Here is a 57,671-nt window from a genome sequence, read left to right as displayed (position 1 = left end):
CGCTGACGACCAGCCTGTCACCAGCTTCAGCCAGGACCGACTCGCGATCGAAGCAACCATCGATGCCCTGCATCCACAATTGATCGTGCTACCGGCCTTCTGGGGCGACTTCGATCAGTTGCTTGAACGCTATCCCGGGGTACCGGCCTGGCTGCGGCGTGAACACGCCCGTGGCGCCCTGATCAGCGCCGAGGCCAGTGGAGTGTTCTGGATTGCCGCCGCCGGCTTGCTGGATGATCGCGAAGCCACCACCTACTGGCGCTTGTTTGACGAGTTCAGCCGACGCTTCCCTCAGGTGCTGCTCAACCGCGACAAGCACATCACCGACGCCGACCGGATTTTCTGCGCCGCTGGCGTGACTTCGGCCTGCGACCTGCATATCCACCTGATTGAGCACTTCTGCGGCAGCCAGGTCGCCCAGGCGGTAGCCCGCGACACCCTGTACGAGGTCCAGCGCAGCTACACTCCGGGGATGATCGGTTTTGGCGGCCAGAAGCTGCACCAGGACGTCGCCATCCTGCAGATCCAGCATTGGCTGGAAGAACATTTTTCGGAGAAGTTTCGCTTTGAAGATGTGGCCAGCCAGCACGGCATGAGCATTCGCAACTTCATGCGCCGCTTCCAGAGTGCCACCGGCGATAAACCGCTGCACTACCTGCAGCGGCTACGCATAGAAACCGCGAAGAACCTGCTCAGTACTACCCGGCGCAGCATAAAGACCATCAGTTATGACATCGGCTACGATGACGCCAGCTTCTTTGCCCGACTGTTCCGTCAACACACCGGCCTGTCACCCAACCAGTTCCGCCGCCAGTTCCAGCAGAACACTGGCTGAATTTGGCAGATCGGACATCTATGGGCGGTGCGGTCGCGCCAGGAACTCGTGCGACTGCATTTCCAGCAACCGACTCAGAGTGCGCTGAAATTCAAACTCGAGCCGGCCACCGCTGTAGAGATCCTTGAGATCAACCTCAGCTGAAATGATCAGCTTGACGCTGCGATCGTAGAACTCATCGACCAGATTGATGAAGCGCCGGGCCATATCATCCTTGCTGACGCCCATCTGCTCTACATTGGCCAGCAGCACGGCGTGAAACTCCTTGGCCAGCTCGATGTAGTCGTTCTGGCTGCGCGGCCCGTCGCACAGCTCGCGAAACTCGAACCAGGCCACGTCTTCACAGACCCGAACCGAGCGAATTGGCCGATTCTCGATAGTCAGCACCTCGGCCTCGACCACCTCAACGATATCCGGCACCAGGCTTTCGAAGCTGCGACGCAGGCTCACCTCGGCCTCGGCGTCCAGCGGCCAGTGGTACAACTCAGCCTGCTCCAGGGCGCGCAGGCGATAGTCGACCCCGTTATCGACATTCACAACGTCGGTGTGCTGATTGAGCAGCGCAATCGCCGGCAAAAAGCGGGCACGCTGCAAACCATCCTTGTACAGACCATCCGGGACGATATTCGAGGTCGCCACCAGGCTCACGCCGTTCTTGAACAACTCCTCGAGCAAGGTGGCGAGAATCATGGCGTCAGTGATATCCGAAACGAAGAACTCGTCGAAACAGATAACCCGGGCCTCGTTGGCGAAACGCTTGGCAATGACCGTCAGCGGGTTCTTCTCGCCCTTGAGCGTCTTCAATTCCTGATGCACACGCTGCATGAAGCGGTGGAAGTGAGTACGCATCTTGCGCTCGAACGGCAGCGCATCGAAGAAGGTATCAACCAGATAGGTCTTGCCCCGACCCACTCCACCCCAGAAATACAGGCCCTTGATCAACTCGGGACGACGCTTGCGCAGCTTGCCGAACAGCCCACTACCGGTTCGCTGGTTCAGCTCGCTGGCAACCAGATCATCATACAGGCGCTGCAAATGCCGGACCGCCTGCTCCTGAGCCGGGTCATGGAAAAAGTCCGGACGCTTGAGGTCCGCCTGATAGCGTTCAAGGGGCGTCATGCTGGTGTACCAAGGGATATCGACGGGGGCGATACTGTACCCGCCGGCAGTAGCCCTTGGCAATCAGAAGGGAACCTCTGAAAAACGTAGGCGAGGCCGGCAAGACAAGGCAAAAACAGCCGACAAAGCGCAGTTTACGCGGTGTAAATGAGCATTTGGAGGCTGTTTTTAACGCAGTATTGCCAACGCAGGTAGTTTTTCAGAAGTTCCCTAGGCCAGCGAACGCTCGGCCGCTGCCTTGAGCTCCACCAGCTTGCCGTGAAAGAAGTGCCCGGTAGCCGCAAAGCGCTGCATATCGACTCCTGGCTGCCCTTCCAACATGTCGAACACCGCCTCGGAAGCGACAACCTCATCGGCCTCGCCCATCAGCACCGTTGCCGGGCCAGCCAGCGGCATCAGATCGGCGAAGGGCATACGCTCAACCGAGGGAGCCACCAACACCAGGCGCTGCGGCCACTGCTGCAACTGGCTGGCCGCTGCGGCCGCAACATAACCGCCGAACGAAAAGCCCATCACCCACAGCGGCAAATCACCCAACTCGCGCCGCGCCCAATCGATCACGGCCAGACAGTCAGCGGTTTCGCCACGCCCATCGTCATGTTCGCCAATACTTTTGCCAACTCCGCGAAAATTGAACCGTACGGTGCTGGCACCCTGATCGCGCGCGGCCCGCATCAGGGTATGCACTACCTTGTTGTGCAGGGTGCCGCCATGCAGCGGATGCGGATGGCAGATCACCGCCAGCGCAGTAGGCTGCTCGGCCCGGGTCAACACTACCTCCAGCGGACCCGCCGGCCCCTCGATCAACGACTGCTCCTCGGGACGGCTTTGACTCATTTGCATTTTCTCCGTGACTGTAACTTTCGGACTGACGTCGCATGGCTGTATTAGCGATAAGGCTAAGGGTACTAGCCTTGTACATGAAATGTCGCTACCGTTAAGACATAGCTGTCAGGGGCGTGCTGTTGCACTGTCCTACAATCGAATCAAGAAGGGAGCCGAAGGTGGAATCAAGCGAAAATCTGTGGATTGCGGTCATCATCGCACTGGCCATCGGCATTGTCCTGGGTATTGTTCTGACCCAGGTAGCGCGGCGTGTGAGCGGCGGCCAGTCGACCAACACCCAGGCTCAACTGGAAAGCCTGCAACTGCGTTTCGAAGAATATCAACAAGAAGTTTCCAGCCATTTCAAGACCACCGCAACTCTGGTCGCCCGGCTCAACCGCAACTATCAGGAGATTCAGGAACATCTGACCCACGGCGCCATGGAACTGGCCCCTGACGACATGACTCGTCAACGCCTGCTGGCTGCCCTTGAACAGGAAGCCGCACCGGTTGAAAGCGAGCGTGCCAACGCGGTCTTCGATACCCTTGAGCCTCCGCGCGACTATGCGCCCAAGACCGAAGACAGCCCGGGCACCCTGTCCGAAGAGTTCGGTCTCAAGCGCAAGTCCTGAGCCCTGGCTGCCGGCTACCGGCAGCCCCACCCGGAACCGACCAGCATGCCGGCCTTACCTGCTAACGACTTCGTCCGAGACGCACCAGGCAATCCCGAGCAACTGATTATCCAGGGTGACTGGACTCTTCCCCATTACGCCGAACTGCGACGCCTGATACTCAAGGCCCGCAGCGGCAAATCGGCCTGGAGCGACGCTGATCTCAGCCAACTCGGCAAGCTCGACACCGCTGGCGGACAATTGCTGGCCGAACTGCTCGGCCATGACCTTCTTCTGCGCCTGAGTGACTCCAGCGAATTGCCCCGGGAACGCCGCGCCCTGCTCAAGCGGATTGTCGACAGCCAGCAGGAAACTGCCCCAGAACATCTGCCTCCACGCGCCACGCTACTTGAGCTGCTGGAGCGGGTCGGCAAAGCCATGGCCGTATTTTGGCAACACACCACCGACTTGCTCGGCTTCATCGGCCTGACCTTGGCCGGGTTTGCCCGCAACCTGCTGCGCCCAGGCAACTGGCGGGTAACCGCCGTAGTCGCCCAGATCGAACAAACCGCCTTGAATGCGGTACCGATCGTGGCCTTGCTGACCTTCATGGTCGGTGCTGTAATCGCCTTTCTCGGCGCCACCGTGCTGTCAGAGTTTGGCGCCAGCATCTATACCGTCGACTTGATCGCTTTTTCGTTCCTGCGCGAATTCGCTGTGCTGCTGACTGCCATCCTGATGGCCGGCCGCACCGCCAGCGCCTTTACCGCCCAGATCGGCTCAATGAAAGCCAACGAGGAAATCGACGCGATCCGGGCTCTGGGTCTCAACCCGCTGGACATTTTGGTGCTACCCCGGGTGCTGGCCATGCTGGTCGCCCTGCCGCTGCTGACCTTCGTGGCCATGATCTCCGGTCTGTTTGGCGGAGCCATGGTTTGCGCGCTGTCCCTGGACATTTCACCGACCATGTTTCTCAGCATCCTGCAGAACAATGTCGAGGTCCGCCACTTCCTGCTGGGTATGGCCAAGGCGCCGCTGTTTGCTTTCCTGATTGCCATCATCGGCTGTCTGGAAGGCTTCAAGGTTAGTGGCAGTGCGGAATCGGTCGGTGAGCACACCACCTCCAGCGTGGTACAGTCGATCTTCGTCGTGATCCTGATCGACGCCCTGGCAGCACTGTTCTACATGGAGATGGGGTGGTGAGCATGGATACCACCAAGGCGACTCCTCTGGTCGAAGTCCGCGGCCTGGTCAACCGTTTCGGCACCCAAACCATTCACGAGAACCTCGACCTGGATATCAAGGAGGGGGAAATTCTCGGCGTGGTCGGCGGCTCAGGCACCGGCAAGTCGGTACTGCTGCGCTCCATCGTCGGCCTGCGCCGGCCCAACGCCGGCAGCGTCAAAGTATTCGGTCAGGACCTGCAAACGCTGCCCGAAACCCAGCGCTCGCAATATGAACGACGCTTTGGCGTGCTGTTTCAGCAAGGCGCACTGTTTTCTTCGCTGACCGTAACCGAAAATGTCGCCCTGCCACTGATCGAACATGCCGGCCTCAGCCGCGATGATGCCGAGCACCTGGCCTCGATCAAACTGGCACTGGCCGGACTCCCGCCCGGTGCCGGTGACAAGTATCCGTCCGAGCTGTCCGGCGGCATGGTCAAACGCGCCGCCCTGGCGCGAGCCCTGGCGCTGGACCCGGACATCCTGTTTCTGGACGAGCCGACCGCCGGACTCGACCCGATCGGCGCCGCCGCCTTCGACCAGTTGATCAAGACGCTGCGCGATGCCTTGGGGTTGAGCGTGTTTCTGGTCACCCATGACCTCGACACCCTGTACGCCATTTGCGACCGAATTGCCGTCCTGTCCAACCGCAAGGTGCTGGTCGCCGACACTCTGGAGCGAGTCGCCGCCACCGACAACGCCTGGATTCAGGATTACTTTCATGGCCCGCGCGGTCGAGCTGCCGCATTCAGTGCCCATTCCAGCGCCCCTGGGGAGTTGCAAAGCTAATGGAAACCCGTGCCCATCACGTTCTGATCGGTTTGTTCACTCTGCTGGCCGGCGCGGCCGGGATCTTCTTCGCCATCTGGCTTAGCCACTCCAGCACCAGCCGGGAGTACAACTACTATCTGGTCGTCTTCAACGAAGCGGTGACCGGCCTGTCGCGTGGCAGCTCGGTGCAATACAGTGGCATCCGAATCGGCGACATCAGTGAATTGAGCCTCGACCCCAACGACCCCCGCAGGGTTCTGGCACGGATTAGAGTTGGTAGCGAAGTCCCTATCAAGGAAGACACTCGCGCCCGGCTATCATTTACTGGCATCACCGGCACCTCGGTCATAGAGCTCAGCCACGGTAATCCCGAAAGCCCACTGCTGCGCGGCAAGAACGGTCAGGACCCGGTGATCATCGCCACCCCCTCGCCGATTTCCACGCTGTTGGCCAACGGCGAAGATCTGGTGACCAACATCAACCAGTTGGTCGCCAACGCCCGTACCATTCTGTCCGAAGAAAACGCTGCCAGCATCAGCCGCACCCTGTCTTCAATCGATCAGGCCACCCAGGCCATTGCCGGTCAGGGCGACAACCTGCAGATACTGGTCAGCGAACTGACCAAGATCAGCCGCCAGGCCAGCGAAACTCTGAACTACACCAGCAACCTGATGCGTGACGCCGATACCCTGCTCAACGAGCAGGGCACCCGCACACTCGACAACGCCGAACAGGCACTGGCCTCAATCGCCCGCACCAGTGGCCTGCTGGAAGAGCTACTGAGCAACAACAGCGAGGCCTTCGCCTCCGGCATGCAAGGACTTGGGCAGCTGGAGCCGGCCGTGAATGAACTGCGCAGCAGCCTGAATTCACTACGCAACATCAGCCGCCGTCTGGAAGACAACCCAACCCGCTTCCTGCTGGGCCGCGACACCATGGAGGAGTTTGAACCGTGATCCGTGCAACCACTCTGCGTCCTCTACTGGCAGCCAGCGGCCTGCTCTGGCTCAGCGCCTGCACCCTGATTCCGGAAAGCGAGCCAGTACGGGTCTATCAGTTGCCCGCTTCGACATTGGGCAGCAATCCCCAGGTTCAGCCACTGAGCCTGTCGTTGCGGATCAACACTCCACAGGCCGGCTTTGCACAAAGCGGCCCAAGGATGCTGGTCAACCCCCAGGGCGACCAACTCAGCACCTACAAGGGAGCACGCTGGAGCGACCCGGCGCCAGCACTGGTGCGCGAACACCTGGTCCGCAGCTTCAGCCTGCGCAGCGGCCTGGAAAGCGTCACCAGTGACGAGCACGGCCTGCACGCCGACCTTCACCTGGGCAGTGATCTGCAGCGCTTCCAGGTGATTTACAGCGAGCAAGGCCCACAAGCCACGGTCGAACTGGTAGCCCGCCTGATCGAACCCGGCAACCGCCACGTCATCGCCAGCCGCACCTTCCTGGTCGAACAGCCCCTTGATGACCACCAACCAGCCGGCGCGGTCAAGGCCTATGGCCTGGCCCTGGACCAGCTCTCCAGCCAACTGCTCGACTGGGCTCTACCGCAACTGCAGGACTACCAACAGCACCGGCCCTGAACCGCCAAACGACAAGGCCCGCCAATTGGCGGGCCTTGTCAAACCAGCAGCAGGATCATTCCCACTCAATCGTTGCCGGCGGCTTGCTGGAGATGTCGTAGGTTACCCGCGAGACCCCGGCAATTTCATTGATGATCCGGTTCGATACGGTTTCCAGAAACTCGTAGGGCAGGTGCGCCCAGCGGGCGGTCATGAAGTCGATGGTCTCCACCGCGCGCAGGGCGATGACCCATTCGTAGCGGCGGCCGTCACCGACCACACCAACCGATTTGACCGGCAGGAACACGGCGAAGGCCTGGCTGGTCTTGTGGTACAGATCGGCCTTGCGCAGCTCTTCGATGAAGATATAGTCGGCGCGGCGCAGAATATCGGCGTATTCCTTGCGCACTTCGGCCAGGATCCGCACGCCCAGGCCCGGGCCCGGGAACGGGTGGCGATAGACCATATCGTAGGGCAGACCCAGTTCCAGGCCGATCTTGCGCACTTCGTCCTTGAACAGTTCACGCAGCGGCTCGACCAGTTCGAACTGCATATCTTCGGGCAGGCCGCCGACATTGTGGTGCGACTTGATCACATGGGCCTTGCCGGTCTTGGCCCCGGCCGATTCGATGACGTCGGGGTAGATAGTGCCTTGAGCCAGATACTTGATGCCCTGCAGCTTGGTGGCTTCCTCATCGAACACCTCGATGAAAGTGCGGCCAATGATCTTGCGTTTGTCTTCCGGGTCGGTGACTCCGAGCAGGCGTGACAAGAACTTGTCTTCAGCGTTGGCGCGGATCACCTTGACGCCCATGTTCTCGGCAAACATGGCCATGACCTGTTCGCCTTCATGCAGACGCAGAAGACCGTTGTCAACGAATACGCAGGTCAGTTGATCGCCTATGGCCCGGTGCAGCAGGGCCGCCACCACAGAGGAGTCGACTCCACCGGACAGGCCAAGCAGCACCTTGGCGTCGCCAACCTGGGCACGCACCTGGGCGATGGCATCCTCAACGATATTCGACGGTGTCCACAGCGCTTCACAGCCACACAGGTCAAGGATGAAACGCGACAGAATCCGCAGCCCCTGCTTGGTGTGGGTCACCTCGGGGTGGAACTGCACGCCGTAGAAGTTCCGGCTTTCGTCGCCCATCGCGGCAATCGGGCAGCTCGGAGTACTGGCCAGGATGTGGAAGCCTTCGGGTAGGTTGGCCACCTTGTCGCCGTGGCTCATCCACACGTCCAGCGACAGTACGCCATCATCATCGATATGATCTTCGATACCCGACAGGAACGGGCTCTTGCCGACAATATCGACCCGCGCATAGCCGAACTCGCGCTCCTCGGAGCCCTCAACCTTGCCACCCAACTGCTCGGCCATGGTCTGCATGCCGTAGCAGATGCCCAGCACCGGCAGACCCAGCTCGAATACTACCTGCGGCGCACGCGGGGTGTCGTCCAGGGTCACCGACTCGGGGCCACCAGCGAGAATGATGCCACGCGGGGCGAACTCACGAATCGCCGCTGCGTCCATGTCCCAGGGATGGATTTCGCAATAGACGCCGATTTCCCGCACCCGGCGGGCAATCAGTTGGGTGTACTGCGAACCGAAGTCCAGAATCAGGATACGGTGGGCGTGGATGTCGTGCTGAGACATGAGCTTTCCTCTGGAAAATGACATATGGCTGCGCTGAAAGCTGAAGGCTGGAAGACCCGTCTCCGTGCACGCAGGAGCTTGTCTTCCAGCCTTCAGCCTCAAGCTTTCAGCAAAAGAACCTCAACCAACCCGATAATTCGGTGCTTCCTTGGTGATCTGCACGTCATGCACGTGCGACTCACTCATGCCGGCGCCGGTAATACGCACAAACTCCGGCTTGGTACGCATTTCTTCAACGGTGGCACAGCCGGTATAGCCCATCGACGCGCGCAGGCCACCCATCAACTGATGGATGATCGCCGCCAGCGGCCCCTTGTAGGGTACCCGGCCTTCGATGCCCTCAGGCACCAGTTTTTCGGCACCCGCGCTGGAGTCCTGGAAATAACGATCTGCCGAACCGCCACCGGCGTTGGCCATCGCCCCCAGAGACCCCATGCCACGGTAGGCCTTGTAGGAACGGCCCTGGAACAGCTCGACCTCGCCCGGCGCCTCTTCGGTGCCGGCGAACATAGAGCCCATCATCACCGCCGAAGCACCAGCAGCAATGGCCTTGGACAGGTCACCAGAGAAACGGATACCGCCATCGGCAATCAGTGGTACGTCAGTATCCTTGAGTGCTGCGGCAACATCGGCGATGGCTGAAATCTGCGGCACACCGACACCAGCAACGATGCGGGTGGTACAGATCGAACCTGGGCCAATGCCCACCTTGACCGCGTCAGCCCCGGCCTCGGCCAGCGCGCGGGCAGCAGCGCCGGTGGCAATGTTGCCGCCGATCACCTGAATCTGGGGGAAGTTGTCTTTAACCCAGCGCACCCGGTCGATCACACCCCGGGAATGGCCGTGGGCGGTATCGACGATGATCACGTCGACGCCGGCAGCCGCCAACGCGGTGACACGTTCCGGGGTATCTGCACCGGTACCGACCGCCGCACCTACGCGCAGACGACCCTGGTCGTCCTTGCTGGCCAGCGGATAGGCACGAGCTTTTTCAATGTCATTGACGGTCATCATGCCGCGCAGGCGGAAGTTGTCATCGACAATCAGGACCCGCTCAATCCGGTGCTTGTGCAGCAGCTTGCGCACTTCCTGCAGTTCGGCACCTTCCTTGACCGTCACCAGGCGCTCCTTGGGAGTCATGATGTCGCGTACCCGGGCATCCATGTTGGTTTCAAAGCGCACGTCGCGCGAGGTGACGATGCCGACCAGATTGTCGTTGTACATGACCGGCACACCGGAAATGTTGTTCTGACGGGTCAGATCGAACAGTTGACCAACGCTGGCATCGGCATCGATGGTGATCGGGTCACGAACCACGCCGGACTCGTAGCGTTTGACCTTGCGCACTTCGGCCGCCTGCTGCTCGATGGTCATGTTCTTGTGAATGATCCCCATGCCGCCTTCCTGGGCCATGGCAATGGCCAGACGCGCTTCAGTCACGGTGTCCATGGCAGCGGACAACAGCGGGATATTCAGATCGATCTGCCGGGTGAGCCGGGTCTTGAGACTGACATCCTTGGGCAGTACTTCGGAATATCCGGGCACCAACAGAACATCATCGAAGGTAAGGGCTTCTTGGCTAATACGCAGCATAGCAGGGCTCCCGAGCGGGAAAAATGGAAGCGCGCCATTATACCTATCGCAGCGCCACCACTCAATCGCATTCGTCAGTCATGATCACAGAGATTTTTGCCCCCTTGCGGCGGTTGTGAGCGCAGGGCAACAGCCCCTAAGATAGCGGCATGAATGATGACCAGCTTTTTCAGCGCCTCAGTCGCGAGCGCGAAGTACTTACCATCAGCCAACTCAACGCCAGGGCCCGCAGCCTGCTGGAAGAGGTATTCCCGCAGATCTGGGTTGAGGGCGAGCTGTCGAATCTGGCCCGCCCGTCGTCGGGTCACCTGTATTTCACCCTCAAGGATGCCAAGGCCCAGGTCCGCTGCGCACTGTTCCGCCAGCATGCCCAGCGCGTACGCATGGATCTGCGCGACGGTCTGCAGGTCCGTGCCCGCGGCCGGGTGAGCCTGTATGAGGGCCGCGGTGACTATCAGTTGATTCTCGATAGCCTGGAACCAGCCGGCGACGGCGCCCTGCGCCAGGCCTTCGAGGCGCTCAAGGCCCAGCTTCAGGCTGAGGGGTTATTCGCCGCGGAACGCAAGCGCCCGCTCCCCAGCCACCCGCGTCGGATCGGAGTGATCACCTCCCCCAGCGGCGCGGCGATTCGCGACATCATCAGCGTATTCGGCCGTCGGGCACCCTATATCGAGTTGGTGATCGTTCCCACCGCCGTTCAGGGCCGTGAAGCCGCGCCGCAGATCGTCCGCGCCATCGAGCGTGCCGAGCGTGCCGGCTTCGATGCGTTGATCGTGGCCCGCGGCGGCGGCTCGCTGGAAGACCTGTGGCCGTTCAATGAGGAAATCGTCGCCCGGGCACTGGCCGCCTGCCAGACGCCAACGGTCAGCGCCGTCGGTCACGAGACCGATTTTTCCATCAGCGATTTTGTCGCCGATGCGCGCGCGCCTACCCCATCAGCCGCCGCCGAATTGCTGAGCCCCGACGGTCAGGCCATGTTGCGCCAGTTTCAGCTGTATCAACGCCAGTTGCAGCAGCGCCTGCACGAACGTCTGGCCCGCGACCACTTGCGACTTGATAGCCTGCGCCGGCGCCTGCGCCACCCCGGCGAGCGTCTGGCACAACAGGCCCAGCGCCTGGATGACCTGGAACTGCGCCTGCGGCGCGCCCACAAGCAATTTCTGGCCCACCAGCAGCAGCGCCTGGAACGCTTGGGCGCGCGCTTGCAGTTGCAACACCCCGGCCGCCAGCTGGGGCTGCTGAGCCAGCAGTTGGAACACCTGCGCCAACGCCTGCCACGTGCCATGCAGCAGAGTCTGCAACAGCGCCGCCAACGCTTCAGCAGCCTGGCCCAGACCCTGCATCTGGTCAGCCCGCTGGCAACCTTGGGGCGTGGCTACAGCATTTTGCTCGACGATCAGGGCCAAGCCATTCGCAGCGCCGCACAGACCCGGGCTGGCCAGCACCTGAAAGCCCGCCTGCACGATGGCCAGCTCGATCTCAGAGTCGAAGCCCCCACCCCGCACACCTTATCTCTGCTGGATTGATGCCCATGCGCCACCTGTTTGCCCTGATTCTGCTGTGCTCCCTGAGCCTGCCGGCCCTGGCCGAAGGCGGATTTATTACCCGCCTGCTGAACAAGCCGGTTCCCGGCGGCGTGGCGGTAATAGCCCTGCCAGAACAACCCCAGGCGCCGCGCGTGCGCTATCAGGACCACCCGGTACTGGTGATTCGCGAGGACGGCAAGCGCTGGATCGCCATCGTCGGCATCCCGCTGTCGGTGCAACCTGGTCAGCAACAGATTGAACTGGGCGACGGCCAGCATCTGAACTTCCAGGTCAATGATCGTCATTACCCGGCCCAACACATCACCCTGCGCAATCAGCAGCACGTTACTCCTGACCCGGCCCACCAACGGCGCATTCAGCGCGAACTCGACGAGCAAATTCAGGGTTACCAGAGCTTCAGCCCGCGCCAACCCAGCAACCTGCTGTTCGATCGGCCGGTAGACGGGCGTCTGTCGAGCCCGTTCGGCGTGCGCCGATTCTTCAATGGCGAGGAGCGCAACCCGCATTCCGGGCTTGATTTTGCAGTCCCGGCCGGCACCCCGATCAAGGCCCCGGCAGCGGGCACGGTCATTCTGGTCGGCGATTACTTTTTCAATGGCAAGACGGTGTTCGTCGATCACGGCCAGGGGCTGATCAGCATGTTCTGTCACCTGTCGGCGATCGACGTCAAGGTCGGTGACGAACTGCCCCGTGGCGGGCATATCGGCAAGGTTGGCGCCACCGGGCGCGCCACTGGACCACACCTGCACTGGAATGTAAGCCTGAACAACGCCCGGGTCGATCCGGCGATTTTCATTGGCGCCTTCATGCCTTGAGCCTGCCGGGCCGCGCAAGCCTGATGCGCAAACCCGGCCTCAAAAGCAATAAAATCCACCAATAGCCATAACAGCGCTATAAATCACCATTTTTTAAAACACTATTGAAATCAAACTTCAGCAGAATTACCTTCTACTGCAACAAAACCTCAAATACACCCGTTTCAGTCACGCCCACAAGGCGCTATGGAACCTCTGAAAAACGAGGTTTCTATTTTTTTCAGGAAGCCCGGCCATGACCATGCTCACAGACCCGTCCAGCAAATACCGTGCGTTCCAGCCGGTCGACATCCCCGACCGTACCTGGCCGTCGAAGACCATCACCGAAGTGCCTGTCTGGTGCAGTTCGGATCTGCGCGACGGTAACCAGTCGCTGATCGAACCGATGGACCCGGCCAAGAAACTGCGGTTCTTTCAGACGTTGGTCAAGGTTGGAGTCAAGCAGATCGAAGTGGCCTTTCCGTCAGCCTCTCAAACCGACTTCGACTTCGTCCGCACCCTGATTGAAGATGGTCATATTCCTGACGATGTAACCATCCAGGTTCTGACCCAGGCCCGCGACGACCTGATTACCCGTACCTTTGAGTCACTGCGCGGTGCCAAACGGGCAATTGTGCATGTCTACAACGCCACCGCACCGAGCTTCCGGCGCATCGTCTTCAATCAGGACAAGGCTGGCGTGGTCGCCATTGCGGTAAATGCTGCCAAGCGCATCCGCGAGTTGGCGGCGCAGCAGCCCGAGACCGAGTGGACCTTCCAGTACTCGCCGGAGATTTTTACCTCCACCGAACTGGAGTTTGCCGTTGAAGTCTGTGACGCCGTGCTGGATGTCTGGCAACCGACGCCTGAGCACAAGGTGATCCTCAACCTGCCGGCCACCGTGGAAGTTGCCACCCCGAACATCTACGCCGACCAGATCGAGTGGTTCTGCCGCCATATCAGCCGCCGCGACAGCGTGTTGATCAGCCTGCACACCCACAACGACCGTGGCACCGGTGTAGCCGCCACCGAACTGGGCCTGCTGGCCGGTGCCGACCGGGTCGAAGGCTGCCTGTTCGGCAATGGCGAGCGCACCGGTAATGTCGACCTGGTAACCCTGGCGCTGAACATGTACACCCAGGGCCTGCACCCGGGGTTGGACTTCTCCGACATCGACGCGGTGCGCAAGGTGGTTGAAGAGTGCAACCAGTTGCCAGTGCACCCACGTCATCCCTATGTCGGCGATCTGGTTCACACTGCCTTTTCCGGGTCGCACCAGGATGCGATCCGCAAGGGTTTCGTCCAGCAGGATCCGAACGGCATCTGGGAAGTCCCCTACCTGCCTATCGATCCGGCCGATATTGGCCGCAGCTACGAGGCGGTGATCCGGGTCAACAGCCAGTCCGGCAAGGGCGGCATTACTTACCTGCTTGAGCAGGAATACGGGATCAGTCTACCACGTCGTCTGCAGATCGAATTCAGCCAAGTGGTCCAGGGTGAGACCGACCGTCTGGGCCTGGAGATGACCGCCTTACAGATTCATGAACTGCTCGACCGTGAATATCTGCAGGCGACCACGCCCTATGCACTGATTCGTCACCGTCTGCAGGAAGAGAACGGCACTTCGGCGGTAGATATCGAAGTACTCAGTCATGGTGAAACCCTGCATTGGCGCGGCATCGGCAAGGGTCCGCTGGAGGCGCTGGTGGCCGCCCTGCCGGTCCAGGTTGAGGTGATGGACTATCATGAGCACGCGATTGGCTCGGGTACCAACGCCAAGGCGGCGGCTTATATCGAGTTGCGTCTGGACGGTCAGCGTCCGCTGCACGGGATCGGTATCGACGAGAATCTGACCACGGCCAGCTTCCGCGCCCTGCTCAGCGCCCTCAATCGGGCCCTGCGCAGCGCCGATGAACAGGCGGCCTAGAAACCAATAGGCCGCTCCGGCTGATAAGCCAGGAGCGGCCTGCGTTCGGTCAGCGCTTGTCCTTGCTCTTTTTCTTGGCCTTCTTGTGGTGACTCATCAACCGGCGCTTCTTGTTGACCTGACGCTCGGTCAGGGTGTTCTTGCGCTCGGCGTAGGGGTTGTCGCTGCTCTTGTACTCGACCCGTAGCGGCGTGCCGACCATCTTCAACACCTTGCGGTAGGTGTTCTCCAGATAACGGGTATAGGAGCGCGGCACGCTGTCTACCTGGTTACCGTGGATTACGATAATCGGCGGGTTGGAACCGCCCAGGTGAGCGTAACGCAGCTTGATCCGCCGCCCGTTGACCATCGGCGGCTGGTGCTCGGTGACGGCATCTTCGAGAATCTCGGTCATGCGCCGGGTCGGAACCTTGGTCATGGCACTGGCAAAGGCCTGGTCGACCGATTTGTAGAGCAGCCCCACACCACTGCCGTGCAGGGCGGAAATGAAGTGAATGTCGGCAAACTGGGCGAAGATCAGCCGCCGCTGCAGCTCAGTCTTGACGTAATCCTTCTGCTCCTCGGCCAAGCCGTCCCACTTGTTGACCGCAATCACCAGCGCCCGCCCGGCATCCAGCACAAAGCCCAGCAGATTGAGGTCATGCTCGACGATCCCTTCACGGGCATCGACCACGAAGATCACCACGTTGGCGTCCTGAATCGCCTGCAGTGTCTTGACCACCGAGAACTTCTCGATCGCCTCGAAAATCTTGCCACGCTTGCGCACCCCTGCGGTATCGATCAGGGTGTAGGGCTTGTCGTGGCGGTGATAGGGGATATAAATGCTGTCGCGGGTGGTTCCGGCCTGATCGAACACCACCACCCGATCCTCACCGAGCATGCGATTGACCAGGGTTGACTTGCCGACATTGGGTCGGCCAATCACCGCGATCTTGGTCCCGATCGGCTCGACCACCTTGCGCTCACGCGGCAGTGGCTGACCATCGGCATCCAGTTCCAGCTCCTCGTCTGCCGCGCCATCAGCCAGCACCGCTTCAAGCATCGGGTTGATATTGCGCCCATGGGCTGCGGCAATCGGGATCGGCTGACCCAGACCAAGAGCGGCGAACTCACCGAGGATCGCATCCTGATCGGCACCGTCAATTTTGTTGGCGATCAGGAAGGTATGCTTGTCACGCTTGCGCAGGTGCTCGGCGATCATCTCGTCGGCGGCGGTGCGCCCGGCCCGGGCATCGACCATGAACAGCACCGCGTCGGCCTCCTCGATGGCCTGCAGCGATTGACCGGCCATGACCTGATCAATGCCCTGCTCGTCGCCACTGATACCACCGGTATCGACCACGATATAGGACTTGCCCTGCCAACTGGCCTCGCCGTACTTGCGGTCACGGGTCAGCCCGGCGAAGTCCGCCACCAGGGCATCGCGACTCTTGGTCAGGCGATTGAACAGGGTCGATTTACCGACATTCGGACGCCCGACCAGGGCAATGACAGGAACCATGTTTACTCCGTGCGCAGTGGGCGCTAACAAATAAAACGGCCGCTGCGCACAAACGCAGCGGCCGGAGAAGTATAACCGCTTTTCGGCTATTTCAGTTTCAGCGCAGCCAGATCGCCACTGTTACCGAAGACGTACAGGGTGTCGCCCAAAGCAATCGGCGCTACCCGCACGCCCTTGCGATCAACCCGGATGCGACCGACCAAACGGCCGTCGGTCTGGGCCAGCAAGTGCACGTAGCCTTCGAAGTCAGCCACGGCAACATAGCTACTGAACGCTACCGGTGCGGTCAGTTGACGACGCATCAGGCTCTCATTGCGCCAGAGCGAGTTGCCACGATTCTGGTCAACCGCCTCAACCACGCCATTGGCGTGACTCACATAAACGCTGCCAAACCCGGCCGCCGGGCCAACATAGCTGGACACCGGACGCTGCCAGCGCATGTTACCGGACTCGGCATCCAGCGCCGCCAGGTTGCCCTGGAAGCTGGCCACGTAAAGGTTCTGACCAGACAGCAGCAGATCTCCATCGATATCGACCATCCGCTCCAATTCCGAGCGGCCCTGGGGCTGAGCAATGCGCTCTTCCCACAGCGGGATACCACTGTCGGCTGCCAGCGATACTACCCGGCCACTGGCCAATCCAGCGTAGACCTGGCGCAGGCTAACGACCGGAGTGCTGGTACCGCGCACGGTCAACACCGGCAGACTGGCTTCGTAGATCCAGCGCTGATCGCCACTGGAAATATCCAGCGCAACCAGTTTGTCATCCTGGGTCTGGACCACCACCACGTCGCCATTGGTTTGCGGCGGAGCCAGCACTTCACTGGAAACCTGGGCGCGCCACAACTCGCTGCCGTCGTTTTCGTCCAGGGTGATCACCTGACCATCCAGTGTCCCGACCATGACCCGGCCACCGCCGGCCCCAACAGCCCCGGACAGTGGTTCCTTGAGCCGCACCTGCCAGCTTACCGACCCGGTATCACGATCCATGGCAACGACCCGGCCACGAGCATCGGCGGCATACAAAGCCAGACCATCCAACGCAGGAGTCAGGGTGTTGTACAGCTTGCCCTGGCCAACACCGATGTTGCGTTTCCAGCTACGCTCCAGGCTGACCTCGGCGGTAAATTTTTCCAGCGGCGCAGGCGGCAATTCCTTTTTGCTGGAGCTACCGCACCCGGCCAGAACCAGAGCCGACAGACCAACAGCCAGATACCGAGACATCAGTTTCACTAGGCTTCCTCCGCCAGATCATCGAGCTTGAGTTGCAGTTGCGGACGCGCACGTGGATCTTCCAGCGCTTCAAGCGCGGCCTGATAGGCACTGCGTGCCTCGGCCTGACGCCCCAGGGTTAGCAGCAGATCACCACGGACCTCTTCACGCCCAGCCAGCAGCTCGCCGCTGACTGCGCCATTAAACAACGCCAAGCCTTCCTCAGCCCGCTCCTGCTGAGCCAGAACTCGAGCCAGGCGCTGGCGGGCAATTTCCTGCAAAGTTTCATCGCCACGTCGCTCAACCACTTCGCGCAGCAAGGCTTCGGCCCCGGCAAAATCGTCAGCCTCTACCGCCAGGCGCGCTTGCATCAGCGCGGCGAACTGGGCATAACGGGTTTTCGGGTAGTCGCTTCGCAGTTGCTCGGCCAACTCCGCCGCCCGGGTCCGGGCCTGCACCGACTCATCACCCAGCACGGCTTCGAGCATGGACTGATAAAGCGCCGAGGCATTGGCCGACTGGGCTGACTGATAGTTGTTCCAGCCATTCCAGCCGAACACCCCGGCCAGAGCCAGCACTACCCCGGTCAACAGAGGCATGCCGTGCCTGTTCCACAGCTCCTTGAGCTTTTCTACCTGTTCTTCTTCTGTTTGATAGGTCACGCTTCACTCCTTCGCGGGTCAATCGACCGTTGGCCCGTTTACAGTAATTCATCCAGCCGTGCCGGCAGCGCCTGCCAGTCCAGCAACTCCTGCTCGGCGTCGCTACGCAGCGGTTTAAGCCCGACCTGCTGGCTAGCCGCTTCGTTCTCCCCCAGAATCAGCGCATAGAGCGCACCGGACTTGTCGGCTTTTTTGAACTGACTCTTAAAACTGCCGCCGCCACAATGCACCACCAGACGCAAATCAGGCAAGGCATCGCGCAACTGTTCGGCCAGACCGAAACCGGCCTGTACTGCCTGATCACCCAAAGTGACCAGATAGACATCGACCTGACGAGCCAGTTCAGCCGGCACCTTGCCCAATGTTTCGATCAACAGCAGCAGCCGCTCAACCCCCATGGCGAAGCCTACCGCCGGAGCCGGCTTACCGCCGAGCTGCTCGACCAGCCCATCGTAACGGCCACCGGCACAGACCGTACCCTGGGCACCCAGCCGGTCGGTGGTCCATTCGAACACGGTCAGACCGTAGTAATCCAGCCCGCGCACCAACCGTGGGTTAACCACGTAGGGGACACCAGCTGCATCCAGCAGAGCCTTGAGCCCGGCAAAATGTTCACGAGCCTGCTCATTGAGGTAGTCGGCCAATTTTGGCGCATCGGCCAGCAGCGCCTGGGTCGCAGCCACCTTGCTGTCGAGAATCCGCAGCGGATTGCTGTCCAGGCGGCGCTGGCTGTCTTCATCAAGCTGATCGAAGCGCTCGCGCAGATAGGTCACCAGATCGGCCCGGTAGCGCGCCCGGTCCTCGCTGGAGCCCAGACTGTTCAGCTCCAGGGTTACCGCCTCGCGCAGCCCCAGTTGCTGCCACAACCGCCAGCACAGAATGATCAGCTCGGCATCAACATCCGGACCGGTAAGGTTGAAAGTTTCCACCCCTATCTGGTGGAATTGGCGGTAACGGCCTTTCTGCGGGCGCTCATGGCGAAACATCGGCCCTGTGTACCAGACCTTGTGGCTGAGCCCACCGCCGAGCAGGCCGTGCTCGAGCATGGCCCGCACACAGCCTGCAGTCCCTTCGGGGCGCAGCGTCAGGGAGTCACCATTGCGATCAGCAAAGGTGTACATCTCCTTCTCAACGATATCGGTTACTTCACCAATCGAGCGCTTGAACAACTCGGTCGACTCGACGATCGGCAGGCGAATCTGCTGGTAGCCGTAGCCGCCCAGCAGCTTGGCCACAGAAGATTCCAGATACTGCCACAAGGCGCTGTCGGCCGGCAGGATGTCGTTCATGCCGCGCACGGCTTGCAGGGTTTTCAATGCTTGTTTCCTTCACTCAGCCACGGGCGATGGTATTGGCGTCCAGCGCCTGCTTTTCTGCGACCTTGTCGCGGATCATCTTTTCCAGGGTATCGACCAGATTGGCGTTGTCGACCTTGCCATCGGGACTGCCATCGCGATAAATCAGGTTGTTCGGGCTGCCGCCGGTCAGGCCGATATCGACCTCCTTGGCTTCGCCCGGACCGTTGACCACGCAGCCGATCACCGCCACATCGAGCGGCACCAGCACATCTTCCAGGCGCGACTCCAGCTCATTCATGGTCTTGACCACATCGAAGTTCTGCCGCGAACAACTCGGGCAGGCAATGAAGTTGATCCCACGCGAGCGCAGCCGCAACGACTTGAGAATATCGAAGCCGACACGGATCTCCTCGACCGGATCAGCGGCCAGGGAAATGCGAATGGTGTCACCAATACCCTCAGCCAACAGCATGCCAAGCCCAACCGATGATTTCACTGTACCACTGCGCAAACCACCGGCTTCAGTGATCCCCAAGTGCAGGGGCTGTTCAATCTGTCTGGCCAACAGCCGGTAGGCGCCAACCGCCATGAACACGTCTGAAGCCTTGACGCTGACCTTGAAGTCCTGAAAATCCAGCTTGTCGAGATGGTCGACATGCCGCAGCGCCGACTCAACCAAAGCCTCTGGCGTCGGCTCACCGTATTTTTTCTGCAGATCCTTTTCCAGCGAACCGGCGTTGACCCCAATGCGAATCGGAATACCATGGTGACGCGCAGCATCGACCACCGCCCGCACCCGGTCCTCACGACCGATATTGCCGGGGTTGATGCGCAGGCAGTCAACACCCAGCTCTGCCACCTTGAGGGCGATTTTGTAATCGAAATGGATATCGGCCACCAGAGGTACATTGACCTGCTGACGAATGCGGCCGAACGCTTCGGCGGCTTCCATGCTCGGCACCGAGACCCGGACAATATCGGCGCCCACCGCTTCCAGGCGCTGGATCTGGTCGACCGTTGCCGCCACATCGCAGGTTTCGGTATTGGTCATGCTCTGCACCGAAATTGGCGCATCACCACCGACCAGCACCGAACCGACGCGAATCTGCCGGGACACCCGGCGCTTGATGGGGGATTCGTGGTGCATAAGAAACCTCTTACTGGCCCAGCCGCAGGCGAGCCACGCCCGACTGACTGGTGGCCGACAAATCGACCGGCTGGCCCTGAAATTCGATCGACTCGACTGCATTGACCGCGCCGATCACCAGATCCAACGGCCCGCTGTGGGCCAGCTCCAATGACTGCCCGGCCTGCATCAGCGCACTGTGCAGCACTTGACCGCCAGGGGCGCTGACCTGCAACCAGCAACTGTCGCGAAAACGCATCCGCAATCCATTCGCAGTTGCCACAGGTTCAGCTTGTGCAGACATATCAACTGCTGACTCAGCATCAGAGGCGAGTTCAGACGCCAAATCCCCTGCATCACGGTCATCAGACGCAGCTTGCCCAGTCGCCTCGCGCTCGAGCAGTTCAATGGCCGGACTACGCACCGGGCTGACACTTTCCGGCAGGGTCATGGCATCGACCTGGACCTCTTCAATCAAACGCTCAGGCAATTCGCTGACCGGTGCCGGTGGCGCCAGATTGCGTTTCTCCTGCCACCACAGCAATGCCAACACCAATAGGACCAGCACAATCACGATACTGCTCCAGCGCATCAACTGCCGCGTCGCTCTGGGCGGATGCTGAACCCGACCGATGCCGCTGACCTGACGCTCGCGCGTCTTGATTCCACGGAAACGATCAAACTCCTGTACCAGGCGGGCTGGATCAAGCAACAACAAACGGGCATAGGCCCGCACATAACCACGAGAGAAGGTGTCACCTGGCAGCCGATCGAACTCACCTGCTTCCAGGTGTTCAACCATGCGTCGGGACAGCCGCAGCCCCTCAGCCACCTGGGCAATGCTCAGGTTCTGAGCTTCACGCTCGGCACGCAGAATCTCACCCGGGTTGACCGTAATGGCAGGTGCCTGGGGCTCTTCATCAGGGAGGTGCTCTACGCTCATCGCGTCTCCGAAGCCTGCAACGCCTGTGCCTCCGGACTGGCCGGATAGAAGCGACGCAATTGCAGGGCATAGCTGGCGGCCCGGCTGTGATCCTCGAACCGACGCGCCAGCTGGATACCGAGCCACAGGCTCGATGCATCCTGACCGGACAACTGAACGAAGCGACGGTAGTGATCCCAGGCGGGCACATAATTTTGGTCTTCGAACTCCAGCCGTGACAATTCCAGCAACGCCATCGGCTGACGGCTGTTGAGGCGCAGCGAACGCTCGAAGTGTTGTTTGGCAGCCTCGCGGTTACCCTTACGCAGGTAGGCCAGCCCGAGGTTTTCGAATACTCGCGAACGCTCACCGTACAGACGGTTCTCGGCAGCCCGCTGCAGATACTGCAGCGACTCGTCATAGCGCTCACGCTCAAGCAAAAAAGCCCCGAAATTGTTCAACACTCGGGGATTGTCCGGCTCACTGGCCAGCGCTGCACGGAAATGCTTTTCTGCGCTGTCGTACTCGCCTTCCTGCTGGAACACCAGCGCCAGAGCGATATTGGCCGAGGATGAACGCGGATCGATCTTCAGAGCCTCACTGAGTGGAGCCTTGGCCCGCTCGGTCTCGCCTTCCTGCAGATAACCCAAGCCAAGCTGAATGTAGGCGTCAAGGGCGGCCTCGGAGTCCACAGCACGGCGTGGCTGGTCCATGGTGGTCATACAGCCACCCAGCGCCAACAGCATGACGGCTCCTGCGATCTTCAACGTCTTCATCAACATCCTTCCTCGTTGGTCGATTAACGGCTGGGATTGACTGGCCCAGGCTCAGCACTGGCATCCGAAGCCAGCTGTCGCACCGCGATGTAGCGCTCGCTACGTCGGGTCCGGTCCATCACCTGGCCAACCAGTTGCCCACAGGCGGCATCGATATCGTCACCACGGGTGGTCCGCACAGTCACGTTGAAACCAGCCTTGTGAAGCATGTCCTGGAAGCGCCGGATGGCATTGTTGCTCGGCCGTTCATAACCCGAATACGGAAAGGGGTTGAACGGGATCAGGTTGACCTTGCAGGGGATGTCGCGCAGCAAGGCGATCACCTGCTCGGCATGCTCAGGCTGATCGTTGACATCCTTGAGCAGGGTGTACTCGATGGTCAGCACCCGCTTCTCGCCCAGCCGCGAGATATAGCTCTGGCAGGCAGGCAACAGCACTTCCAGTGGATATTTCTTGTTCAGCGGCACCAGCTTGTCACGCAGCGCATTGTTCGGTGCATGCAGTGACAGCGCCAGAGAGACATCAATGTCTTCGGCCAGCTTGTTGATCATCGGCACAACACCGGAGGTCGACAGCGTGACCTTGCGCTTGGAAATGCCATAGCCCAGGTCATCCATCATCATGCGCATGGCATCGACGACGTTATCGTAGTTGAGCAGCGGCTCGCCCATGCCCATCATCACCACATTGGTGATGGCCCGATCAATCTTGGCCGGTACGGTACCGAACGACTTGTTGGCGATCCATACCTGGCCAATGATCTCGGCCACGGTCAGATCGCTATTGAATCCTTGCTTGCCAGTGGAGCAGAAGCTGCAATCCAGGGCGCAGCCAGCCTGCGACGACACACACAGGGTGCCACGGCCGTTCTGCGGGATATACACGGTCTCCACGCAGCTACCGGAGGCCACGCGCACAACCCACTTGCGCGTGCCATCCTTGGAGATGTCCTCGCTGACCACTTCCGGGCCGCGTATCTCGGCGCGGGCCTTGAGCTTTTCACGCAAGGCCTTGCCGAGATTGGTCATCTCGTCGAAATCATCAACACCGAAGTGATGGATCCACTTCATCACCTGGCCGGCGCGAAAGCGTTTCTCTCCGAGTTCCTCGAAGAAGGCCTCCAGTTTCGGCTGGGTCAGGCCCAGCAGATTAATTTTGCCGGTTGCATCGGTCATGGCGGTCACATCACTTGATCAGTGTCGAGGGCGATGCTCAGCGAGTACGCGGGCACAGCTCGGTTTCGGCGAAGAAGTACGCCACTTCACGGGCAGCCGAAGTGGTCGAGTCCGAGCCGTGTACGGCGTTGGCGTCGATCGACTCGGCGAAGTCGGCACGAATGGTACCGGCGGCGGCTTCTTTCGGGTTGGTGGCACCCATCAGCTCGCGGTTCTTCAGTACAGCACCTTCGCCTTCCAGCACCTGCACAACAACCGGGCCGGAAGTCATGAAGCCAACCAGATCCTTGAAGAACGGACGCTCTTTATGCTCGGCGTAGAAGCCTTCAGCGTCGGACTGGGACAGCTGCACCATCTTGGCAGCCACGACACGCAGACCGGCCTGCTCGAAGCGGCTGACGATCTGACCGATCACGTTCTTGGCAACGGCATCGGGCTTGATAATGGACAGGGTGCGTTCAACAGCCATGGGAAACTCCAGACAGATTTTTGATCAAAGGGGGTTAAGTAAACTTGTTAACCTGCGGATTATACGCAGGTTGACTACAAAAGCGTAACCGCCGTCGAGCGGAGCCTCGCAGCGATTTGCATACAGGTATTTCCACCGCCAGCAGTGCACAACAACAGGGCTGTCGGCTAGCGTGACGACCTCAACGGCCGGCACGCAAACGCGTGACCACCTCACACAGCATCTCTGCTGCGCGATCAACCTCCTGCTCGCTGGTAAAGCGCCCCAGTGACAGACGCAGCGAGCTGTGCGCCAACTGGTCCGAAACCCCGATACCACGCAGCACGTAGGACGGTTCAACCGAAGCCGAAGTACAGGCAGAGCCAGTCGACAGGGCCAGATCCTTGAGCGCCAGCAGCAGCAACTCGCCATCCACACCAGCAAAACCCAGATTGAGATTGTGCGGCACCCGGCGTTCGGCACTGCCATTGAGACTGACACCATCTAGTCCGGCCAGCCCCGCCAGCAGCCGGTCATGCAAAGCACTGATACGCGCACACTCTTCGTCCATCAACTGGCCAGCCAAGGCAAAAGCCTCGCCCATGCCGACCAACTGATGGGTCGGCAAGGTGCCCGAGCGCATCCCCCGCTCATGACCGCCACCATGAATTTGTGCTTCCAGCCGCAGCGGCAAGCCACGGCGGACAAACAAGGCACCAACGCCCTTGGGACCATAGGTTTTGTGGGCACTGAACGACATCAGGTCAACCGGCAGGCGCTTGAGATCGATCGGCAGTTTGCCGGTGGACTGCGCTGCATCAACATGGAACAGCACCCCTCGCTCATGGGCCACCGCCCCCAACGCTGCAATGTCGTTGATGGTGCCGATCTCGTTGTTGACGTGCATCAGCGAAACCAGAATGGTGTCATCACGCAGCGCCGCCGCCAATTGCTGCGGCTCGATGACGCCCTCGCTACCGGGGCTCAGATAGCTCACCTCGAAGCCTTCGCGCTCAAGCTGACGACAACTGTCGAGCACCGCCTTGTGCTCGATTGCCGAGGTCACGATATGCCGACCGCGCTCGACTAGCGCATGGGCCACGCCCTTGATCGCCAGGTTGTCCGACTCGGTAGCGCCAGAAGTCCAGACGATTTCGCGCGGATCAGCACCGACCAGATCGGCGACCTGTCGACGGGCCAACTCGACAGCTTCCTCGGCTCTCCAGCCATAGATATGCGAGCGTGAGGCCGGATTGGCGAAGTTGCCATCCAGAGTCAGGCAGGCCAGCATTTTCTCGGCCACCCTCGGATCTACCGGGGTAGTCGCAGCATAATCCAGATAAATCGGCATCATCATGACTCACCCCTGCCGTTCGGACGACGCAGCATCCTCGGTCAACGGCGGCACAGTCTCGGGTTGATCGTCCTTGAGCGGCTCAAAGTCATGGTCATCCAGGGTCGGCAGATCCTTGCCACAATAATCGCTACCCAGGTCGCTGAGCGCCTTGCACATCCCCTCCAGCCGGCCATCGACCGCATGCAGATGATCGAGCAGTTGACCAATTGCCTTGGCCACCGGGTCGGGCATGTCGCGACTGACCCCATAGGCATCGAAACCGATTTTCTCGGCCATGGCCTGGCGCCGGGCGCTTTGCTCATCAACCGGCTCGTCCGGCTCCTTGAGAATGATCCGCCCAGGAATCCCCACTGCTGTGGCACCAGCCGGCACAGCCTTGGTCACCACCGCATTGGAGCCAATCTTGGCGCCTTTGCCCACGGTAAAAGGCCCCAGCACCTTGGCCCCGGCACCCACCACCACACCATCTTCCAGCGTCGGATGACGCTTGCCCTTGTTCCAACTGGTTCCGCCCAGGGTTACGCCCTGGTACAGGGTGACGTCATCACCGATCTCGGCCGTTTCGCCAATCACTACGCCCATGCCGTGGTCGATGAAAAAACGCCGCCCGAGCCGGGCGCCCGGATGAATCTCGACGCCGGTCAGCCAGCGGGCGAAATGCGACACCATGCGAGCCAACAACCGGGCATTACGGGTCCACAAGGCATGCGCAATCCGGTGCAGCCAGACCGCATGCAGCCCGGGATAGCAGGTCAGCACCTCAAAGGTGTTGCGTGCTGCCGGGTCGCGGTCAAATACACCAGCGATGTCTTCCTTCATGCGCTTGAACATGTTCAACGTCTCCGCTCACCGGCCGCAGGCGCGCCGATGGCTTTCTGGGTTTCGGTCAGGATACCGCGCAGGATGTTCATTTCCATCCGGTTGAGTTGCACCCGTCCATACAAGCGACGCAAACGCGGCATCAACTGCCTGGGTTTCTGAGGGTCGAGGAAGCCAATTTCAACCAGCACTTGCTCCAGATGAGCATAGAATTTTTCCAACTCTTCTGCGGTGGCCGGAATTTCGTTATGGATCGCCGTGGTCTCGATCTTGTGCATCTTGGTCGGCTGCCCCTGCTCACTCAGCCACAGCATACGCAGCTCATAGCTGAGCACCTGAACTGCGGCAGCCAGATTCAGCGAACTGAAAGCCGGGTCCGAAGGGATATGGACATGATACTGACAGCGCTGCAACTCTTCACTGGTCAGGCCCGAGTCCTCGCGCCCGAACACCAGAGCCACCGGTGCCTCCGGCGTCTCGCCCAACTGCTCAAGCACTCTGCCCGCTGACTCGCGCGGATCCAGCACCGGCCACGGAATCCGCCTGTCCCTGGCACTGGTGCCAAGCACCAAAACGCAATCGGCAATGGCCTCCTCCAGCGTCGCCACCACGCGCGCCTGCTCAAGCACGTCATCGGCGCCCGAGGCCCTGGCCCGTGCCTCCGGATCGGGAAAACGCACCGGATCAACCAACACCAGTTGACTCAAGCCCATGTTTTTCATGGCCCGGGCGGCGCCGCCAATGTTGCCGGGGTGACTAGTATTGACCAGCACAATGCGGACGTTGTCGAGCACGATGATCTCCAGGCAGGGAAGGAACTCTGCATCTTACAAAAGCACGCGGCAGATGACCATTCATGTACGCAGAGCTTTCTGCTACACTTACCGGCTTTCCCCGTTCCTTTACATTTCGAGATAGCCCTATGCAGCCGATGCTGAATATCGCTCTGCGCGCCGCGCGCAGCGCGGGAGAACTGATTTACCGCTCCATGGATCGCCTGGACGTTCTCACCGTTAGCGAAAAGGATGCTCGCGACTACGTGTCGGAAGTCGACCGTTCCGCCGAACAAACCATCATTCAACATCTGCGCAAGGCCTATCCCGATCACGGCATCCACGCCGAAGAGTCCGGCTTTCAGCCGGGCCGCGGCGACGGTGCCGACATTGTCTGGATCATCGATCCGCTCGACGGCACCACCAACTTCCTGCGCGGCGTACCGCATTTCGCCGTCAGCATTGCCTGTCGCATCAAGGGCCGTATCGAACATGCAGTGGTTCTCGACCCGGTTCGCCAGGAAGAGTTTACTGCCAGCCGCGGCCGTGGCGCAGCACTCAACGGCAAGCGTCTGCGCGTGAGCAGCCGCAAGACTCTGGACGGCGCCCTGCTCGGCACAGGCTTCCCATTCCGCGACAACCAAATTGATGCACTGGACAACTACCTGGGCATGTTCCGCAGCCTGGTTGGCCAGACCGCCGGCCTGCGCCGCTGTGGCGCCGCCAGCCTGGATCTGGCCTACGTCGCCGCCGGTCGCTATGACGCATTCTGGGAATTCGGCCTGGCCGAATGGGACATGGCCGCCGGCAGCCTGCTGATCCAGGAAGCTGGCGGACTGGTCAGCGACTTCACCGGCGGTCATCATTACCTGGACAAGGGCAATGTCGTCGCCGGCAACCCCAAGTGCTTCAAGGCCGTCCTGACAGCCATCCAGCCGCACCTGACCCCGGCGATGAAGCGCTGATCAGGCGGCTGCCGACCAGTCAGAAAAGCGACTTCGGCAAGTAACAAAAAAGCCCACCCCGATATCGGCAGTGGGCTTTTTTGTGTCCGACCAATCTAGGGCCGGTCGTCCACCGCTTCCTCGACCTGTGGAGGAATCAGGTCCTCGCGAGTCAGATTCATGGTAACCAGAAGGCCGTTGGCAACGAAGATCGATGAGTAGGTACCGACACACACACCGATCAACAGCGCCGTAGCGAAGCCATGGATGTTCTCGCCACCGAAGAAGAACAGCGCCAGCAGCACCAGAATGGTCGAGAACGAGGTCGCCAGAGTCCGGGCCAGGGTCTGGGTAGTGGAGACGTTGATCACCTCGATCAGATCGGCCTTGCGCATTACCCGCAGGTTTTCCCGTACCCGGTCAAATACCACGATGGTGTCGTTCAGCGAGTAACCAATCACCGCCAGCAATGCCGCCAGCACGGTCAGGTCAAACGACAGGCCGAACAAGGCGAAAAAGCCCAGGGTGAAGATCACATCATGGAACAGCGCGGCAATCGCCCCTACTGCGAACTTCATCTGGAAGCGCAGCGACACGTAGAGCAGAATCCCGCCCATGGCCAACAACATCCCCAGACCACCCTGATCGCGCAGTTCCTCACCCACCTGCGGCCCGATGAACTCGACCCGTTTGACAGTGACCTCGCCAGCGTCTTCGCGCTGGATCATCCGGGCGATCTCACTCCCCAGATTCGGATCCTCACTGGCCAGACGTATGATCACATCGGTACTGGCGCCGAAGTTCTGTACTACCGCATCTTCCCAGCCTGCTGCGCGCAGAGTCTGGCGGATAGACTCAAGGTCCGCCGGCTCATCATAGTTCAGCTCGATCAGTGCACCACCAGTGAAGTCCAACCCCAGATTGAGGTTCTTCACCACCAGGCTGCCGATCGAAACCAGCATGAGTACGGCAGCGACTACGAAGAAGAACTTGCGCAGCGCCATGAAATTGATGGTTTTGATATTCATGATGCGCTCCTCACAGCCACAGCTTCTTCACGTCGCGACCGCCGACGCTGAGATTGACCATGGCCCGGGTAACCAGAATGGCACTGAACATCGAAGTCAGAATGCCCAACGACAGCGTTACGGCAAACCCCTTGACCGGCCCCGAGCCCATGGCGAACAGGATCACCCCCACCAGCAGGGTGGTCAGGTTACCGTCGACGATCGCCGAGAAGGCCTTGTCATAGCCTTCGTGCACAGCCCGCTGAATGCTGTTGCCGGCGCGAATTTCCTCACGGATACGCGAGAAGATCAGCACGTTGGCGTCGACCGCCATCCCCAGGGTCAAGACGATACCGGCGATACCGGGCAGAGTCAGCGTGGCGCCCAGCACCGACATCAGCGCCAGCAGCAGCACCAGGTTGAAACTCAGAGCGATGCTGGCAAAGATGCCAAAGGCACGGTAGACGATGATCATGAAGATCAGCACCAGCGCAAAGCCGACCTGGGTAGCAGTTACCCCCTTGGCAATGTTCTCGGCCCCCAGGCTCGGACCAATGGTCCGCTCTTCGACAAAGTACATCGGTGCCGCCAGGCCACCAGCGCGCAGCAGCAACGCTAGTTCCGAGGCTTCGGCCGGCGAGTTCAGGCCGGTGATCCGGAACTGGTTGCCCAGCGTGCTCTGAATGGTGGCCAGACTGATGATGCTCTTGTCCTCGACGAACGCCGGGACTTCAACGGTCTGCATCACCCCGTCAACTTCCTGCTGTACGGTCCGGGTGATCTGGCGCTGCTCGATGAACAGCACCGCCATGCCACGACCGACATTGGTCCGGGTGGCGCGGGTCATCAGCTCCCCGCCGTGTCCGTCAAGACGGATATTGACCTGCGGGCGGCCATTCTCATCGAAATTGGACTGGGCGTCAGTTACCTGATCACCGGTCAGGATGATGCTGCGCTCAACGTCTGCCGGCGGGCGGCTGCCATCGCGGAATTCGAAGGTTTCGATGGTCGCCCGGGCAGCATCCGGTTCGGCGGCCAGGCGGAACTCGAGGTTGGCGGTCTTGCCGAGAATCCGCTTGGCCTCGGCAGTATCCTGCACACCAGGCAGCTCAACCACGATGCGGTTGGCACCCTGACGCTGCACCAGCGGCTCGGCCACGCCCAGCTCATTAACCCGGTTACGCACGGTGGTCAGGTTCTGACGCACCGAATACTCACGAATCTCGGTCATCTCGGCGTCAGTCAGGGTCAGACGCAATACCTGAAGATCTTCACGGGTACCGGTGGAGAGCTGGAATTGGCTGTACTGACGATTGATCAGGCGCTGGGCAGCGCTAAGCTGGTCGGCTTCGGTAAAACCGAACTGCAGGGTATTGCCCTGATTCGGCAGGCTGCGGTAGCGAATGCGCTCATTACGCAGCAGGCTGCGCAGCTCGCTTTCGTAGACATTGACCCGATTCTCGACCGCTTTGTCCATATCCACTTCCAACAGGAAGTGCACCCCACCGGACAGGTCCAGACCCAGCTTCATCGGCCCGGCCCCGATATTCATCAACCAGTCAGGCGTAGTGGGTGCCAGGTTCTGGGCCACCACGAACTGATCTCCCAGAGCACGGCGCACCACATCCTGGGCCGGCAGCTGATCGCCACGATTGACCAAGCGGACCAGGCCGGAGCGGCTCTGCTGCCCTAACTCGGTACCCTTGGTTTCAATACCGGCATCACGCAAAGCCTGATCTATACGATTCAGATCACGCTGTTCGATGGTCTGGGTGGAGCTGGCGCCGGAGATCTGGATCGCCGGATCATCCGGGTACAGATTGGGTGTGGCGTAAACCAGGCCGAGCGCCAGCACGGCCACGATTAACAGGTATTTCCACAGCGGGTAACGATTGAGCATATCAGGGGCCTGATAACGATCAGGGCGCCATGCAGCGCCCGGATTGGGAGTCAGAGAAGATCAGATGGCTTTCAGAGTGCCCTTGGGCAGCGCGGCAACCACAGCGCCTTTCTGGAATTTGAGCTCCTGGCCATCACCTACTTCCAGCACTACGAACTCGTCGGTCACTTTCTTGACCTTGCCGAGGATGCCGCCACCGGTAACTACTTCATCACCGACGTTCAGGCTGCCGATCAGGTTCTTGTGTTCCTTGGCCCGTTTGGCCTGCGGACGCCAGATCATCAGATAAAAGATGACCAGAAAACCAATCAGAAAAATCCACTCGAAACCACCACCGGCCGGCGCACCGCCTGCGGACTGGGCCATGGCATTGGGGATGAAAAAGCTCATGTGATACTCCTGTTATATAAAACGGCAAGCAAGGGTTAATGGGGCTTCCTGGGCACTATTCAAGCCTCCAGGGGAGGTACCGGCAGGCCGAGTCGAGCGTAGAAGTCATCCACAAAGTCGCTCAATGTACCCTGTTGGATGGCACTGCGCAAACCGGCCATAAGCCGTTGATAATGTCGCAAATTGTGAATGGTGTTGAGCATGCTGCCGAGCATCTCGCCACACTTGTCCAGATGATGCAGATAAGCCCGGGAAAAATGCTGACAGGTATAGCAATCACAGCCCGGATCCAGCGGCGAGTCGTCATGACGGTGCACGGCATTGCGAATCTTGATCACGCCGGTATCGGTGAACAAGTGGCCGTTGCGCGCATTACGAGTCGGCATCACGCAGTCGAACATGTCTACCCCGCGGCGCACACCTTCAACCAGATCCTCCGGCTTGCCCACGCCCATCAGGTAGCGCGGTTTGTCGGCCGGCAGTTGCGGCGGCAGAAAATCCAGCACCTTGATCATCTCTTCCTTGGGCTCGCCGACCGACAGACCGCCAATGGCCAGGCCGTCGAAGCCAATCTGCTCCAGCCCCTCCAGCGAACGCAGCCGCAAATCTTCGTGCATCCCGCCCTGAACGATACCGAACAGCGCCGAGGGATTACCTTCATGGGCATTTTTCGAGCGCTGGGCCCAGCGCAGCGACAGTTCCATCGAGCGACGGGCGGTGTCGTGATCAGCCGGATAGGGTGTGCACTCGTCAAAGATCATCACGATGTCCGACCCCAGCTCGCGCTGAACCTGCATCGACTCTTCCGGGCCCATGAACACTTTGGCACCATTGACCGGCGAGGAAAAGTACACCCCCTCCTCCTTGATCTTGCGCATGGCTCCCAGGCTGAACACCTGAAAGCCGCCAGAATCGGTCAGGATCGGGCCCTGCCACTGCATGAAGTCATGCAGATCACCATGCTTGCGAATGACCTCAGTGCCCGGGCGCAGCCACAGGTGAAAGGTATTGCCCAAAATGATCTGGGCACCGATCGCCTCGATGTCCCGGGGCAACATGCCCTTGACCGTGCCATAGGTGCCGACTGGCATGAACGCCGGAGTCTCGACCACTCCACGGGGAAAAGTCAGGCGTCCGCGCCGGGCCCTGCCGTCGGTCGCCAACAGTTCAAATTGCATGTGACTCATGAAACATCCTCGGGGCCAAGCGGCGCCGGATTGCGGGTAATGAACATCGCATCCCCGTAACTGAAGAAACGGTACTCCTGCGCCACGGCCGCCTGATAGGCCGCCATGGTCTGCGGATAACCGGCAAAGGCTGACACCAGCATCAGCAGGGTCGATTCCGGCAGGTGGAAGTTGGTCACCAAGGCATCAACCACATGGAACGGCTTGCCGGGGTATAGGAAAATGTCGGTGTCACCACTGAACGGTTTGAGCTGCCCACTCTGCGCGGCGGTTTCCAGTGAACGCACGCTGGTGGTGCCTACCGCAACCACCCTGCCACCACGAGCCTTGCAGGCCTCGACTGCGGCAACCACCGCGTCGGATACCTCCAGCCACTCGCTGTGCATATGGTGATCTTCAATGCGCTCGACCCTTACCGGCTGGAAAGTCCCGGCACCCACGTGCAGGGTCACCTGAGCACTTTCCACCCCTTTGGCTGCAATCGCCGCCAGCAGCTCGCGATCAAAATGCAGCCCGGCAGTTGGCGCCGCCACCGCACCGGCCTTCTCGGCATAGACGGTCTGGTAGCGCTCACGGTCAGCCGTTTCATCCGGGCGGTCGATATAGGGCGGCAACGGCATGTGCCCGACCCGCTCCAGCAATGGCAACACGTCCTCATCGAACGCCAGCTCGAACAGCGCTTCATGGCGCGCCTGCATCAAGGCCTGGGCCCCACCCTCGATCAAAATGCGACTGCCCGGCTTGGGCGATTTGCTTGAGCGCACATGGGCCAGCACCCGACGGCTGTCGAGCAGCCGCTCAACCAGAATCTCCAACTGACCGCCGGTCTCCTTGTGGCCGAACAGCCGCGCCGGAATCACTCGAGTGTTATTGAACACCAGCAGATCACCTGGTTGCAGCAGATCCAGCAGATCGACAAACCGGCGATGCGCCAACTCCCCACTGGGGCCGTCCAGACACAGCAAACGGCTGGCCCGCCGCTCGGGCAGCGGGTGCCGGGCGATCAGTTGATCGGGCAAATCGAAATGAAAGTCACTGACACGCATGCAGGCGATAGATCCGGGCGGTTGCAAAGGGTGGCATATGGTAGCGGAAAAGCACGCATGCAGCCACGAACAGGATTGACCTACCCGCCGCCAGCTACGTATACTCCGCGCCAGCTTGCGCTAGACGCATGCCTCGGTGGCGGAATTGGTAGACGCGGCGGATTCAAAATCCGTTTCTGGTGACAGAGTGGGAGTTCGATTCTCCCCCGAGGCACCATCTGAACAGCCTGTTCGGATGGCCTTCCTGAAAGTTCTTCACAACCCATACATAATTCTTAGCAGATCCACAGCCTAGCCGCGCCGTGGCCGATTTTTCCTGCCTGCCATAACGCGACAACCCTGCCACAGCGGGGTTGTCGCAACTGGCGCAAGATAGCCTTACTGCTCGTCGAGGAACCGCTCGGCATCCAGCGCCGCCATGCAACCGGCACCGGCCGAAGTGATCGCCTGACGGTACACGTGATCGGCCACGTCACCGGCAGCAAACACCCCAGGGATATTGGTCGCGGTGGCGTTGCCCTCGGTGCCGCTCTTGATCTTCAGGTAGCCGTCATTCATCTCCAGCTGACCTGCGAACAGACTGGTGTTCGGCGTGTGGCCAATGGCAATGAACACCCCTGCCAGGGCGATATCCTCGGTGCCGCCGGCATTATGAGCGATGCGCATACCGGTCACGCCCATATCATCACCCAGCACTTCATCCAGCGTGGCATTGAGCTTGAGCTCAATCTTGCCCTCAGCGACCCGCGCCATCAGCTTGTCGACCAGAATTTTCTCAGCCCGGAAGCTGTCACGGCGATGCACCAGGGTGACCTTCTTGGCAATATTGGCCAGATACAGCGCCTCTTCCACCGCGGTGTTGCCACCCCCGACCACAGCCACTTCCTGATTGCGGTAGAAGAACCCGTCACAGGTGGCGCAGGCTGAAACCCCCTTGCCCATGAACGCTTCTTCCGAGGGCAAACCCAGGTAGCGCGCCGAGGCGCCGGTGGCAATGATCAGCGCGTCGCACTGGTATTCACCACTGTCACCCCAGAGACTGAACGGCCGCTTGGTCAGATCAACCTTGTTGATGTGGTCAAAGAGGATCTCAGTCTCGAAACGCTCGGCGTGCTGGCGCATACGCTCCATCAGATCCGGTCCCTGCAGACCTTCGACGTCACCCGGCCAGTTATCCACCTCGGTGGTGGTGGTGAGCTGACCGCCCATCTGCATGCCGGTGATCAGCACTGGCTTGAGGTTGGCGCGGGCAGCATAGACCGCAGCACTGTAACCGGCAGGGCCTGACCCCAGAATGATCAGCCGGGAATAACGAACATCGGACATTGCAGCCTCCAAAGCACCGGTTCAACGGTGTGTTGAAATAAAACGGAGCGGCCGGGTCAAGGGGAAACCCGTAAATGACCGCTCACAAAACGGAATCACAGGAGCAGTGAAATCGCGGGTCTGACAGTTGACCGGCATGTCCACACACTCTCCAGAATCTTGATAGCCCGCATATTAATGCAGCGAAGGGTTGATTGGGTATTTCAATCACTGTATCGGGCGGATAGTTTACCCCTATAGTGACGATCATCGAACCTGCATTTGATCAAGGAACCGCCCCGATGGCCGAATCCCTTCCCTTCCTGCGTGGCCCGGACTACCTCAAGGAAGGCTGGCGCACTATTCTGCAACCTGGTCTGCGGCGCTTTTTTATCATCCCGCTGCTGCTCAACCTGGCCCTGTTCATCGCCCTGATCGGCTTTGGCATCCGCCAGTTCAATCTGTGGATGACCCGGCTGATGCCGCAACTGCCTGACTGGCTGAGTTTCGTCGAGTGGCTGCTATGGCCGCTGTTCGCCCTGGTAGTTCTGCTGGTGCTGTTTTTCAGCTTCAGCATGATCGCCAACCTGATCGCCTCACCGTTCTATGGCTTTCTGGCGGAAAAGGTTGCCGAACAGGAACGCGGACTGGTCAGCCCCCCCACCAGCTACCGCGACATCGCCCTGGTAGTGCCCCGCAGCCTGGGCCGGGAGCTGCGCAAGATCGCCTACTATCTGCCACGCCTGATCGCCCTGTTGCTGCTGACCCTGATCCCGGTGATCAATCTGATCGCCTCCCCGCTATTGCTGGCCTTCGGAATCTGGATGATGGCCGTGCAATATATCGACTACCAGGCCGACAATGATCAGGTCAGCTTCATCGACATGCTGCGCTGGATGCGCGGCCAGCGCCTGCTGTCGCTGGGCTTCGGCCTGCCAGTCTACATCGGCATGCTGATTCCGCTGGTCAATCTGCTGGTAATGCCGGCGGCCGTGGCCGGCTCCACCCTGCTCTGGGTCCGTGAACGAAACACCAGGCCTTAGGTAACCTAGCTGCGCAGTCACATTCGGCGTCACCATTCGGTCATCCAATCTTCACACGCCGATCATGACCCGCAGCCATACTCCGAGCATGAGACCGACCCACACCCCCGACCACTGCTTCGCGCTGGTCACCGAAACCTATGCCCCACAGATCAATGGTGTTGCCAACACCCTTGGCCGCCTGTGCCGGGGCCTGTTACATCGCCATCATGCGGTGCAGTTGATACGTCCGGCCCAGGCCGGGGAAAAGCCCGGCCTGATCGACGACGGCGCACTCCATCAACACCTGGTCTCGGGGCTGCCGATTCCTGGCTATCCGGAACTGCAATGGGGCCTGCCCGCCAATCGCTACCTATCCAGGCTGTGGCAGGAACAGCGCCCCGAAGCCGTATACCTGGCCACCGAGGGGCCGTTGGGCTGGTCCGCGCTACGCACCGCCCGGCGCCTCAGAATTCCGGTAATCAGCGGCTTTCACACCAACTTCCAGCAGTACAGCGACCATTACGGTCTGGGCCTGATGCGCGAACCGATGATGCGCTACCTGCGCTGGTTCCATAACCAGACCCGACTGATCCTGACCGCCAGCTCGACCCAGCAACGCGAGCTGTTGCGCCTGGGCCTGCACAACCTGGCCCTGCTCGGGCGAGGTGTCGACTGTGAACTGTTCCACCCGGCCCACCGCGACCCGGCCCTGCGCCACCAATGGGGCGCTGAGCCCGGCGACCTGGTACTGCTGCACGTCGGCCGACTGGCGGCAGAGAAGAACCTGGGCTTGCTGATCAATAGCTGGAACACCCTGCGGCGCGAGGCCGAGCAACGCCATCAGAGCCTGCACCTGGTGGTGGTCGGCGATGGGCCGCAAGCCCCGGAACTGCGCCAGCAGTTGCCCGGCGCAGTCTTCATGGGCGCGCTGACAGGCCAGCCGCTGGCCGCGGCCTATGCCAGCGCTGATCTGTTCGTGTTTCCCAGTCTGACCGAAACCTTTGGCAACGTGGTCACCGAAGCCATGGCCTCAGGCCTGGCAGTCAACGCCTTCGACACCGCCGCCGCCCATCAACACATCCGCGACCGTTACAGCGGTTGTCTGGCGCCAATCGCCCATGAGCAGGTATTTATCGACAACCTGCGCTGGCTGATCCGTGATAGCGAAGGCCGGCGCAGCGTGCGCCTGCACGCGCGCCACCGGGCCTGCCAGTTGGATTGGTCGGCCATCGTCGAACGGTTCGAGGGGTATTTGCTGCAGGCGGCACAACCGGCCGCCGATCAAACGGCGGCGGTTGGCAAATAGATAGGCCCGCCCTGCATCAGGCGGGCCTAGCCCTCAGGCGAGGGTTTTCAGCGCGTCGCGACTGAACGGCAGGATATCGGCGAAACGCCCTTCACGGACCTTGTCAGCCCAGGCCGGATCGACAATCAGGGCCCGGCCAACCGCCACCAGATCAAACTCGTCAGCCGCCAGGCGAACCAGCAGATCATCGATATTGGCGGTCTGAGCCACCTTGTCGGTTTTGACCATGTATTCCAGGAACTCGCTGTCCAGGCCAACACTGCCAACAGTGATACAGGGTTTGCCGGTGATCTTGCGGGTCCAGCCTGCCAGATTCAGGTTCGAGCCCTCGAACTCCGGCTCCCAGAAACGTCGCTGCGAGCAGTGGAAAATATCCACGCCGGCCTCACTCAACGGCTTGAGGAACTGCTCCAGCAGCTCCGGAGTCGGAGCCAGACGCGCGGTGTAGTCCTGCTGCTTCCACTGCGAGAACCGGAAAATCACCGGGAAGTCCGGCCCAACCGCCTCACGCACCGCACGAATCACCTCGACAGCGAAACGACCGCGCCTCTCCAGGCTGCCGCCATAGGCGTCATCACGCTGGTTGCAGCCTTCCCAGAAGAACTGGTCGACCAGATAACCGTGTGCACCATGGATTTCCACCGCATCGAAACCGATGGCCTTGGCATCACGCGCGGCCTGGGCGAAAGCCTGGACCACCTCATCGATATCCTGCTGAGTCATGCCATGGACGATCAGCTTGCCATCCTTGCGCTTTTCCATCGGGCCGTAGCCGGGCACATCGCCATCCGGCTCGGTGCCCAGGCGCCGAACATTGCCAACATGCCACAGCTGCGGAGCGATCTTGCCGCCGACCGCATGTACTGCATCGACCACCTTCTTCCAGCCTGCCAGGGCCGCTTCACCATGAATTGCCGGGACATGCGGGTAACCGTTGGCGGCCTTGTGACCAATCGTGGTGCCTTCAGTAATGATCAGACCAACGCCAGACTCGGCGCGACGCTGGTAGTAACGCACCACGTCTTCGGTCGGAACACCGTCAGGGGAGAAGTTGCGGGTCATCGGCGCCATGACAATGCGGTTACCGAGGCTCAAGGGCCCCAGGGTAATGGGTTCAAACAAGGGACGGACATCAGCGGACATAAAGTGTCTCCTGGAAGGTTATTGGGCTGGGTAGTACGCGACCGTGTCAGTTGACCGGTCGTCTATTTGATTTGATCAAGCACCATCCATGGCACCCCGACAGCTCCCGCAGGACGATCAGGGTTGCAGCAGGCGTTCCAGTTGGGCAATGAACACCCGCAGCGGGGCAATTTGACGATCGATCTTCATCCGCAGCAGCGCGCCCTCCCAGGCTGCACCAATAAAGCTGGCCAGGGCCACGCAATCCTGCTCCGGGTTCAGCTCACCGCACTGACGGGCCTGCTCCAGACACTCGGCCAGCAGTTCACCCGAGCGCTTGAGAATGGCACTGGCGGCATAACCAATCGGCTGACTTTCATCGGCCTTTTCGTGACACAGGCTGCCGATGAAACACTGGTGGGTTGGCTGCTCCTGGTTGGCAAAATAGCCCACCAGGTCACGGTAAAAGCGCAGAACCCGCTCGCGCGGCGAGGCATCCTCACTCTGCAAGGCGCTGGCAAAACGCTCCAGGCGGGGGGTGTAGTAATAGTGCAAGGCCTGGATAGCGAAATCTTCCTTGCTCTCGAAGTAATGATAGAAAGAGCCCTTGGGCACCCCGGCCCCCTGAGTGATTTCCTGCACCCCGGTACCGTTGTAGCCCTTGCGCAACATTACTTCAGTGCCGGCGGCAAGAATCCTGGCGCGTTTGTCTTGGATAGCGTTCATGCCAGGTACTATACGACCGGTCATCTCAACTTTATAGCGACAACCATGATTATTGATTTTGGTGATAAAAGGGAATTAACAACAGGAAGGGAGAAAACAAAACGGCTCCCGTTGCCCAAGGGCAAGGGGAGCCGTTTTTTTACAGCGCGTGACTATCAGTGGTGAACACCACCTTCACCATGAATATGACCATGAGCAATCTCATCGTCACTGGCATCACGCACGCTGACAACCTTGACTTCGAAGGTCAGACGCTGGCCAGCCAGCGGATGGTTGCCATCAACGGTGACTTCGTCGCCTTCCAGCGCAGTGATGGTAACGATCTGCATGCTGCCGTCCGGGCCGGAGGCATGGAACTGCATGCCGACTTCCAGCTCATCAACGCCTTCGAACATGTGGCGGCCCAGGACCGCTACCAGCTCAGCGCTGAACTCGCCATAGGCTTCTTCCGGCTCGACCGACACCTTCAGTTCATCACCGGCTTGCTTGCCGTCCAGCGCCTTTTCCAGGCCCGGAATGATGTTGCCTGCGCCGTGCAGGTAAACCAGCGGAGCACCGCCTGCGGAAGAATCCAGAACTTCGCCAGCATCGTTGGTCAGGGTGTAGTCAATCGATACGGCCTTGTTGGCGGCAATCTGCATAATATTGTCCTATGCTGCGTCAAAAAACCTCAGTGTACGCGTATTATCTGCAGAACGCACGGGTTGACCGATACATGACCGCGCCGGAAGATAGCCCGCACGGTCAACGACAATGGAATCAGCATGACGACACGTTTGGTACTGGTCATCAACTGTGGCAGTTCCTCGATCAAATTCGCCCTGCGCAAGGAAGGCGACAGCCAACCGCTGCTGAGCGGCCTGGCCGAACAACTGGACACTCCCGGCGCCAACCTGAGCTGGCAGGCCGGCAATGAAAAGCATACCGAAGCCCTCAGCGGCCAGGATCACCAAAGCGCTCTGGCCAGCCTGTTGCCGGTGATCGGCCGGTTTGCCGGGCAACCGATCAGCGCAGTAGGTCATCGGGTGGTACATGGCGGCGAGCACTTCACCGGCGCCAGCCTGATCGATGAGCAAGTCATGGCTGCTATCGAAGCCAATGCCCCGCTGGCGCCTCTGCACAACCCGGCCAACCTGATCGGTATCCGCGCCGCCCGCAAGGTGTTTCAGGACATACCTCAGGTAGCCATTTTCGACACTGCCTTTCACCAGAGCATGCCGCCACACGCCTACCGCTACGCGCTGCCGGATGATCTGTATGCCGTGCATGGGGTTCGTCGCTACGGCTTCCATGGCACCAGCCACCAGTACGTCACCAATCAGGCCAGCCGCCTGACGGGCCAGCGTCCGGGCCAGGGCGCCTGGCTCAGCGCCCACCTGGGCAACGGCTGCTCAAGTTGTGCGGTATTCAACGGCAAGAGCCTGGATACCAGCATGGGGCTGACCCCGCTGGAAGGCCTGGTAATGGGCACCCGCAGCGGTGATGTCGACCCCAATCTGCATGCGCACCTGGCTCGCACCCTGGGCTGGGATCTGCCACGGATCGAGCGGCTGCTCAACCGCGAAAGCGGACTATTGGGGCTCTCAGGTCTGTCCAACGACATGCGTCAACTGGAGCAGGCCCGAGCCAACGGCCACAGCGGCGCAAAACTGGCCATCGAGGTGTTCTGTTACCGCTTGGCCCGCTCGCTGGCTGGCCTGGCCGTGGCTCTGCCACATCTTGACGGGCTGGTCTTTACCGGCGGCATCGGCGAAAACTCGCCCCTGATCCGCGCCCTGACCCTCAATCATCTGGGCATTCTCGGCCTGAGCCTGGACCCGGATGCCAACAGCAGCCTGCCCCGCGGCCTGGCTGGCAAGATTCACGCACCGGGGTCGCCGCAGATCCTGGTGATCCCTACCGACGAAGAACGCCAGATTGCCGAAGAAAGCCTGGCGCTGCTCGATCACTCGCATGCCAAGGACTGACACATGCATACCTTTTTCATTGCCCCGACCGGCTTCGGCGTAGGCCTTACTTCCATCAGCCTGGGCCTGATCCGGGCGCTGGAGCGCACCGGCCTCAAGGTTCACTTTCTCAAGCCGATTGCCCAACCCCATCCCGGTGACGCAGGGCCCGAGCGCTCGAGCGAACTGATCAGCCGCACTCTGGGCCTGCAACCACCAACCCCGCTACCGCTGCCTGAAGTCGAGCACCGGCTGGCCAACGGCGAACTCGACGAAGTGCTGGAAGACATCGTCAGCCGTTACAGACAGGCCGCCGAGGGTGCCGACGTGGTGGTGATCGAAGGCATGGTGCCGACCCGGCAGGCCAGCTACGCCGCACGGATCAACGTCCACCTGGCACGCAGCCTGGACGCTGAAATCATTCTGGTCAGCGCTCCGGACGGCGATGATATGGCCAGCCTGGCCGACCGCATCGAGATCCACGCCCAAACCTTTGGCGGCCCGCGTAACCCCAAGGTGCTCGGAGTGATCGTCAACAAGGTCCGCGACCTGGCACCCGGCGACACTGAACCTGCCGACCGGGGCGAACTCAAGCGCACTCTCAAGGAGTTCGCTCTGGCCCTGAAGCAGGAGTCCAAGGTTCTGGACACCGATGACTTCCGGCTGATCGGCTGCATTCCCTGGCAGGACGAACTGAACGCACCCCGCACCTCGGATATTGCCGAACTGCTCGGCGCCCGAGTGCTGCATGAGGGTGACATAGATAGTCGCCGGGTCATGGAAATCGCCTTGTGTGCCCGCACCGTCCCCAACATCCTCAACCGGCTCAAACCCGGCACTCTGATCGTCACCCCCGGCGACCGCGATGACATCATCATTGCCAGCGGCCTGGCCTCATTGGCCGGCACCCCGCTGGCCGGCCTGCTGCTGACGGGCGGCATCATTCCGGATCAGGGCGTGATCGAATTCTGCCGCCCAGCGCTGGGCAGCGGCCTGCCGGTGCTGAGTGTGGCCAGCAACAGTTTCGATACCGCCACCCAGCTGGACCGGATGAACCGGGAAATACCGATCGACGATCAGGAACGGGCCGGGAAAGTCACCGACTACGTGGCTTCGCACATTGACCAGGCCTGGCTGCAGCGCCGCTGTGGCAGCCCGCGGGAACTGCGCCTGTCACCGCCGGCGTTCCGTTATGAGTTGGTGCGCCGGGCGCAGCAGGCGGCCAAGCGTATCGTGCTACCCGAAGGCGACGAGCCACGCACGGTCCAGGCTGCGGCCATCTGTCAGCGCCGCGGCATCGCCCAGTGCATTCTGCTGGCCAAACCCGAATCGGTCGAGGCGGTGGCCAAGGCCCAGCACATCACCCTGCCCGAAGGCCTGCAAATCATTGATCCGGACAGCGTGCGCGAACGCTACGTCGAGCCCATGGTCGAGTTACGCAAAGGGCGCGGCCTGAACGCACCCATGGCCCTGCAGCAACTGGAAGACAATGTGGTACTGGGCACCATGATGCTGGCTCTGGACGAAGTCGATGGCCTGGTTTCCGGCGCCATCCATACCACCGCCAACACCATCCGCCCGGCCTTCCAACTGATCAAGACCGCGCCCGGCTATAACCTGGTGTCGTCGATCTTCTTCATGCTGCTGCCCGAACAGGTGCTGGTCTATGGTGACTGTGCGGTCAACCCCGACCCTAATGCCGAGGAACTGGCCGAGATCGCCATCCAGAGCGCCCGTTCGGCCGAATCCTTCGGCATTCCCGCACGGGTGGCGATGATCAGCTACTCGACCGGCAGCTCCGGTACCGGGGTCGATGTGGAGAAGGTTCGTGAGGCCACCCGCCTGGCCCGTGAGCGCGAACCGGGACTTTTGATCGATGGCCCACTCCAGTATGATGCCGCCGCCATTGCCAGTGTCGGTCGGCAAAAGGCTCCGGACAGCCCGGTGGCCGGTCAGGCCACTGTATTCGTGTTCCCGGACCTGAACACTGGCAACACCACCTACAAGGCGGTGCAACGCAGCGCCAACGTGGTCAGCGTCGGCCCGATGCTGCAGGGCCTGCGCAAACCGGTCAACGACCTGTCGCGTGGGGCACTGGTGGACGATATCGTCTATACCATTGCCCTGACGGCAATCCAGGCCGACAAAAACAACTGAAACGGTGGCCTCACGGCCACCCCTATGGATCGTCATCGATGCTGAGTTTTTTACCTGCACCGGTACGCGGGGTGCTGGCCGCCCTGCTGCTGGTGCTCAACACCCTGATTCACTTCTCCCTGCTGCTACCCTGCGCCCTGCTCAAACTGCTGCCCATCAAGTCCCTGCAGGTGCTGTGCACCCGGGTCATGATTCGCATCGCCGAGTCCTGGATGCTATGCAACAGTGCCTGGATGCGCCTAAGCGGCCAGACCCAGTGGGACATCCAGGGGCACGAACAACTCAAGTACGAAGGCTGGTATCTGGTCACCAGCAACCACCGGAGCTGGGTCGACATTCTGGCTCTGCAACACACCCTCAATCGGCGCATGCCAATGCTCAAGTTCTTCCTCAAACAGGAACTGATCTGGGTGCCGGTCATTGGGCTGTGCTGGTGGGCGCTGGATTTCCCGTTCATGAAACGCTACTCCAAGACCTACCTGGCCAAACACCCGGAAAAGGCCGGACAGGACCTGGAGACCACCCGCAAGGCCTGCGCCAAATTCAAGAACACCCCAGTGGCGGTTTTCAACTTCCTGGAGGGCACCCGCCTGACCCCGGCCAAGCATGCCGAGCAGCAATCACCCTACCATCACCTGCTCAAACCCAAGTCCGGCGGCGTGGCGTTCGTGCTCGACGCCATGGGCAACAAGTTGCGCTCACTGGTCGATATCACCATCCACTACCCGGACGGCAGCCCGAGCTTCTGGGATCTGCTTTGCGGACGTATCCGCCAGGTGGTGATGCGCTGCCAGATCCGCCCGATTCCCGGCGAATTCCTCGGCCAGGACTACCAGAACGACGCGGCATTTCGCGAGCGTTTCCAGCAGTGGGTCAACGGTCTGTGGGAAGAAAAGGATGCACTGCTGGCGCAGTTGCATAGTGAGTATCCGCCGCTGGCAGGGCGCGGATAAAGCGGTAGAAATTACACGTTAGCAGGCGGCGGGAGCTGATGCTCCCGCCGCCCGACATCAAATCACAGCGGGAACAGATTGATCTCCACCCGACGGTTCTGAGCACGTCCGGCAGTAGTGTCGTTGCTGGCGATCGGCTGAGTCGGACCAACGCCACGGCTACTGATCCGGCTGCCCGGCACACCCTGGCCAGTCAGATAGGAAGCCACGCTGTTGGCACGGTCCTGCGACAGACGCATGTTCAGCTCCATGGAACCGGTGCTGTCGGTGTGACCGACGATAGCGACACCGTTCTTGTCGAACTCCTTGAACACCTTAACCAGCGAGTTCAGGGTTGGATAGAAGCTGCTTGAGATGTCCGAGCTGTTGCTGGCAAAGGTGATGTTGCCAGGCATGATCAGTTGCAGGTTGTCGCCATTACGGATCACCTGCACCCCGGTGCCAGTCAGTTCCTGACGCAGACGAGCTTCCTGCTGATCAACGTAATAACCGTAACCGGCACCCGCTGCGCCGCCAACGGTTGCGCCGATCAGCGCGCCCTTGGTCCGGTCACTGCGACTTGAAGTAGCAGCACCGACAACCGCTCCGGCAGCGGCACCGCCCAGACCATACAGTGCAGAACGGCTGGTCTTCTGTTCGCCAGTGTAGGCATCCTGGGTAGCGCAGCCGGTCAGCAGCACGGCACTCAGGCCAACAGCAAACAAAGCTTGAGTTTTCATTTTTGGTTTCCTTGCATAGGGTCGTTCATATCCGAGCCACAGGTTAGCATTCCAGGGCGAGCGGGTCAGAGGCTGAGACCACAGAATAGGAAAAAATTTCCCGCCTCACCCTTGTATGAAGGGGTTTTCGCGAATCTCGTCACCTATTCGGGTATCTGGCCCATGACCAGTCACCACCACGGCCTCTTCGTCCAGTGTATACAGACGCTGGCGAATCGATTTTTCGATCTGCCCATAGTCGCCACCCCACAGATCGGTGCGACCGATCCCACGACGAAACAGGGTGTCGCCGGCAATCAGCAGCTTGGCCTGGGGGAACCAGAAGCTCATCGAGCCGGGGGTATGCCCCGGAGTATGCATCGCCACCCCGCAACCACAGGCCAGTTCCTCGTCATCACGCAACCACTGGTCAGGCGCCGGCACCGGCGTATAAGGCACCCCGAACATCCGACACTGCATTTCCAGGTTATCCCAGAGAAACTTGTCCCCCTCATGCAGATGCAGTGTGGCGCCGGTAGCTTTCTTCATTTCCCCGGAGGCCAGAAAGTGGTCCAGATGAGCATGGGTATGAATGATGCTGACCACTTTCAGGCCCAGCTCATCCAGACGCTTGAGAATGAACTGATGATCCCCGCCGGGATCGACCACGATGGCTTTTTTGGTCAGCGGATCGCCAATGATCGTGCAGTTGCACTGCAACGGGCCGACCGGGAAAGTTTCGCGGATTAGCGTGGTATGTGTGGCGTCCATGGGAGTCCTTGTCGATAGTACAGAGAACATTTTGGCACAGTGTGCTTACCGGGAGGAGTCGGCAGCGGATTTGACACCCCGGGAGGGGTTGCTAAGCTACAGCCTCGCACCACAATACCGCCGGGACGACCCGGTGTGTATTCCGCTTTTCAGGGACGACCCTGCCTGACATGGACTTTGCTCATGAACATGGCTTGGATCTTTCTCGTCACCGCCGGCCTGCTGGAAGTCGGCTGGGCTCTTGGACTCAAGGCCTCTGCCGGTTTCACCCGCCCGCTCCCCAGTATTCTGACCCTGCTTGCCATGGCCGCCAGCTTCTATCTACTGGCTCAGGCCATGAAGGTGTTGCCGGTCGGTACCGCCTATGCCATCTGGGTCGGCATCGGTGCCGTCGGCACCGTTGTGCTGGGGATTCTGATCTATGGCGATAGCGCCAACCCGCTGCGCCTGGCCAGCTTGCTGCTGGTCCTGGCCGGCCTGGTGGGGCTCAAGTTTGCAGGTTGAACCCGCAGCAACCGGGCGCCCAGGGCGCCCGGTTTTATTCAGTGACTGCTAGCTCCCAGCCGCACCTGACGCAGGCACACGGCAGTCAGCACAGCCGTGGTGGCCATGATCAGCGCACCGATAAACGCATTGACGTGCAGCGCTTCGCTAAAGGCCATCTGCACACTGAGTAGAACCTGACTGGCAGCCTCCGGAGCCAACTGTTCGATCACACCCAGCGCACCGCCCAACGTATCGACGGCCACCTCATACTGCTCAGGGCTCAACCCGGCTGGCAGGCTGTCGGTCATTTGCCGGCGGTATACGCTGGCACCTACTGTGCCGATCACCGCAATGCCCAGAGCCATACCCAGTTCGGCGGCAGTTTCCGAGGTAGCGGCGGCCGTACCAGCCTTCTCCGGCGGTGCCGAACTGATCACCAGATCGGTCCCAAGAATCATCATCGGCATTACCCCGGCGCCCATGATGACCGTCCCCAGCACCAGCAAGCCGACCGTTGCGCGCCCGCTGACCAGCATCAGGGCGACGAACCCCATGACCGCCAGCAGCAGCCCACAACTGACCAGTACCGAAGGTTTAAGCCAACGCGCCATACGCGGCACCAGCAACGAGGCTGCGGTTTGAACCAGCGCCGAGGGCAACATCACCAGCCCGGCCTGCAGCGGCGTCAGACCAACCACACCCTGCAAATACTGGAAAATCAGCAGCCAGGCACCAGACAGCGCCAGAATGGTCAGCAACATGGCCACCACCGAGACACTGAAGGCCCGGTTGGCAAACAGCCCCAGATCGAACATCGGCTGGGCAATCAGGCGCTGGCGCCGGACGAACAGCCAGCCCACAGCAAGCCCGCTCAGGCTGACCAGCAGTGCCAGCAGACTCAGGCCGTCGCGAGCGCTGCTCTTGATGCCATAGATCACCAGCAGAAACGTCGCCACGCACAACAGCGCACTGACCAGATCCAGCCGCCCGGCCTGCTCATCGCGAAACTCAGGCAACAGCAATGGCCCAGCAATAAGAAGGAGAAGCATGACAGGCACACCAAGCAGGAACACTGACCCCCACCAGAAGAACTCCAGCATCAGCCCACCTACCAGCGGCCCAATGGCGCTGCCAACGATGAAGCCGGTCATCCAGATGGTGATAGCCAGGGTGCGCTGGCTATCGACCTGGAACATGTTGCGGATCAGCGACAGGGTCGAAGGCATCAGGGTCGCACCGGCGATGCCGAGTAGCGCGCGGGTCAGAATCAGCATATTGGCCGAGTTGGCGAACGCCGCCATTACCGAGGCAACGCCAAAGGCAAAGGCGCCGACCAGCAGCAACCGTCGCCGACCGATACGATCCCCCAGGGTCCCCATGGTGATCAGGAAACCGGCGATCATGAAGCCGTAGATGTCGAGAATCCACAACAGTTGCGAACTGGTCGGCTTGAGATCGGCGCTCAGGTGCGGCGCAGCCAGATGCAGGACAGTCATGTCCAGCGCCAGCAGCAGGGTCGGCAATACCAGGACCGCCAACCCCCACCACTCGCGCTTGCCCGCGCGTTTCCAGGTGGTTGCGTCGATTGTCGGGGTAACACTCATAGGGCTCATCCTGTGGGCGCGCCAGCTAGGCGCAAAAACGGGCATCCATGCGCCGCAGGACTGCGGCGCCTACGCTGAGGCAGACAGCGTGTTCAAGATAATGAGCGCCTCCTTATACGCCGCCGCGCTCTCAAGCGCAAGAGCGGCAAAGTGCAATGCCGATCACCCCAACAGCCCTAGCACCTTGGCCTGAGCCACCGCCTGGGTCCGCCGCGAGACACCCAGCTTGTGGTTGATCCGCCGGGCGTGGCTCTTGACCGTGTGCAAAGAGATGAACAGTGCTTCGCTGATCTGCTGGTTTGAATAGCCCTGAGCGATGCAGCGCAGCACATCCAGCTCACGGCTGCTGAGCGGTTCGCGCAGGGCCGCATTGATACGTCGACCATCCGGGCCGCTGACCCCAGGCAAACGCTCCAGCAACTGGTCACGCAAGGCTGAAGCTGGTGCGCGGCGCAGAGCCTCGGCCAGCCCGGCTGGTGCCTGATCGACCAGACGCATGAACGGGCCGGCCAGATGATCATCGGCAGCCTGCACCAGCGCACTGAACAGCAACTGCTCAGCCTCAGCCTGGCGCTGGGTACGAAACAGCATGCGCAGCAGATGCAACTGAACCGACAAGGCCCGCAGCTTTTCCCCATTGTGCTGGAGCTGCGAAAGCAGCCGGCGCATCAGGCTTTCGGCCGCGACCTGTTCGCCCCGATACCAGAGCAGTCCGGCATGAATCTGCTCAATCAGCGAAGCCAGCGCATGGAAGAATGGCGGTGGCGCGGCTGGCGACTCCAGACAATAGGTCTGACGCAGACGCGGTAGCCAGTGCGCAGCCAGATCAAGCCGCTCGGAGTGCATCCACAGCTCGCTCTTGATCGCCGTGATCCAGCCCAGATAGTAGATTGGCGGAACGTCCCACAGATGCATGAGCCGTTCGGCCTCGGTCAGCACATCGAAGGCACGGGCCACCTCACGTTGCTGGGTCAACAAACTGCCCATCACGCAGTAGCCCATCAGCACATAGACATCCCGGCAGCGGCGTCCCTCTTCAATGCCGCTATCGAGCAGGCGCAGGGCCATGCCCATGTCGCCCTGCTGCCCCAGCAGATAACCACGGTAAAGCCGCAGGCGAGCCCGGACTGCCAACCCCTCGGGATAATCCATCCGCTCCAGTTCCTGGCTATGCCGCTCCAGCAGTTGCAGGGCCCGGCCAACCTGCCCTCGGGCCTGCAACAAACGGGCGCGCATGAACACCACCTGAGCCTCAAGCAGCGGGTTGCCGGCACGTTGCGCCAGTTCCAGAGCGCTGCGAGCCCAGTGTCGGGCAGCCTCATGGTGGCCACGGCACAGCTCGACATCAGCCAGAGTCAGCATCGCCATCAATCGGCTCCCGGGGTCACGCTCATCCAGACAAGCCAGGGCCTGATGGCTGAGATGGTCGGCCTCATCCAGACGACCCGCCGCCCGGGCCAGAAACCCCTTGAGCACCAGAGCCTGACCCAGCACCCGGCGCTGCCTGTCGGCATTGGCCTGCGGCAGGAAGCGGCTGAGCCTGGCCAGCATGGCCTCGGCATCTTCAAGCTGACAGGCCAGCGCCAGCGTCCAGCCATGCACCAGCACCAGCCGCGCGCTGCTGCCCTGCAATACGCTGGGCAACTCGGCCTTCCAGCGCAACAGGGTGCCGACATGCTGCTCGGCCAGCAATTGGTCAAGCGACAGGTTCTGGACCAGGCTGGCTGCCTCTTCCGGTCGCTCGGCTGCCAGCGCATGCTCGACCGCATCACTGATCCGACCCTGATGACCAAACCAGTGGCAGGCTCGCAGATGAGTGCGCAGACGCAGGCGCGGATCGTCACGGGCAACCCGATCGCGCAGCACGTCGGAAAACAGATGGTGAAAACGATACCAGGTGCCGTCATTGTCCAGCGGTACCAGAAACACATGGTGCCGCAACAGGTGGGTAATGATGTCCAGGCTGTCGGAGGCATCGCGCACGCTGTCGCAGAGCTCGACACAGAAACGGTCGAGCCAGGCAATTTCGTGCAGAAATACCCGCACCGGTTCGGGCTGGCGCAGAATCACCTCTTCAAGCAGGTACTCGTCCACCAACGGCCCGGACAACGGCAAGGCCAGCGGCCTGGACTGTTGTTCGGCCGCAACACTGAGCAACCGCAGACCGGCGATCCAGCCTTCGTTGCGCTGCAACGCCTGGCGCGTCCACTCGGGGTCGGCCAGGTCCAGCCCAGCCTGCTCGAGAAACAGCCGAGCTTCGTCGTTGCTCAGGCGCAAATGCTCTTCGCCCAGTTCCAGTAACTGATGACTCAGGCGCAGCCGGGCCAGGTGCCAGTCAGGCTTCTGGCGGCTGGTGATGAACAGTTGAATATTGCCCGGCAGGTGTTCCAGCAACAGTGCGCACAAACGATCACAGGGCGGACTCTGGACCAGATGGTAGTCGTCCAGCACCAGCACCAGGGGCCGGTCTTCGGCATGCCGGGCGCGCAACTCGGAGAGGATCGACACCGCCCGCTGCTCAACGTCCAACGGCTGCTGACTGTGGTGTTGCTGCAACAACGCCAGCTCGGCCTCGCCCAGCCCCGGATAAAGGGTAGCCAGGGCATCGACCAGGGTCCGCAGGAACTGCGCTGGCTGACCGTCACGACCATCCAGTGAAACCCAGGCAGAACGCCAGGGCGCGTCCAACTGTTGGCAGTATTCGATCGCCAGGGTGCTTTTGCCAAACCCTGCCGGTGCACAGACCAGAATCAGCCGGCGCTGGCGGGCCTTGTTCAACAGACCGATCAACTCAGGGCGCGGCAAATGATCCACCGGCAGCGGCGGGCGGAAGATCTTGCCGGGGTTGAGGGGGATCGACAGAGCCATGCGCCAAGTTTATCGATTGGCGGGCAAAGCGTCTTGTCGATTTGTAACAAAACAGGCGGCCCGGGGGCCGCCTGCTCAGGGTGACTCAGTTGTTCAAACTAACGTACGCCAGATTGACGCAGTGCCGCCGGAGTGAAGTCACTGGGATTGGCACCGTAGTTGAACTCATAGTCGGTGCGCTCTTCATTATTCATACCCATCACCAGGTAACGACCGGCAACCAGGTCATACAGGGTTTCCATGGCATACCACGGCACCTGATTGTTGTAGTACTGCAGCGCATGCGCCTCAGCTACACGCCACAGCGAGCCACGCGCGTCGTAATGGTCAATATGCGCAGCCTGCCAGCTATCCTCATCGACAAAGAAGTGGCGCTTGGCGTAGATATGACGCTCGCCGTCCTTGACCGTGGCGACTACTTCCCAAACCCGGTGCAGCTCATAACGTGTCAGGTCCTGATTGATATGGCCCGGCTGAATGATGTCGCTGTAACGCAGGTCGGTAGAGTTCAGACCATAGCTGTTGTAGGCGATATACAGCTCTTTCTTGCCGACCAGTTCCCAGTTGTAACGGTCAGGTGCGCCGTTGTACATATCCAGATTGTCGGAGGTACGCAGACCGTCAGAGGCGGTACCTGGACCGTCATAGGAGACCTGCGGCGCGCGCCGCACCCGGCGCTGACCAGCATTGTAAACCCAGGCCATGCGCGGTTCTTTGACCTGATCAATGGTCTCATGCACCAGCAGTACGTTCCCGGCCAGACGCGCCGGCTCGGTTACCTGCTGCTTGAAGTAGAACAGGATGTTGCCCTGACTGGCCGGATCATAGTCAGGCAATCCATAGGGGAACACGAACTCTTCATTGAAACGAACCAGCGTGAAGGAACCGTTGGTCTGCGGAGTTACCTGGCCGACCACCCGGCGCACGGTGCCACCACGGTAACGGGTAATGTGGTTCCACGCCACTTCCACACCACTTTGCGGCATCGGGAACGGGTTGGCCTTCTCGAAGTTGGCCAGGCCGTTGCCACCCTGCACCAGCTGAGTATTGGCAGCATTGCGACGAGTGGCCTCATAGATAGCTTCGGGCATGGCCGCGCTACGGCGGGTCGGGTAAACCGGCATGCGATAGGTATCGGGGTAACGCTTGAACATGGCGATCTGGCCAGGAGCCAGATTGTCCTGGTACTGCTCATAGTTCTGCGCAGTAATCACAAACAGCGGCTTGTCATCGGCAAAGGGGTCTGAAAGAAAACCCTTGCTGTCAACTGAGCCGGCATCGACCGGCAAACCACCAGTCCAGGCAGGAATAGTGCCCGCAGCATTACCGGCCATCTCGGCGCCAACCGGGGTCAGGGTACTGCCCAATGCAGAAACATCCCGAGCGTGCGCGGCCTGGATAGCCAGGGCCGAGGCCAGGATGGAGGAAAAGATCAGGGTGCTTTGCTTCATATGATTCTGCCTTGCTTGCTATGCCGCGGCATGGAGTAACCATCCAGAGCTCAGGGCTCGGGGGCGCGTCATAGCGTGCCTGGGTGGATTGATAAATGAGGCTGTATCGCTGAAAACAGCTATACAACGCTGCGGTGCACTATAGCCAAGCACTTTGGTCGGGTGATCCACCCAAAGTATGATTTGCAGGATAATCAGGGAACCGGCAAGAGAGCCTGACCATCGGGTGAAGCGGCATGACCGCCACTACTTTGACAGCCCCGAAGATCAATTTCAGAGTTGCTAAAAACGTGCGAGGGCACAGAGTGTTACCCCCGCACGTTACCACGATAAAAAGCTTACAAGGTAGACAGGAACGGGGCTCCAGCCTCTTGCCACTCAGCGATCTCGACGCGAATGCGCTTCTTGTCGAGCTTGCCGACACTGGTTTTGGGTATTTCGGTAACAGTTGCGATCTGCGTCGGGATCGCCCACTTGTTGATCCGCCCCTCATCCACGAATGGCTTGAGATGGTCGCGCAGAACCTTGGCATCCATCGCCTGCCCTTCACGCGGCACGATCAGCGCAAACGGACGCTCGTCCCACTGCGGATCAGGTACCCCGACTACTGCCACTTCCTTGACCGCCGGACTGAGGCTGATCAGGTCTTCCAGCTCAAGCGAGGAAATCCACTCGCCGCCGGTCTTGATCACATCCTTAATGCGGTCGCGAATTTCAATGAAGCCCATCTCATCGATGGTCGCCACGTCACCGGTATGCATCCAGCCGTGGGCCCACAGCTCAGCACTCTTCTCCGGCTCGCGGTAGTAACCCTGAGTCAGCCAGGGCGCACGCAACACCAGTTCACCCTGCGACTTGCCGTCACTGGGCAGGAAGTTGCCGTCACTGTCCATGATCCGCGCCTCGACTAACGGCACCGGCACACCAGCCTTGATCTTGTAGGCCGCGCGCTCGTCTTCACTGCCAGCTTCCAGTTCCAGGTTGATGTAACCACTGGAAATCAGCGGACAGGTCTCGGACATGCCGTAGGCGGCGGACAGTTTCATGCCCCGAGCCTTGGCCGCCTCGTACAGGCCGCGGTTCAGCGCACTGCCGCCGATGATCACTTTCATCCCGCCAAAATCGTAATCCTTGGCGCCGTCGGCATTGAGCAGCATGCCAAGGATAGTTGGCACGCAGTGGGAGAAGGTCACCTTTTCCTGCTTGATCAGCTTGCACAGCATTTCCGGCTCATAGCGGCCCGGATACACCTGTTTGACCCCCAGCAAGGTCGCGGTGTAGGGAATACCCCAGGCATGCACGTGGAACATCGGCGTGATCGGCATGTAGACGTCGCGGTTGCCGAACAGGCGCATGCTGTCCAGACCGCCCATCATGCCGGCCTGGGTCAGGGTGTGCAGTACCAGTTGCCGATGAGTGAAATACACGCCCTTGGGGTTGCCGGTGGTACCGGTGGTGTAGAAGGTCGTGGCAACCGAATTCTCGTCGAAGTCAGGGAAGTCGTAGGTCGGCGCGGCGGCGGCCAGCAGCGTTTCATACTCACCAACCAGATTTGGCAGATCGGCGGTTTTCTCGTCGCCATCGGTCAGCAAAATAGTTTTCTCGACCGTGGTCAGGTGATCCTCGACCGCCTTGTACAGCGGCACGAACTCGGCATTGACCAGCACGAAGATGTCATCGGCATGGTTCATGGTGTATAGGATCTGTTCCGGCGACAGGCGGATATTGATGGTGTGCAGCACCGCGCCAATCATCGGCACGGCGAACATGCATTCCAGATAGCGATGGCTGTCCCAATCCATCACCGCAACGGTATCGCCCGGCTTGACGCCGGCAGCAGTCAGAACATTGGCCAGACGGCAGATACGCTCATTGAAGGTGGCATAATCGTAGCGGCTGATATCACGGTAGATGATTTCCTGGCTACGCTCATAACGGCGGCCGGACAGCAGCAGGTTCTTGATCAGCAACGGGGTAGAATGAGCGCCTTCGGTCGGCGGGATGACACGGGTCTTGAGCATGTGGTGTGACCTTCCTGTTATTGGGCTTGTGGGGTCTTGGTTTTGAATCTCGGCTCGGCAACTTTGGCCGATGGGGGCACTATAGACAGTCCCGTTGAGCGCCACCTATCACTCCAAAGTATGAACCGGATCATAACGGGTATCACGAACCGGTTTGAGCGTATAATGGCCGCATCAAGTCGATTGATGACCAAAAATAAGTAACCAGTCATATAGGTAGGAACACAACATGTCAGACACCGATATCGTCATCGTCAGCGGCGCCCGCACCCCGATGGGCGGCTTTCAGGGTAGCCTGTCGAGCCTCAGCGCCGTGGACCTGGGCGCCATCGCCATTCGCGAAGCCGTAGCCCGCGCCGGCATCGACGCTGCCGATGTGCAGGAGGTAATCATGGGCTGCGTACTGCCCGCTGGTCTCAAACAGGGTCCGGCCCGCCAGGCCAGCCTCAACGCCGGGCTGCCCGCCGCCACTGGCTGCACCACCATCAACAAACTGTGTGGCTCCGGCATGAAAGCGGTAATGCAGGCCCACGACGCACTCAAGGCCGGCAGCAACCAGGTCATGGTCGCCGGTGGCATGGAGAGCATGACCAACGCCCCCTACATCATGGAAAAGGCCCGCACCGGCCTGCGCATGGGTCACGGCGAAATCAAGGACCACATGTTCTTCGACGGTTTGGAAGATGCCCGCACCGGTCGCCTGATGGGTTCCTTCGCCCAGGATACTGCCGACAAGTACGGCATCAGCCGTGAAGAGATGGACGCCTACGCCATCGAATCACTCAAGCGCGCCCAGGCTGCAATCGACAACGGCAGCCTGGCCAGCGAAATCGTTCCGGTCACCGTTACCACCCGCAAGGGTGAGGTTGTGGTCAAGGACGATGAGCAGCCGCACAACGCCAACATCGACAAGATCCCCGGTCTGCGCCCGGCCTTTAAGAAGGACGGCACCATCACCGCCGCCAACGCCAGTTCGATTTCCGATGGCGCCAGCGCTCTGGTCCTGATGACCGCCGCCGAAGCTCAGCGTCGTGGCCTCAAGCCACTGGCCCGGATCGTTGGCCACGCCACCCAGAGCCAGGACCCGAGCGAGTTCACCCTGGCCCCGGTCGGCGCCATGACCAACCTGTTCAACAAGACCGGCTGGAGCAAGGACGACGTTGACCTGTTCGAAATCAACGAAGCCTTTGCCATGGTCACCATGCTGGCCATGCGTGAACACGGCCTGGATCACAGCAAGGTCAACATCTACGGTGGTGCCTGCGCCCAGGGTCACCCGGTCGGCTCCACCGGCTCGCGGATCATTGTCACCTTGATCAACGCCCTGCAGAAAACCGGCGGCAAGCGTGGCATCGCCTCGCTGTGCATCGGTGGTGGTGAAGCTACTGCCGTGGCGATCGAGTTGGTGTAATCACCGGCTGGTCGTTTCGCGGCTGCGAGCCGCTCCTACCAAACCCTCTGCGTTACCTCGGTAGGAGCGCCTTGCAGGCGCGAAAAAGCTGTTTCTCCATGCTCAATCAGTAGGCTTGCCCTGCTTCGCCGACGCATCGGCAACAGCACAAGCCCGGCACAAGCACGCCTTGCCCTTGAGCGCCTCCGGCACCTGGGCCAGCGCCTGCGGGCTTACACTCACCTGCCGACACCAGCAATCCACCTCAAAACTGCCTGCCGCAGCCGGAGCGCAGCCGTTGGGCTGGCCGCACAGCGGGCAGGTATGACGCGCAAATGGCTGCATGACGTGAAACTCCCGCTACGTGCTTTGATTGCGCTGATTATCAGCCGTTGGACCAATCGAATTCCATCTGCCGCGCGGTCATCTGGGCCAGAGCCATGCCACCCAACCTGGAAACCAGATGCAGGCTCATATCGATGCCGGCAGAAATGCCGCCCGACGTCACCAGCTTGCCGGTATCGACCCAGCGCCGCCCCTCACACACCGTCAATGCCGGATAGTCATGCCTAAGATCAGCAATGTCTTCCCAGTGCGTCGTGACCTCCAGCCCGTCCAGCACTCCGGCCTGAGCCAGAATAAAGGCCCCGGTACACACCGAGGCCACCAGCGGCACCGACCTGGCCTGCTCGGCAACCCAGGCAATCACCCCCGGCTTGTGCAGTTCAGCGCTATGAACGCCCCCCGCCACGATCAGCACATCCAGCGCAGGGTGATCACTCAGCGCATACTGCGGATTGACGCTGAAACCGCCGCGAGCATTGACCGGCTGCAGCGTTTCAGCTAGCAAAAACACCTTGAACAAACCCTTGGGCTCAGACAACCGGCTGGCGGTTGAGAACACCTCGAACGGGCCAGAAAAATCCAGCACCTCGGCGTGGTCATAGATATAGATTCCAACGTTCACTGCTGCGTACTCCTATACACATCTATGGGCAGCCCTGCTCACCCTGTTCAATCGATGCCAGAGGTATCGGCGCATCCGGTCGATGCGTGACAGCCCGGTAATCGGCATTCCAGCCCATCCGGCCGGCAACTTCAAGCCGCTCATGACCCGACTTGCAGGCCCATAGCGACAACATCGTCATGCGCTCGCCAAGCGGCACGACCACCTCCAACCGCCGCCGGGGTCTGATGCTGACCTGACCAGACTCATTACTGCGCCCCAGCACCTGCGGCCCAGGCTTGCCGGGCATCAAAGCATAAACCTGTACACCAGCGATCGGCGTCTGCGACTGTGCATCAACAAAAATTGCCTCAAGGCCATCGTGAACAGTCACCAAGCGTGGCGTACAGCCGCCAAGCGCGGCGGCAATCAACGTCAGCAGTACAAGCAAAGCCTTCCCGGGCATAGGGGTATCCTGTCAGCATAGGGTTCAAACGCAGCGAGTATTGCCGCTTTTGCCTACCCGTGAAAGCCCTGGCACGGCACTCTCCAATCCTGTGCCTACCCGTAGCGGCCCGCTGCTGACTTATGCTGCACCATTCACCACGACCCTTACCCTTGCCATATTCAAACACCTGTTCGACACTGGACGTCTTTTTTCACTTTCACTCTGCCCGGTCTAAGGAGAGTTTCCATGAGCGATATCCGTTTTGACGACAAGGTCGTCATCGTTACCGGCGCCGGCGGCGGCATCGGCCGTGCCCACGCCCTGCTGTTCGCCAAGCACGGAGCCAAGGTCATCGTCAACGACCTGGGTGGCAGCGCCACCGGCGAAGGCGCCAACAGCGAAGCCGCACTGAAAGTCGTAGAAGAAATCAAGGCCGCCGGCGGCACCGCCATCGCCAACCCCGACAGCGTAGTAGACGGCGACAAAATCGTGCAGTGCGCCATGGATAACTTCGGCCGCGTCGATGTAGTGGTCAACAACGCCGGTATCCTGCGCGACAAGAGCTTCGCCAAGATGACCGACGCCGACTGGGATCTGGTCTACAAGGTTCACGTCGAAGGTGCCTACAAGACGACTAAAGCCGCCTGGGAGCACATGAAGAATAACAACTTCGGCCGTGTGATCTTCACCTCCTCCACCTCAGGCATCTACGGCAACTTCGGCCAGGCCAATTACGGCATGGCCAAGCTAGGCCTGTACGGCTTCACCCGGACCCTGGCCATCGAAGGCCGCAAGAACAACATCTTCGTCAACGCGATCGCCCCCACTGGCGGCACCCGCATGACCGAAGGCCTGTTCCCGCCCGGTGCTTTCGACAAGCTCAAGCCCGAACTGGTCAGCCCGCTGGTCGCCTACCTGTGCTCCGAGCAATGCCAGGAAACCGGCAGCCTGTTCGAAGTCGGCGGTGGCTGGATGGGTAAAGTACGCTGGGAGCGCTCACTGGGCATCGGCTTCAACCCCGACGAAGGCTTCAGCCCGGAAGACGTCGCCGCCAACTTCGAACAGCTGTGCAGCTTCGAAGGCGCGGTGCATCCCAAGGACAATATCGAAGCCCTGCGTGAGCTGATGGCGAATATTCAGAAGTTTGCCTGACCTCGTCTTACCTGGCGTCATGGCGAGAAGCGTAGCGACGTGGCCATCCATGTACGAGCTAAGCCAGCGCTTCCCGCCACCTGCGGCATCAAACGCTGACTACCAATAGATGAAAGCCCGCTCCTTGTGCAACAGGAGCGGGCTTTTTGTTGGAACCAACATACTGAAACGACACTTAAACCCTCGCCAGGTACTGTGAAGGTATTAGCTCGCAGTGATCACCTAGCCGGCCTGCCAGCTCAAAAACCCGCGGATCGAAGCGAAATGAATCGCCCCGGGTTTCATGGA

Annotated in this window: 51 protein-coding genes, 1 tRNA gene and 2 pseudogenes (1 of these 54 running past the window's edge); 19 read left to right on the top strand and 35 right to left on the bottom strand. The window is 60.6% G+C overall.

Features of this window, described 5'->3' with window-relative positions; all coding sequences use genetic code 11:
• A protein-coding gene (locus tag C2846_RS00270; RefSeq protein ID WP_119700412.1) for a GlxA family transcriptional regulator crosses the window boundary here: on the top strand, window positions 1-835 show its 3' portion. The gene continues 170 nt to the left of window position 1, outside the view; only the last 835 of its 1,005 coding nucleotides appear in the window; its start codon lies off the left edge, out of view; its stop codon occupies window positions 833-835.
• Window positions 836-853: 18 nt separating this feature from the next.
• Here C2846_RS00270 and zapE read toward each other — a convergent pair whose 3' ends face one another.
• On the bottom strand, window positions 854-1,954 hold the full coding sequence (gene zapE, locus C2846_RS00265; RefSeq protein WP_095624973.1) for a cell division protein ZapE: 1,101 nt from the start codon (window positions 1,952-1,954) through the stop codon (window positions 854-856).
• Window positions 1,955-2,164: 210 nt separating this feature from the next.
• Window positions 2,165-2,791: an alpha/beta hydrolase gene (locus C2846_RS00255; RefSeq protein WP_119700411.1), complete on the bottom strand. Its 627-nt coding sequence runs from the start codon at window positions 2,789-2,791 to the stop codon at window positions 2,165-2,167.
• Window positions 2,792-2,958: 167 nt separating this feature from the next.
• On the opposite strand from C2846_RS00255, the gene C2846_RS00250 reads away from it, so the two are divergent.
• From C2846_RS00250 to C2846_RS00230, 5 genes are read left to right on the top strand one after another with little or no spacing between them, the layout of a single operon-like run.
• Window positions 2,959-3,411 (top strand): Z-ring associated ZapG family protein, encoded by a 453-nt coding sequence (locus C2846_RS00250; protein ID WP_080049574.1) that lies wholly within the window; start codon window positions 2,959-2,961, stop codon window positions 3,409-3,411.
• A gap of 45 nt (window positions 3,412-3,456) precedes the next feature.
• Window positions 3,457-4,593, top strand: coding sequence for an MlaE family ABC transporter permease (locus tag C2846_RS00245; protein WP_080049573.1), 1,137 nt, complete (start codon window positions 3,457-3,459; stop codon window positions 4,591-4,593).
• A gap of 2 nt (window positions 4,594-4,595) precedes the next feature.
• Complete coding sequence (locus C2846_RS00240; protein ID WP_119700410.1) at window positions 4,596-5,402, top strand: ABC transporter ATP-binding protein; 807 nt, start codon at window positions 4,596-4,598, stop codon at window positions 5,400-5,402.
• Complete coding sequence (locus tag C2846_RS00235; protein ID WP_080049571.1) at window positions 5,402-6,340, top strand: MlaD family protein; 939 nt, start codon at window positions 5,402-5,404, stop codon at window positions 6,338-6,340. Before C2846_RS00240 ends, C2846_RS00235 begins: the two co-directional genes overlap by 1 nt.
• Window positions 6,337-6,969: an ABC-type transport auxiliary lipoprotein family protein gene (locus C2846_RS00230; protein WP_119700409.1), complete on the top strand. Its 633-nt coding sequence runs from the start codon at window positions 6,337-6,339 to the stop codon at window positions 6,967-6,969. The genes C2846_RS00235 and C2846_RS00230 overlap by 4 nt, the downstream gene beginning before the upstream one ends.
• Window positions 6,970-7,024: 55 nt before the next feature.
• Here the strand turns inward: C2846_RS00230 and guaA are convergent, their stop codons facing one another.
• Window positions 7,025-8,605, bottom strand: coding sequence for a glutamine-hydrolyzing GMP synthase (guaA, locus tag C2846_RS00225; RefSeq protein WP_080049569.1), 1,581 nt, complete (start codon window positions 8,603-8,605; stop codon window positions 7,025-7,027).
• Window positions 8,606-8,725: 120 nt separating this feature from the next.
• Complete coding sequence (gene guaB / locus C2846_RS00220) at window positions 8,726-10,198, bottom strand: IMP dehydrogenase (RefSeq protein WP_080049568.1); 1,473 nt, start codon at window positions 10,196-10,198, stop codon at window positions 8,726-8,728.
• 149 nt (window positions 10,199-10,347) lie between these two features.
• On the opposite strand from guaB, the gene xseA reads away from it, so the two are divergent.
• The 3 genes from xseA to leuA all read left to right on the top strand — a co-directional run bounded on the left by xseA (window position 10,348) and on the right by leuA (window position 14,466).
• On the top strand, window positions 10,348-11,724 hold the full coding sequence (gene xseA, locus C2846_RS00215; protein WP_080049567.1) for an exodeoxyribonuclease VII large subunit: 1,377 nt from the start codon (window positions 10,348-10,350) through the stop codon (window positions 11,722-11,724).
• 5 nt (window positions 11,725-11,729) lie between these two features.
• A complete protein-coding gene (locus C2846_RS00210) occupies window positions 11,730-12,560 on the top strand; it encodes a peptidoglycan DD-metalloendopeptidase family protein (RefSeq protein ID WP_080049566.1) in 831 nt (276 codons plus the stop codon).
• Window positions 12,561-12,795: 235 nt separating this feature from the next.
• Entirely contained in the window at window positions 12,796-14,466 is a 1,671-nt protein-coding gene (gene leuA / locus C2846_RS00205; RefSeq protein WP_119700408.1) for a 2-isopropylmalate synthase, read from the top strand.
• 49 nt (window positions 14,467-14,515) lie between these two features.
• Here leuA and der read toward each other — a convergent pair whose 3' ends face one another.
• The 12 genes from der to trmJ all read right to left on the bottom strand — a co-directional run bounded on the left by der (window position 14,516) and on the right by trmJ (window position 26,555).
• Window positions 14,516-15,967 carry a ribosome biogenesis GTPase Der gene (gene der, locus C2846_RS00200; protein WP_080049564.1) on the bottom strand — a complete coding sequence of 484 codons (1,452 nt, stop codon included), beginning with the start codon at window positions 15,965-15,967 and terminating at the stop codon, window positions 14,516-14,518.
• Between the two features lie 86 nt (window positions 15,968-16,053).
• Window positions 16,054-17,190 (bottom strand): outer membrane protein assembly factor BamB, encoded by a 1,137-nt coding sequence (gene bamB / locus C2846_RS00195; RefSeq protein ID WP_119700545.1) that lies wholly within the window; start codon window positions 17,188-17,190, stop codon window positions 16,054-16,056.
• 8 nt (window positions 17,191-17,198) lie between these two features.
• On the bottom strand, window positions 17,199-17,840 hold the full coding sequence (locus C2846_RS00190; protein WP_119700407.1) for a YfgM family protein: 642 nt from the start codon (window positions 17,838-17,840) through the stop codon (window positions 17,199-17,201).
• A 38-nt stretch (window positions 17,841-17,878) separates the two neighbouring features.
• Window positions 17,879-19,156, bottom strand: a complete 1,278-nt coding sequence (gene hisS / locus C2846_RS00185) for a histidine--tRNA ligase (protein ID WP_269434109.1) — start codon at window positions 19,154-19,156, stop codon at window positions 17,879-17,881.
• Window positions 19,157-19,172: 16 nt separating this feature from the next.
• Complete coding sequence (gene ispG, locus C2846_RS00180) at window positions 19,173-20,285, bottom strand: flavodoxin-dependent (E)-4-hydroxy-3-methylbut-2-enyl-diphosphate synthase (RefSeq protein ID WP_080049562.1); 1,113 nt, start codon at window positions 20,283-20,285, stop codon at window positions 19,173-19,175.
• A gap of 10 nt (window positions 20,286-20,295) precedes the next feature.
• Window positions 20,296-21,207: a RodZ domain-containing protein gene (locus tag C2846_RS00175; protein WP_119700406.1), complete on the bottom strand. Its 912-nt coding sequence runs from the start codon at window positions 21,205-21,207 to the stop codon at window positions 20,296-20,298.
• Window positions 21,204-21,962: a type IV pilus biogenesis/stability protein PilW gene (gene pilW / locus C2846_RS00170; protein WP_231705581.1), complete on the bottom strand. Its 759-nt coding sequence runs from the start codon at window positions 21,960-21,962 to the stop codon at window positions 21,204-21,206. The genes C2846_RS00175 and pilW overlap by 4 nt, the downstream gene beginning before the upstream one ends.
• A gap of 23 nt (window positions 21,963-21,985) precedes the next feature.
• The gene (rlmN, locus tag C2846_RS00165; protein ID WP_080049559.1) at window positions 21,986-23,137 is read right to left on the bottom strand and encodes a dual-specificity RNA methyltransferase RlmN; all 1,152 of its coding nucleotides are present in this window, start codon (window positions 23,135-23,137) and stop codon (window positions 21,986-21,988) included.
• 37 nt (window positions 23,138-23,174) lie between these two features.
• Complete coding sequence (ndk, locus tag C2846_RS00160) at window positions 23,175-23,606, bottom strand: nucleoside-diphosphate kinase (protein ID WP_080049558.1); 432 nt, start codon at window positions 23,604-23,606, stop codon at window positions 23,175-23,177.
• Between the two features lie 181 nt (window positions 23,607-23,787).
• Window positions 23,788-24,942, bottom strand: coding sequence for an IscS subfamily cysteine desulfurase (locus tag C2846_RS00155; RefSeq protein WP_119700405.1), 1,155 nt, complete (start codon window positions 24,940-24,942; stop codon window positions 23,788-23,790).
• 3 nt (window positions 24,943-24,945) lie between these two features.
• Window positions 24,946-25,773, bottom strand: a complete 828-nt coding sequence (gene cysE, locus C2846_RS00150) for a serine O-acetyltransferase (RefSeq protein WP_119700404.1) — start codon at window positions 25,771-25,773, stop codon at window positions 24,946-24,948.
• Window positions 25,774-25,775: 2 nt separating this feature from the next.
• A complete protein-coding gene (trmJ, locus tag C2846_RS00145) occupies window positions 25,776-26,555 on the bottom strand; it encodes a tRNA (cytosine(32)/uridine(32)-2'-O)-methyltransferase TrmJ (protein ID WP_420848992.1) in 780 nt (259 codons plus the stop codon).
• 128 nt (window positions 26,556-26,683) lie between these two features.
• On the opposite strand from trmJ, the gene suhB reads away from it, so the two are divergent.
• A complete protein-coding gene (gene suhB / locus C2846_RS00140; protein WP_080049554.1) occupies window positions 26,684-27,499 on the top strand; it encodes an inositol-1-monophosphatase in 816 nt (271 codons plus the stop codon).
• 95 nt (window positions 27,500-27,594) lie between these two features.
• Here suhB and secF read toward each other — a convergent pair whose 3' ends face one another.
• From secF to queA, 5 genes are read right to left on the bottom strand one after another with little or no spacing between them, the layout of a single operon-like run.
• Window positions 27,595-28,506: a protein translocase subunit SecF gene (gene secF, locus C2846_RS00135; protein ID WP_119700403.1), complete on the bottom strand. Its 912-nt coding sequence runs from the start codon at window positions 28,504-28,506 to the stop codon at window positions 27,595-27,597.
• 10 nt (window positions 28,507-28,516) lie between these two features.
• Window positions 28,517-30,385, bottom strand: a complete 1,869-nt coding sequence (secD, locus tag C2846_RS00130; RefSeq protein ID WP_119700402.1) for a protein translocase subunit SecD — start codon at window positions 30,383-30,385, stop codon at window positions 28,517-28,519.
• A gap of 60 nt (window positions 30,386-30,445) precedes the next feature.
• On the bottom strand, window positions 30,446-30,775 hold the full coding sequence (yajC, locus tag C2846_RS00125) for a preprotein translocase subunit YajC (RefSeq protein ID WP_080049550.1): 330 nt from the start codon (window positions 30,773-30,775) through the stop codon (window positions 30,446-30,448).
• 59 nt (window positions 30,776-30,834) lie between these two features.
• Window positions 30,835-31,953 carry a tRNA guanosine(34) transglycosylase Tgt gene (tgt, locus tag C2846_RS00120; RefSeq protein ID WP_080051665.1) on the bottom strand — a complete coding sequence of 373 codons (1,119 nt, stop codon included), beginning with the start codon at window positions 31,951-31,953 and terminating at the stop codon, window positions 30,835-30,837.
• 5 nt (window positions 31,954-31,958) lie between these two features.
• The gene (gene queA, locus C2846_RS00115) at window positions 31,959-33,008 is read right to left on the bottom strand and encodes a tRNA preQ1(34) S-adenosylmethionine ribosyltransferase-isomerase QueA (protein ID WP_080049549.1); all 1,050 of its coding nucleotides are present in this window, start codon (window positions 33,006-33,008) and stop codon (window positions 31,959-31,961) included.
• Window positions 33,009-33,138: 130 nt separating this feature from the next.
• Here queA and C2846_RS00110 point away from each other — a divergent pair.
• A tRNA-Leu gene (locus C2846_RS00110) sits at window positions 33,139-33,225 on the top strand.
• A 161-nt stretch (window positions 33,226-33,386) separates the two neighbouring features.
• Here the strand turns inward: C2846_RS00110 and trxB are convergent.
• Entirely contained in the window at window positions 33,387-34,334 is a 948-nt protein-coding gene (gene trxB, locus C2846_RS00105) for a thioredoxin-disulfide reductase (RefSeq protein WP_119700401.1), read from the bottom strand.
• 281 nt (window positions 34,335-34,615) lie between these two features.
• Between trxB and cysZ the strand changes: the two genes are divergently transcribed.
• Window positions 34,616-35,356 (top strand): sulfate transporter CysZ, encoded by a 741-nt coding sequence (gene cysZ / locus C2846_RS00100; protein WP_080049547.1) that lies wholly within the window; start codon window positions 34,616-34,618, stop codon window positions 35,354-35,356.
• 88 nt (window positions 35,357-35,444) lie between these two features.
• Window positions 35,445-36,644, top strand: coding sequence for a glycosyltransferase family 4 protein (locus C2846_RS00095; protein ID WP_119700400.1), 1,200 nt, complete (start codon window positions 35,445-35,447; stop codon window positions 36,642-36,644).
• 33 nt (window positions 36,645-36,677) lie between these two features.
• Here the strand turns inward: C2846_RS00095 and C2846_RS00090 are convergent, their stop codons facing one another.
• The 3 genes from C2846_RS00090 to C2846_RS00080 all read right to left on the bottom strand — a co-directional run bounded on the left by C2846_RS00090 (window position 36,678) and on the right by C2846_RS00080 (window position 39,133).
• A complete protein-coding gene (locus C2846_RS00090; protein WP_119700399.1) occupies window positions 36,678-37,787 on the bottom strand; it encodes an NADH:flavin oxidoreductase in 1,110 nt (369 codons plus the stop codon).
• Window positions 37,788-37,904: 117 nt separating this feature from the next.
• Window positions 37,905-38,492, bottom strand: coding sequence for a TetR/AcrR family transcriptional regulator (locus tag C2846_RS00085; RefSeq protein ID WP_080049544.1), 588 nt, complete (start codon window positions 38,490-38,492; stop codon window positions 37,905-37,907).
• A 155-nt stretch (window positions 38,493-38,647) separates the two neighbouring features.
• Window positions 38,648-39,133 (bottom strand): FKBP-type peptidyl-prolyl cis-trans isomerase, encoded by a 486-nt coding sequence (locus C2846_RS00080; protein WP_080049543.1) that lies wholly within the window; start codon window positions 39,131-39,133, stop codon window positions 38,648-38,650.
• A gap of 123 nt (window positions 39,134-39,256) precedes the next feature.
• On the opposite strand from C2846_RS00080, the gene C2846_RS00075 reads away from it, so the two are divergent.
• Genes C2846_RS00075 through C2846_RS00065 form a run of 3 tightly spaced genes read left to right on the top strand, consistent with a single transcriptional unit; the run spans window position 39,257 to window position 43,548 of the window.
• Entirely contained in the window at window positions 39,257-40,459 is a 1,203-nt protein-coding gene (locus C2846_RS00075; protein ID WP_119700398.1) for an acetate kinase, read from the top strand.
• Between the two features lie 3 nt (window positions 40,460-40,462).
• Entirely contained in the window at window positions 40,463-42,595 is a 2,133-nt protein-coding gene (pta, locus tag C2846_RS00070) for a phosphate acetyltransferase (protein ID WP_080049541.1), read from the top strand.
• 38 nt (window positions 42,596-42,633) lie between these two features.
• Window positions 42,634-43,548, top strand: a complete 915-nt coding sequence (locus tag C2846_RS00065) for an acyltransferase (protein ID WP_119700397.1) — start codon at window positions 42,634-42,636, stop codon at window positions 43,546-43,548.
• Window positions 43,549-43,610: 62 nt separating this feature from the next.
• On the opposite strand, the gene C2846_RS00060 is transcribed toward C2846_RS00065, so the two are convergent.
• Both C2846_RS00060 and C2846_RS00055 read right to left on the bottom strand, forming a co-directional pair.
• Window positions 43,611-44,267 carry a YiaD family glycine zipper/OmpA-like lipoprotein gene (locus tag C2846_RS00060; RefSeq protein ID WP_080049539.1) on the bottom strand — a complete coding sequence of 219 codons (657 nt, stop codon included), beginning with the start codon at window positions 44,265-44,267 and terminating at the stop codon, window positions 43,611-43,613.
• A 105-nt stretch (window positions 44,268-44,372) separates the two neighbouring features.
• Window positions 44,373-45,017: an MBL fold metallo-hydrolase gene (locus C2846_RS00055; protein WP_080049538.1), complete on the bottom strand. Its 645-nt coding sequence runs from the start codon at window positions 45,015-45,017 to the stop codon at window positions 44,373-44,375.
• 183 nt (window positions 45,018-45,200) lie between these two features.
• Here C2846_RS00055 and sugE point away from each other — a divergent pair, with 183 nt between their 5' ends.
• Window positions 45,201-45,521 carry a quaternary ammonium compound efflux SMR transporter SugE gene (gene sugE / locus C2846_RS00050; protein ID WP_080049537.1) on the top strand — a complete coding sequence of 107 codons (321 nt, stop codon included), beginning with the start codon at window positions 45,201-45,203 and terminating at the stop codon, window positions 45,519-45,521.
• Between the two features lie 38 nt (window positions 45,522-45,559).
• Here sugE and C2846_RS00045 read toward each other — a convergent pair whose 3' ends face one another.
• The 5 genes and pseudogenes from C2846_RS00045 to C2846_RS00030 form a co-directional block, all read right to left on the bottom strand.
• Window positions 45,560-47,107: an MFS transporter gene (locus tag C2846_RS00045; protein ID WP_095624933.1), complete on the bottom strand. Its 1,548-nt coding sequence runs from the start codon at window positions 47,105-47,107 to the stop codon at window positions 45,560-45,562.
• 162 nt (window positions 47,108-47,269) lie between these two features.
• Window positions 47,270-47,461: pseudogene (locus C2846_RS19000) on the bottom strand (response regulator transcription factor); the annotation flags it as partial.
• A gap of 171 nt (window positions 47,462-47,632) precedes the next feature.
• Window positions 47,633-49,975 (bottom strand): annotated as a pseudogene (locus tag C2846_RS00040) (winged helix-turn-helix domain-containing protein); the annotation flags it as partial.
• Between the two features lie 98 nt (window positions 49,976-50,073).
• The gene (locus C2846_RS00035) at window positions 50,074-51,426 is read right to left on the bottom strand and encodes a DUF1329 domain-containing protein (protein WP_080049534.1); all 1,353 of its coding nucleotides are present in this window, start codon (window positions 51,424-51,426) and stop codon (window positions 50,074-50,076) included.
• Between the two features lie 338 nt (window positions 51,427-51,764).
• Window positions 51,765-53,447: a fatty acid--CoA ligase gene (locus C2846_RS00030; RefSeq protein ID WP_080049533.1), complete on the bottom strand. Its 1,683-nt coding sequence runs from the start codon at window positions 53,445-53,447 to the stop codon at window positions 51,765-51,767.
• 229 nt (window positions 53,448-53,676) lie between these two features.
• Here C2846_RS00030 and C2846_RS00025 point away from each other — a divergent pair, with 229 nt between their 5' ends.
• Window positions 53,677-54,858: an acetyl-CoA C-acyltransferase gene (locus C2846_RS00025; RefSeq protein WP_080049532.1), complete on the top strand. Its 1,182-nt coding sequence runs from the start codon at window positions 53,677-53,679 to the stop codon at window positions 54,856-54,858.
• Window positions 54,859-54,960: 102 nt separating this feature from the next.
• On the opposite strand, the gene C2846_RS00020 is transcribed toward C2846_RS00025, so the two are convergent.
• From C2846_RS00020 to C2846_RS00010, 3 genes are read right to left on the bottom strand one after another with little or no spacing between them, the layout of a single operon-like run.
• Window positions 54,961-55,182: a cysteine-rich CWC family protein gene (locus tag C2846_RS00020; RefSeq protein WP_119700395.1), complete on the bottom strand. Its 222-nt coding sequence runs from the start codon at window positions 55,180-55,182 to the stop codon at window positions 54,961-54,963.
• A gap of 40 nt (window positions 55,183-55,222) precedes the next feature.
• Entirely contained in the window at window positions 55,223-55,804 is a 582-nt protein-coding gene (locus C2846_RS00015; protein WP_080049530.1) for a DJ-1/PfpI family protein, read from the bottom strand.
• Window positions 55,805-55,826: 22 nt separating this feature from the next.
• A complete protein-coding gene (locus tag C2846_RS00010; RefSeq protein WP_119700394.1) occupies window positions 55,827-56,249 on the bottom strand; it encodes a hypothetical protein in 423 nt (140 codons plus the stop codon).
• Between the two features lie 228 nt (window positions 56,250-56,477).
• Between C2846_RS00010 and C2846_RS00005 the strand changes: the two genes are divergently transcribed.
• Window positions 56,478-57,383: an SDR family oxidoreductase gene (locus C2846_RS00005; RefSeq protein ID WP_080049528.1), complete on the top strand. Its 906-nt coding sequence runs from the start codon at window positions 56,478-56,480 to the stop codon at window positions 57,381-57,383.
• Window positions 57,384-57,671 lie beyond the last annotated feature (288 nt).

The sequence above is a fragment of the Pseudomonas jilinensis genome, from assembly GCF_003586265.1.
GTDB lineage: Bacteria > Pseudomonadota > Gammaproteobacteria > Pseudomonadales > Pseudomonadaceae > Halopseudomonas > Halopseudomonas phragmitis.
The sequence above is the reverse complement of the archived record's forward strand: the minus strand, read 5'-3'. Positions and strand labels throughout refer to the sequence as shown.

Coding starts and splice junctions, on each gene's coding strand:
- C2846_RS00245 (WP_080049573.1), top strand. CDS start 3,457: ATGCCGGCCTTACCTGCTAACGACTTCGTCCGAGACGCACCAGGCAAT.
- C2846_RS00020 (WP_119700395.1), bottom strand. CDS start 55,182: ATGCAGCCATTTGCGCGTCATACCTGCCCGCTGTGCGGCCAGCCCAAC.
- rlmN (WP_080049559.1), bottom strand. CDS start 23,137: ATGACCGATGCAACCGGCAAAATTAATCTGCTGGGCCTGACCCAGCCG.
- leuA (WP_119700408.1), top strand. CDS start 12,796: ATGACCATGCTCACAGACCCGTCCAGCAAATACCGTGCGTTCCAGCCG.
- tgt (WP_080051665.1), bottom strand. CDS start 31,953: ATGCAATTTGAACTGTTGGCGACCGACGGCAGGGCCCGGCGCGGACGC.
- suhB (WP_080049554.1), top strand. CDS start 26,684: ATGCAGCCGATGCTGAATATCGCTCTGCGCGCCGCGCGCAGCGCGGGA.
- der (WP_080049564.1), bottom strand. CDS start 15,967: ATGGTTCCTGTCATTGCCCTGGTCGGGCGTCCGAATGTCGGTAAATCG.
- C2846_RS00005 (WP_080049528.1), top strand. CDS start 56,478: ATGAGCGATATCCGTTTTGACGACAAGGTCGTCATCGTTACCGGCGCC.
- sugE (WP_080049537.1), top strand. CDS start 45,201: ATGAACATGGCTTGGATCTTTCTCGTCACCGCCGGCCTGCTGGAAGTC.
- queA (WP_080049549.1), bottom strand. CDS start 33,008: ATGCGTGTCAGTGACTTTCATTTCGATTTGCCCGATCAACTGATCGCC.
- C2846_RS00210 (WP_080049566.1), top strand. CDS start 11,730: ATGCGCCACCTGTTTGCCCTGATTCTGCTGTGCTCCCTGAGCCTGCCG.
- pilW (WP_231705581.1), bottom strand. CDS start 21,962: ATGAAGACGTTGAAGATCGCAGGAGCCGTCATGCTGTTGGCGCTGGGT.
- pta (WP_080049541.1), top strand. CDS start 40,463: ATGCATACCTTTTTCATTGCCCCGACCGGCTTCGGCGTAGGCCTTACT.
- C2846_RS00065 (WP_119700397.1), top strand. CDS start 42,634: ATGCTGAGTTTTTTACCTGCACCGGTACGCGGGGTGCTGGCCGCCCTG.
- cysZ (WP_080049547.1), top strand. CDS start 34,616: ATGGCCGAATCCCTTCCCTTCCTGCGTGGCCCGGACTACCTCAAGGAA.
- trxB (WP_119700401.1), bottom strand. CDS start 34,334: ATGTCCGATGTTCGTTATTCCCGGCTGATCATTCTGGGGTCAGGCCCT.
- C2846_RS00035 (WP_080049534.1), bottom strand. CDS start 51,426: ATGAAGCAAAGCACCCTGATCTTTTCCTCCATCCTGGCCTCGGCCCTG.
- cysE (WP_119700404.1), bottom strand. CDS start 25,773: ATGTTCAAGCGCATGAAGGAAGACATCGCTGGTGTATTTGACCGCGAC.
- zapE (WP_095624973.1), bottom strand. CDS start 1,954: ATGACGCCCCTTGAACGCTATCAGGCGGACCTCAAGCGTCCGGACTTT.
- C2846_RS00175 (WP_119700406.1), bottom strand. CDS start 21,207: ATGAGCGTAGAGCACCTCCCTGATGAAGAGCCCCAGGCACCTGCCATT.
- C2846_RS00235 (WP_080049571.1), top strand. CDS start 5,402: ATGGAAACCCGTGCCCATCACGTTCTGATCGGTTTGTTCACTCTGCTG.
- secD (WP_119700402.1), bottom strand. CDS start 30,385: ATGCTCAATCGTTACCCGCTGTGGAAATACCTGTTAATCGTGGCCGTG.
- guaB (WP_080049568.1), bottom strand. CDS start 10,198: ATGCTGCGTATTAGCCAAGAAGCCCTTACCTTCGATGATGTTCTGTTG.
- C2846_RS00155 (WP_119700405.1), bottom strand. CDS start 24,942: ATGATGATGCCGATTTATCTGGATTATGCTGCGACTACCCCGGTAGAT.
- xseA (WP_080049567.1), top strand. CDS start 10,348: ATGAATGATGACCAGCTTTTTCAGCGCCTCAGTCGCGAGCGCGAAGTA.
- C2846_RS00055 (WP_080049538.1), bottom strand. CDS start 45,017: ATGGACGCCACACATACCACGCTAATCCGCGAAACTTTCCCGGTCGGC.
- C2846_RS00060 (WP_080049539.1), bottom strand. CDS start 44,267: ATGAAAACTCAAGCTTTGTTTGCTGTTGGCCTGAGTGCCGTGCTGCTG.
- C2846_RS00080 (WP_080049543.1), bottom strand. CDS start 39,133: ATGCAGATTGCCGCCAACAAGGCCGTATCGATTGACTACACCCTGACC.
- C2846_RS00085 (WP_080049544.1), bottom strand. CDS start 38,492: ATGAACGCTATCCAAGACAAACGCGCCAGGATTCTTGCCGCCGGCACT.
- C2846_RS00075 (WP_119700398.1), top strand. CDS start 39,257: ATGACGACACGTTTGGTACTGGTCATCAACTGTGGCAGTTCCTCGATC.
- secF (WP_119700403.1), bottom strand. CDS start 28,506: ATGAATATCAAAACCATCAATTTCATGGCGCTGCGCAAGTTCTTCTTC.
- bamB (WP_119700545.1), bottom strand. CDS start 17,190: ATGTCTCGGTATCTGGCTGTTGGTCTGTCGGCTCTGGTTCTGGCCGGG.
- ndk (WP_080049558.1), bottom strand. CDS start 23,606: ATGGCTGTTGAACGCACCCTGTCCATTATCAAGCCCGATGCCGTTGCC.
- C2846_RS00030 (WP_080049533.1), bottom strand. CDS start 53,447: ATGCTCAAGACCCGTGTCATCCCGCCGACCGAAGGCGCTCATTCTACC.
- C2846_RS00095 (WP_119700400.1), top strand. CDS start 35,445: ATGAGACCGACCCACACCCCCGACCACTGCTTCGCGCTGGTCACCGAA.
- guaA (WP_080049569.1), bottom strand. CDS start 8,605: ATGTCTCAGCACGACATCCACGCCCACCGTATCCTGATTCTGGACTTC.
- C2846_RS00010 (WP_119700394.1), bottom strand. CDS start 56,249: ATGCCCGGGAAGGCTTTGCTTGTACTGCTGACGTTGATTGCCGCCGCG.
- C2846_RS00240 (WP_119700410.1), top strand. CDS start 4,596: ATGGATACCACCAAGGCGACTCCTCTGGTCGAAGTCCGCGGCCTGGTC.
- C2846_RS00255 (WP_119700411.1), bottom strand. CDS start 2,791: ATGAGTCAAAGCCGTCCCGAGGAGCAGTCGTTGATCGAGGGGCCGGCG.
- C2846_RS00090 (WP_119700399.1), bottom strand. CDS start 37,787: ATGTCCGCTGATGTCCGTCCCTTGTTTGAACCCATTACCCTGGGGCCC.
- yajC (WP_080049550.1), bottom strand. CDS start 30,775: ATGAGCTTTTTCATCCCCAATGCCATGGCCCAGTCCGCAGGCGGTGCG.
- C2846_RS00045 (WP_095624933.1), bottom strand. CDS start 47,107: ATGAGTGTTACCCCGACAATCGACGCAACCACCTGGAAACGCGCGGGC.
- ispG (WP_080049562.1), bottom strand. CDS start 20,285: ATGCACCACGAATCCCCCATCAAGCGCCGGGTGTCCCGGCAGATTCGC.
- C2846_RS00025 (WP_080049532.1), top strand. CDS start 53,677: ATGTCAGACACCGATATCGTCATCGTCAGCGGCGCCCGCACCCCGATG.